The sequence below is a fragment of the Enterobacter asburiae genome (assembly GCF_024599655.1).
Lineage (GTDB): Bacteria > Pseudomonadota > Gammaproteobacteria > Enterobacterales > Enterobacteriaceae > Enterobacter > Enterobacter asburiae_D.
The window spans coordinates 57672-115342 of record NZ_CP102247.1; the positions used below are offsets into that span (position 1 = coordinate 57672).

Consider the following 57671-nt stretch of genomic DNA (forward strand, 5'->3'; position numbering starts at 1 on the left):
TAAACTCGTCCCGCTCCTGAAGCAGGCACCGGATGTGCATTTCAACGTTCATGCCGTGTGGCAGCAGACGCCGCATCTGCCGCTGAGGGTAAGAATAGCGATAGATACGCTGGCGAGCCGTTTACCGTCCGTGATGTCGCTGGATATGCCTGCGCCCATAAAAAAGCCGCGCTAAAAGCGCGGCCAGTTATCGTGCGGTATAACGACGATTAAATATCGATATTTGCCGCTTTCAGGGCGTTCTCTTCAATGAAGGCACGACGTGGTTCAACCGCATCGCCCATCAGGGTCGTGAACAGCTGGTCCGCAGCAATCGCGTCCTTAACGGTGACGCGCAGCATGCGGCGGCTTTCCGGATCCATGGTGGTTTCCCACAGCTGGTCCGGGTTCATTTCGCCCAGACCTTTATAGCGCTGGATCGCAAGGCCACGACGGGACTCTTTCACCAGCCAGTCCAGCGCCTGCTCGAAGCTGGCTACCGGCTGACGACGTTCGCCACGTTCGATGAACGCATCGTCTTCAATCAGGCCACGCAGCGTCTCGCCAAGCGTGCAGATACGGCGGTATTCCGGACCGGTCACAAACTCGTGTTCCAGCGGGTAGTCGGTATCAACGCCGTGGGTACGCACGCGCACAATCGGCTCGAACTGCTTATCGGCGTTCTGCTGGATATCGCATTTCCACATGCTGCCGTGCTGCTCTTTCTCGTTCAGATCGGTCACCAGGGCGTTCACCCAGCGGGTCACGGTCTGCTCGTCGCTCAGATCGGCTTCGGTCAGGGTTGGCTGATAAACCAGCTCCTTCAGCAGCGTTTTCGGATAGCGACGTTCCATACGCGTGATCATTTTCTGCGTCGCGTTGAACTCGGACACCAGACGCTCCAGCGGCTCACCGGCCAGTGCAGGGGCGTGCGAGTTCGCGTGCAGGGTCGCGCCATCAAGGGCGATTGCGATTTGGTACTGATCCATCGCTTCGTCGTCTTTAATGTACTGTTCCTGCTTGCCTTTCTTCACTTTGTACAGCGGCGGCTGTGCAATATAGACGTGGCCACGCTCAACGATTTCAGGCATCTGACGATAGAAGAAGGTCAACAGCAGCGTACGAATGTGCGAGCCGTCGACGTCCGCATCGGTCATGATGATGATGCTGTGGTAGCGCAGTTTGTCCGGGTTGTACTCATCACGGCCGATGCCGCAGCCCAGCGCGGTGATGAGGGTCGCCACTTCCTGAGAAGAGAGCATCTTGTCGAAGCGCGCCTTCTCAACGTTGAGGATTTTACCCTTCAGCGGCAGGATAGCCTGGTTCTTACGGTTACGGCCCTGCTTCGCAGAACCGCCCGCGGAGTCCCCTTCCACGAGGTACAGTTCGGACAGCGCCGGGTCGCGTTCCTGGCAGTCAGCCAGTTTGCCCGGCAGGCCTGCTAAGTCCAGCGCGCCTTTACGACGGGTCATTTCACGGGCTTTACGCGCCGCTTCACGGGCACGCGCCGCATCGATAATTTTGCCCACCACGATTTTCGCGTCGGACGGGTTTTCCAGCAGGTATTCGCTCAGCAGTTCGTTCATCTGCTGTTCAACCGCCGATTTCACCTCGGAAGAGACCAGCTTGTCTTTGGTCTGTGAGGAGAACTTCGGATCCGGCACCTTCACGGAGACAACGGCAATCAGGCCTTCACGTGCGTCATCACCGGTGGCGCTGACTTTCGCTTTCTTGCTGTAGCCTTCTTTGTCCATGTAGGCGTTCAGGGTACGGGTCATCGCCGCACGGAAGCCCGCAAGGTGAGTACCGCCGTCACGCTGTGGAATATTGTTGGTGAAGCAGTAGATGTTTTCCTGGAAACCGTCGTTCCACTGCAGCGCCACTTCCACGCCGATACCGTCTTTTTCCGTGGAGAAATAGAAGATATTCGGGTGAATTGGCGTTTTGTTCTTGTTCAGATACTCAACGAACGCTTTGATACCACCTTCGTAATGGAAGTGGTCTTCTTTGCCGTCACGCTTGTCGCGCAGGCGGATAGAGACGCCGGAGTTCAGGAACGACAGTTCACGCAGGCGTTTCGCCAGGATGTCGTACTCGAATTCGGTGACGTTGGTGAAGGTTTCGAGGCTAGGCCAGAAACGCACCATGGTACCGGTTTTGTCGGTGTCGCCAGTAACGGCCAGCGGTGCCTGCGGCACGCCGTGCGTATAGAGCTGACGGTGAATTTTGCCTTCGCGCTGGATAACCAGCTCCAGCTTCTGCGACAGGGCGTTTACTACGGAAACGCCTACGCCGTGCAGGCCGCCAGAGACTTTATAGGAGTTATCATCAAACTTACCGCCTGCGTGCAGAACGGTCATGATCACTTCTGCAGCAGAGACGCCCTCTTCCGGGTGAATACCGGTTGGGATGCCACGACCATCATCGGTGACGGAGACGGAGTTGTCCGCATGGATGGTGACCACGATGTCTTTACAGTGACCCGCGAGCGCTTCGTCGATAGCGTTATCTACCACCTCGAATACCATGTGGTGCAGACCGGTGCCGTCATCCGTGTCGCCGATATACATACCCGGGCGCTTACGCACCGCATCCAGTCCTTTCAGGACTTTGATACTGGAGGAGTCATAAGAATTCGACATCAACGTTTCTCGCTCATTTCAACTTGGGTTAATCCGTTATTTTACCCTTTTCCACGGTAAACATCTTCGAATTTTCGTCCGACATGTCTATAACGTGTTCAGCGCTAATGGCGCTGACGAAAACCTGCGACTGCGTGGCTTTTAAGCGGCTGGCAAGCAGCCCGCGCCGCGCGTCGTCGAGTTCCGAGGCAAAATCATCTATCAGGTACAGGCAGCGTCTTCCGCTCTCGCGGGTGAGAAACTCTCCCTGTGCCAGGCGCAGCGCACACATCAGGAGCTTGAGCTGCCCGCGCGACAGCGTGTCCTCCACCGGCGCACCGTCGGCACGAATGCGGAAATCCGCCTTGTGCGGGCCGTGCGCGGTGTAGGTCAACATGCGGTCGCGCTCGAAGTTTCTCTCTAACACCTCGGCATAATCCGTCTCTTTCTCCCAGCCACGCTGGAAGGAGAAGGTGAGAGAGAATTCGGGTAAAAACTGTTTGCAGGTGTCGGCCATGTCTTCGGCGATACCTGCGCTGTATTCGGCACGCCAGCGGCTGATTTGTTCCGCGAGAGGGATTAATTCCATATCCCACGGACGCAGCTGGGCGTAGCGTGTTACCTGGCGCAACGCGGCGTTACGCTGCTTGAGCAGGCGCTTCAGGTTGCTCCAGGCGTTAAAGAAACCGGCTTCGTTGTGAAAGCATCCCCAGTCGAGGAATGCTCTTCTGTATTTGGGGCCGCCGTTGAGTAAAGTAAACCCCTCCGGCGTAATCAGCTGCATTGGCATCAACAGCGCCAGCTCCGCCACTTTATGGCCGTCGGTGCCGTCGATGCGCACCTTACTGTCGCCCTGCTTGTCTTTGGTCAGGCCGATAGAGGTTTCGCGCTCCGCTCCCTGCAAACGTCCGTGCAGAACAAAGGCTTCCTGCTCGTGGCGAATGACGCGACCAATCTGCAAACTGCGAAACGCCCGACCGTGGCCGAGCGTATAGATGGCTTCCAGCACGCTGGTTTTGCCGCTGCCGTTTGCGCCAACCAGGAAGTTAAAGCCAGGGGATAAAGCGAGATCCGCGCTTTCGATATTGCGAAAGTCGCGGATCAACAGACGGGTGAGCGACATTACAGTCTCATTGGCATGACAACATAAGCCGCGCTTTGGCTGGCCGCATCTTCAATCTGTACGCTTGAAACGGAGTCGGTCAGCAGAATGCGCACGTTCTCGCATTTCAGTGCATTCAGCACATCCAGCACGTAGCTGACGTTAAAGCCGATTTCCATCTCGGTTCCGGCGTAGGTGACGTCCAGAATTTCTTCTGCCTCTTCCTGCTCCGGGTTGTTAGCGGTGATTTTGATCTGGTTTTCACTCACGTACAGGCGCACGCCGCGGAATTTCTCGTTAGAGAGAATGGCCGCGCGGGCAAAGGCCTGCTTGAGGCTGTCGCAGCCTGCTTCCAGCGTTTTGTCCGGATTCTTCGGCAATACGCGGCGATAATCCGGGAAACGACCGTCAACCAGCTTCGATGTGAAGACAAAGTCGCCCACGTGGGCGCGGATGTTATTGCTGCCGATCTGCACGCGCAGCGGCGTGTCGCCACCGTCGAGCATACGCATCAGCTCAATCACCCCTTTACGCGGCACGATCACCGAATGGTTTGGCAGTGAGTCGCCAATCGGCATAGAACAGACCGCCAGACGGTGGCCGTCGGTGGCCACGGTACGCAGCTCTTCACCTTCGGTTTCGAACAGCATGCCGTTTAAGTAGTAACGAACGTCCTGATGCGCCATGGAGAACTGCGTGGCTTCAATCAGACGCTTCATCGTCGCCTGTGGCAGGGTGAATTCAACTTCGCTCTGCCAGTCGTCCAGGTTCGGGAAGTCCGCAGCAGGCAGCGTGGAGAGCGAGAAACGGCTGCGGCCAGAGCGCACCAGCATACGGTCGCCTTCCAGCTGCACGGCGATTTCAGCGCCTTCCGGCAGCCCGCGGCAGATATCAAAGAATTTACGTGCCGGAACCGTGGTCGCGCCCGCGTCGTGCGGCTGCGTCAGCGTAACGCGCGCGATCATTTCCATTTCCAGATCTGTACCGGTCAGCGACAGCGTACCGTCCGCGACCTGAAGCAGCAGGTTTCCGAGAATAGGCAGCGTTGGGCGGCCACCTAATGGGCCACTCACCTGTTGCAGCGGTTTTAATAAATGTTCACGTTCAACGGTAAATTTCATAGCGTCACGATGATAATGTTCTGATTAGATTGGAAAAATCTTCTTTTATGTCGTGGCTTTCTTCGCGTAACTGCTCAATCTTGCGACAAGCGTGCAACACGGTCGTATGGTCACGGCCACCAAACGCATCCCCGATTTCCGGCAGACTGTGGTTGGTTAACTCCTTTGCCAGCGCCATCGCCATCTGACGCGGACGCGCCACCGAGCGGGAACGACGTTTAGACAGTAAATCTGCCACTTTAATCTTGTAGTACTCAGCCACCGTCTTTTGAATATTGTCGATAGTGACCAGTTTTTCCTGCAATGCCAGCAAATCGCGCAGCGCTTCACGCACAAAATCGATGGTGATCGCACGACCGGTAAAGTTGGCATTGGCGATAACGCGGTTCAGTGCCCCTTCGAGCTCACGCACGTTGGAGCGCAGACGCTTGGCAATGAAGAACGCCACTTCCCCAGGCAGGCGAATGTCGTTTTCATCGGCTTTCTTCATCAGGATCGCGACGCGGGTTTCCAGCTCCGGTGGCTCGATCGCCACGGTCAGGCCCCAGCCGAAGCGGGATTTCAGACGATCTTCAACGCCGTTGATCTCTTTTGGATAACGATCCGAGGTCAAAATGATCTGCTGATTGCCTTCCAGCAGGGCATTGAAGGTGTGGAAAAACTCTTCCTGCGATCGTTCTTTATTGGCAAAGAACTGGATGTCATCGATGAGCAGCGCGTCAACGGAACGATAGTAGCGTTTAAACTCTTCGATCGCATTGTTTTGCAGGGCTTTTACCATGTCCTGAACGAAGCGCTCGGAGTGCATATACACCACTTTGGCATTGGGCTTGCGCGCCATAATACCGTTGCCCACCGCATGCAGCAGGTGCGTTTTACCCAAACCCGTGCCGCCATAAAGGAACAGCGGGTTATAGGCCCCACCGGGATTATCAGCAACCTGACGAGCCGCCGCGCGCGCCAGCTGGTTCGACTTACCTTCAACGAAGTTATCGAACGTATGTTTCACGTTAACGTTAGAGCGGTAGGTTGGCTCAGCCGGTGCAGGGACATTATCCCAGCCCTGACGAGCAGGTGCGACGCGAGGGGCCGGAGCAGGAGCGGCCTGAGCAGGCGCTGCTACGTTCACGGTTTCACGAACGGTTTGGGTGACCGGCTTTGTGCCCACTTCAAAGCGGAGCTGCGGGGCATCTGACCCGCAGAAATCGTTCAGCAGTCCATTGATGTTATTAAGGTACTTGTCCCTTACCCAATCGAGCACAAAACGGTTTGGCGCATACAAAGCCAGCGTGTTATCGCTCAGTTCCGCCTGCAACGGGCGGATCCACATACTGAATTCTGTGGCTGGTAACTCATCCTGCAATCGGGCAAGACACTGCTGCCAAAGCGAAAGTGACACGGCGGACTCCACTCGAACAATAAAAGAAAACTATTGAATATTCATGATTGTTGGCGCACATCGACATGACCCAATGAGGGTGATGTGCGAACCGCTATCTGCGGTTGTACCCGGCCAGGATCGCTGGATCCCGATCGGGACCGCGGATCATAGCCTAAACTGAGCCAGAGATCTTCTGTTTCTCACAGATTCTTCCCGATTTATCCACAGGAAGATCCGAAACCGGGTAAGTGTAAACGATCCTGGCGCGAGTGCCCCGCGATTTAGTCCGCATATTGGAAAAATTAATGAGCACAGACAATTTATTGCTTAAATGATCTAACGAAGATCCGGGACGATCCTTGCGCTTTATCGTTGAGCCCGTATAATCCTCGACCCGGCGCGTGATGCTCATCTTCCTGCGTCGTCCGTTGCTCATTTTCCACGCGAAAACGTGCGGAAATACGCGGGAAATAAGGAAAGAGAATTGACTCCGGAGTGTACAATTATTACAATCCGGCCTCTTTAATCACCCACGCTGAGGCGTTAGTCGTTCGAAACTCGTTCGGGTATACGCAAAAGTCAGTGAATTTATTCAAGTTTAGGTAGAAATCGCCATGAAACGCACTTTTCAACCGTCTGTACTGAAGCGCAACCGTTCTCACGGCTTCCGTGCTCGTATGGCTACTAAAAATGGTCGTCAGGTTCTGGCACGTCGTCGTGCTAAAGGCCGCGCTCGTCTGACCGTTTCCAAGTAATAAAGCTAACCCCTGAGTGGTTAAGCTAGCATTTCCCAGGGAGTTACGTTTGTTAACTCCCGCTCATTTCACTTTCGTCTTCCAGCAGCCACTACGGGCTGGCACGCCGCAAATTACCATCCTCGGCCGCCAAAATTCGCTGGGGCATCCCCGCATCGGTCTCACAGTCGCCAAGAAAAATGTTAAACGTGCGCATGAACGCAATCGGATTAAACGTCTGACGCGTGAAAGCTTCCGTTTACGTCAGCACGAACTGCCTTCAATGGATTTCGTGGTGGTGGCGAAGAAAGGGGTTGCCGACCTCGATAACCGTGCTCTCTCGGAAGCGTTGGAAAAATTATGGCGCCGCCACTGTCGCCTGGCTCACGGGTCCTGATAGCCCTCATCCGGGTCTATCAACGCCTGATTAGTCCGCTACTCGGGCCGCACTGCCGTTTCACACCAACATGCTCAAGCTACGGAATTGAGGCATTGCGCAGGTTTGGAGTGATAAAAGGCAGTTGGTTGACGGTGAAACGCGTATTAAAATGCCACCCTTTACACCCCGGTGGAGACGACCCCGTCCCCCCAGGACCCTTTGATACCAGAGAACACTAACGATGGATTCGCAACGCAATCTTCTTATCATCGCTTTGTTGTTCGTGTCTTTCATGATCTGGCAGGCATGGGAGCAGGATAAAAATCCTCAACCCCAGCAGCAGACCACGCAGACTACGACCACCGCAACGGGTAGCGCCGCCGACCAGGGCGTACCGGCCAGTGGCCAGGGGAAACAGATTACGGTTAAGACCGATGTGCTTGAGCTGACAATCAACACCCGTGGTGGTGATGTTGAGCAGGCGCTGCTGTTGACCTACCCGAAAGAGCTGAAGTCTAACGAACCGTTCCAGTTACTGGAAACCACGCCTGAGTTTATCTACCAGGCGCAGAGCGGCCTGACCGGTCGTGATGGCCCGGATAACCCGGCTAACGGTGCGCGTCCACTGTATACCGTCGAGAGCGACACTTTTGTACTGGCTGATGGCCAGAACGAACTCGCAATCCCGATGACGTACACCGACGCCGCAGGCAACACCTTCACCAAAACCTTCACTCTGAAACGCGGTGAATATGCGGTGAACGTGGGCTACAGCGTACAGAACGCCAGTGCGAAACCGCTGGAACTGTCGACCTTTGGCCAGCTGAAGCAGTCCATCAATCTGCCGTCTCACCGTGACACCGGAAGCAGCAACTTTGCGCTGCATACCTTCCGTGGCGCGGCGTACTCCACGCCAGACGCGAAGTATGAGAAATACAAATTCGACACCATTGCCGATAACGAAAACCTGAACGTCAGCGCTAAAGGCGGTTGGGTGGCAATGCTGCAGCAGTATTTCGCCACTGCGTGGGTGCCAAATAACGACGGTACCAACAACTTCTATACCGCGAACCTGGGTAACGGTCTTGCAGCCATCGGCTACAAATCTCAGCCGGTTCTGGTTCAGCCGGGTCAAACCGGTAAGATGGCAAGCACCCTGTGGGTCGGCCCGGAAATTCAGGACAAAATGGCCGCTGTTGCGCCGCACCTGGATCTGACCGTCGATTACGGTTGGTTGTGGTTCATCTCTCAGCCGCTGTTCAAGCTGCTGAAGTTCATCCACAGCTTCCTGGGTAACTGGGGCTTCTCCATCATCGTTATCACCTTCATCGTTCGTGGCATCATGTACCCGCTGACTAAAGCGCAGTACACCTCCATGGCGAAGATGCGTATGCTGCAGCCGAAGATTGCGGCGATGCGTGAGCGTCTGGGCGATGACAAACAGCGTCAGAGCCAGGAAATGATGGCCCTGTATAAAGCAGAGAAAGTAAACCCACTGGGTGGCTGCTTCCCGCTGCTGATTCAGATGCCAATCTTCCTTGCGCTGTACTACATGCTGATGGGTTCCGTTGAGCTGCGCCACGCGCCGTTCGCCCTGTGGATCCATGACCTGTCCGCACAGGACCCGTACTACATCCTGCCGATCCTGATGGGCGTGACGATGTTCTTCATCCAGAAGATGTCGCCGACCACCGTGACCGACCCGATGCAGCAGAAGATCATGACCTTTATGCCGGTCATCTTCACCGTGTTCTTCCTGTGGTTCCCGTCAGGTCTGGTGCTGTACTATATCGTCAGCAACCTGGTGACCATCATCCAGCAGCAGCTGATTTACCGTGGTCTGGAAAAACGTGGCCTGCATAGCCGCGAAAAGAAAAAGTCCTGATCCGTTAAGTTAACGCTAAAATAAGGGCGGTCGATTGACCGCCTTTTTTATTTGTATTGAACGAGACCAACCATGAGCCATAACGACACTATCGTCGCCCAGGCAACCCCACCGGGACGCGGTGGTGTAGGCATTCTGCGTATCTCCGGCCTGAAGGCGCGCGAGGTGGCCGAAGCGGTGCTGGGTAAACTGCCAAAGCCGCGCTACGCTGACTATCTACCGTTTAAGGACACAGACGGCACGCCGCTGGACCAGGGCATTGCGCTGTGGTTCCCCGGCCCGAACTCCTTCACCGGCGAAGATGTGCTGGAGCTGCAGGGCCACGGCGGCCCGGTTATCCTCGACCTGCTGTTAAAACGTATTCTGACCCTGCCAGGCCTGCGCATTGCGAAGCCGGGCGAGTTCTCCGAGCGTGCTTTCCTCAACGACAAGCTCGACCTTGCGCAGGCAGAAGCGATAGCAGACCTGATCGACGCGAGCTCTGAACAGGCGGCCCGCTCCGCCCTGAACTCGCTGCAGGGGGCATTTTCCGCCCGCGTAAATCACCTTGTGGAAGCACTTACTCACCTTAGGATCTACGTGGAAGCGGCTATTGACTTCCCGGATGAGGAGATCGACTTCCTCTCTGACGGTAAAATCGAAGCGCAGCTCAACCAGGTGATGAACGATCTCGACGCCGTTCGCGCCGAAGCGCGCCAGGGCAGCCTGCTGCGTGAAGGGATGAAGGTGGTGATTGCCGGACGCCCTAACGCCGGGAAATCGAGCCTGCTGAACGCCCTGGCGGGCCGTGAAGCGGCGATCGTCACCGACATTGCCGGCACCACCCGCGACGTGCTGCGCGAGCATATCCACATCGACGGGATGCCGCTGCATATTATCGACACAGCGGGCCTGCGCGATGCCAGCGACGAAGTTGAACGCATCGGTATCGAACGCGCCTGGCAGGAGATCGAGCAGGCCGACCGCGTGCTGTTTATGGTGGACGGCACCACGACCGACGCCGTGGACCCGGCGGACATCTGGCCAGACTTTATCGCCCGTCTGCCGGCGAAATTGCCGATCACCGTGGTGCGCAACAAAGCGGACGTTACCGGTGAAACGCTGGGTATCAGCGATGTGAATGGTCACTCACTGATTCGCCTGTCGGCGCGCACCGGTGAAGGCGTTGACGACCTGCGTAACCATCTCAAGCAGAGCATGGGCTTTGATACCAGCATGGAAGGCGGCTTCCTGGCGCGTCGTCGTCACCTGCAGGCGCTGGAAGAGGCGGCAAACCACCTTGTTCAGGGTAAAGCGCAGCTGATCGGCGCGTGGGCGGGCGAGCTGCTGGCGGAAGAGCTGCGTCTGGCGCAGCAGAATCTGAGCGAGATCACCGGGGAGTTTACGTCGGACGATCTGCTGGGAAGGATCTTCTCGAGCTTCTGTATCGGGAAGTAATGCCCGCTCATTGATGGTGATTTCCTCCCAGGAAATCACCATTGTCCAAATGGCAACTCGCCTAATCCCTTTTCACCCCCTATCCTGCATGCCTGCATCTATGGGGGGTTTATGGCGCGTTTTCTGTTTTGTAGTTTCGCATTAGTTCTGCTTTATCCGTCTGGTATTGATATGTATCTGGTGGGATTGCCCCATATCGCCCGCGATCTGGGTGCCAGCGAAGCGCAGCTGCACATCGCGTTTTCGGCCTACCTTGCGGGGATGGCGTCGTCTATGGTGTTTGCCGGAAAGATCGCGGATAAGGCAGGCCGTCAGCCTGTCGCCATAACGGGTGCCATCATTTTTGCCCTGGCCTCTCTTCTCTGCTCACAGGCGCAGAACAGCACCGTGTTCCTGTCAGGCCGCTTCATTCAGGGCATTGGAGCCGGTGGCTGTTACGTCGTCGCTTTTGCCATTTTGCGAGACACCCTAAGCGCCCAGCGTCGCGCGAAGGTGCTGTCGATGCTGAACGGCATTACCTGCATCATCCCGGTGCTGGCCCCGGTCGTGGGATATCTGATCATGCTGAAATTCCCGTGGCAGAGCCTGTTCTGGACCATGGCGGCGATGGGCGCGCTGGTGTTTATCCTGTCCATCGCCGTGCTGAAAGAGACCCACCCGGGCTCGCAGAATACCGGTCATACCCCAACGATTCACCCAGCCGAGAAGCTGCTTAACCGCTTTTTCCTCAGTCGTCTGGCCGTGACCACGTTAAGCGTGGCGGTGATCCTCACTTATGTAAACGTTTCCCCGGTTTTACTGATGGAAACCATGGGCTTCGATCGGGGTGAGTATTCAACGGTGATGGCATTAACCGCCATGGTCAGTATGGCGGTCTCGTTCTCCACCCCGTTTGCGCTAAATGTTTTCAGCCAGCGCGCGTTGATGCTGACCTCACAGGTTTTATTCCTCACGGCTGGCGTGCTTCTGGCGACCACCAGCTCACATGCGGTGATGCTGGTGGGAATTACCCTCATTTGTGCCGGGTTCTCGGTTGGCTTTGGCGTGGCGATGAGTCAGGCGCTTGGCCCCTTCTCGCTTCGGGCAGGCGTGGCAAGCTCGGTGCTGGGGATAGCGCAAGTCTGCGGCTCGTCGCTGTGGATTTGGCTGGCGGCGGTCATCGGGCTTAACGCGCTGAATATGCTGATCGGGGTTCTGATTGGCTGTAGCATACTGTGCATCACCTTACTTATGGTTATCCGGCCCGCGGCGCATTATGAAGAAGCCCATCAGCAGTCTCGATCTTAATCTCTTGCTTTGCCTGCAGCTTTTGCTGCAGGAGCGCAGCGTCACCAAAGCGGCGAAGCGGATGAACGTGACGCCCTCGGCGGTGAGTAAATCACTGGCCAAGCTGCGTGACTGGTTTGACGACCCGCTGTTTGTCAAAACGCCGTTAGGGCTGCTGCCAACCCCGCTGACGGTAAGCCTGGAGCAGGATCTGGCCGAGTGGATGCAAATCGGCAACCAGATCCTCGATAAATTCCACCATGATTCGCCAGGCGGGCTAACGTTCGTGCTGGCCGCCGAAACGCCGTTGATGCTGATCCGCTTTAACACCCTGCTGGAGCAGGTAAACCAGCGCTATCCGCAGGCGACGGTGAAGATGCGTCACTGGGATTACGACTCGCTGGATGCCATTACGCGTGGGGAGGTCGATCTTGGCTTTACCGGCCGAGAAACACATCCGCGCTCTCGCGAGCTGCTGAAGCTGTTGCCGTGGTTTATCGACTACGAGATCCTGTTCAGCGACCGTCCGTGCGTGTATCTGCGTGAGGATCACCCCGCGCTTCAGGATGAATGGAACCTCGAAACCTTCCTGCGCTATCCGCATATCAGTATCTTCTGGGAACGTAGCGACACCTGGGCGCTGGACGAAGTGCTAAAGGAGATGGGTCGAGAGAGAAATATTGCCATGTGCGTGCCGGGCTTTGAGCAGTCGATGTTTATGGCAGCCCAGCCCGGGCATAACTATATCGCCACGGCTCCGCACTACTGTCATCACTACAATCAACTCCACCAGCGGAAGCTGATCGCGCTGCCTATTCCCATTGTTGAAGCGCAGGCTGAAAAGCTTACCGTTCCCTTCACGCTGATCTGGCATAAACGGAACAGCCATAATCCGAAAATCCTCTGGCTGCGGGAGACCATCAAGGCGCTGTACGGTGCCAGCGATCCAATTTTTGCCTAAGAAAATGTAAAGTTCGGTCCTAAGGCTTCTCTTACTCCCATTTACTGATTAAAACAGGAGTCAAGTTAAGCGATAATCATGTAACCGTTTAACCGATTACGACCATTATCAAGGAGCGAAAAATGGCTACGCACTTTGCAAGAGGGATACTTACGGAAGGACGTCTCGTATCGGCAAGAATTTCTTCAGCCTGTCACAGTGAAGCACTCACTCTCCCGGAGCACCGCAGAACGCGGTTTTTAGCGTCCAGAGCGCTTCTCGCAGAACTGCTGTTTATGCTGTACGGCACCAGCGAGCTGCCGGACATCATTACCCAACCCGAAGGCCGCCCGGTCTTTGCCGACCCGGATCTCCCTCGTTTTTCGATTGCCTACGCGGGCAATATCATTGGCGTCGCGCTGACCACCGAAGGGGATTGTGGGCTCGATATGGAACTTCAGCGCGCGACGCGCAGCTTCCATGGCGGTAATGCGCATGAAGACTATCCGCTCTCCAGCAATGAGAAGCTGTGGGTCCGCAACCAGAACGACCCTGTCGAAGCCAGAGCCCAGCTCATTACCTTGCGCCAGAGCATTCGCAAGCTTTGTGGATGCGCCTCAGACGACGCCAGCCTGCTGCAGCTGCTGCCAGGCTCCGGACGTCTTCGTGCCACTCAGGCCACGCTGGTAGAGGCGCTCAGTGACGCAGAGGATGTGCTCATTTGGTCAATTGCGGTTACCCCCGCCATCGAACGCATGAAAATCTGGGAATTTGACAGTCAACAGGGATGGCGTAGCCTTCCTGATGTGCCCGAGCGCGCCAACGAGCCCGCCGCACGCCTGATGCGTTTAACCAGTTTACCGGCAGAAAAAGCATTCACCCTTAGCTGATCCAATCAGGGTCATCATGATGAAACAGGAGTAATCATGTCTGATACGTTGAAAGTAGTTACGTTACTGGGAAGCCTGCGCAAAGGTTCATTTAACGGGATGGTTGCCCGCACGCTGCCACAGCTGGCACCGGCAGGAATGGAAGTTAGCGCCCTGCCGTCTATTGGCGATATTCCGCTGTATGATGCGGATGTCCAGCAGGAAGAAGGGTTCCCGCAGAGCGTTGAGGCGCTGGCAGAGCAGATCCGCCAGGCCGACGGCGTGGTCATCGTCACGCCGGAGTATAACTACTCGGTTCCGGGCGGCCTGAAGAATGCCATCGACTGGCTGTCCCGTTTACCCGAGCAGCCGCTGTCAGGCAAACCGGTGCTGATCCAGACCAGCTCAATGGGCGCGATTGGCGGCGCGCGCTGCCAGTATCATCTGCGCCAGATCCTGGTATTCCTGGATGCGATGGTCATGAACAAGCCGGAATTTATGGGTGGTGTGATTCAGAACAAGGTCGACCCACAAACGGGTGAAGTAGTGGATCAGAGCACGCGCGATCATCTGTCTGGCCAGCTGACGGCGTTTGGGGATTATATTAAGCGGGTTAAAGCCTGATAAAAAAGCCCGGTGGCGCTAGCGCTTACCGGGCCTACACTCGTCAGTAGGTCAGGTAAGCGAAGCGCCACCTGACACCACAAACCGCACCTTAGTGCGCGTCAATAAACACAATCTTCAGCACAAACAGCAGCGCCACAACAATCACGCATGGGCTGAGGTCGCGGAAGCGGCCGGTACCGATCTTCATTACGCAGTAAGAGATAAAGCCCAGCGCGATGCCTTCGGTAATCGAGAAGCTGAACGGCATCATCACGGCGGTAATAAACGCCGGCACCGCTTCGGTTAAATCATCCCACTTCACGCGTGACAGGCTGGAGGTCATCAGCACACCCACATAGATCAGCGCGCCGGCTGCCGCATACGGTGGAACCATACCCGCCAGCGGAGAGAGGAAGATCACCAGCAGGAACAGAATACCCACGACCACCGCCGTCAGGCCGGTACGGCCGCCCACAGACACGCCGGAAGAAGATTCAATGTACGCGGTAACGGAGGAGGTTCCGATAAAAGCACCGGTCACAGAGGAGACGCTGTCCACAAACAGCGCCTGCTTCATGCGCGGGAATTTCCCTTTTTCATCCGCCAGACCCGCTTTGTCGGTCACGCCAATCAGCGTGCCGGAGGAGTCAAACAGGTTGACCAGCATGAAGGAGAAAATCACGCCCGCCAGGCCCAGGTTCAGGGAACCCGCCAGATCGACGTGACCAATCACGGTAGAGACGCTCGGTGGCGCGGAGACGATACCGTTATAGTGAACGTCGCCCAGCATCCAGCCCAGCAGGGTGGTGACCACGATGGACACCAGCACCGCCGCGTGAATATTGCGGGAAGCCAGGATCGCGATGATAAAGAAGCCCAGCACGCCCAGCAGCACGTTATGAGAGGTCAGGTGACCGATGCTCACCAGCGTATCCGGGTTCGCCACGATCACACCGGCGTTTTTCAGCCCCATCATACCGATGAACAGACCGATACCGCTGGTGATGCCCACGCGCAGGCTCACAGGAATGTTTGCAATCATCCAGTAACGCACGCGGAAAATGGTCAGCAGCAGCAGGCCAACCGCGCCCCAGAAGATGGCGCCCATGCCAACCTGCCACGGCAGACCCATCGCCTGAACAACCACGAACGCGAAGAACGCATTCAGGCCCATCGCCGGTGCCAGCGCAACCGGCAGGTTAGCGAACACACCCATCAGAATGCTGCCAAGGGCCGCAATCAGGCAGGTGGTTACAAAGACGGCGCTGGTATCCATGCCAGCAACGCCCAGAATTTGAGGGTTCACAAAAACGATATAGACCATCGTCAGGAAGGTGGTGAAACCAGCGATCACTTCGGTGCGTGCCGTTGTGCCGTGCTCGCGCAGTTTGAAAACGCGCTCAAGCAGACCCTGACCAGACGTCTGGGTAGTGTGTTGTTGACTCATCATCAATTCCGAACAAGGAGGGAAAATTCGTCGCTATCCTATACCAAAAAGCGACAATAGTGGCGGTTACGTGATACTTTTTTCATTGATTTTGCTTATACGGCAACGATTGCGTCCCGGTGAACTGCCGGACGTAAACGTTAAACTTGTTAAAAGGGAAAAGCATGTCCGGAATTGAAGCGGTATTTTTCGACTGCGACGGTACGCTGGTCGACAGTGAGGTCATTTGTTCCCGCGCGTATGTCACTATGTTCCAGGAATTTGGCATTACGCTGGAACTCGAAGAGGTGTTTAAACGCTTTAAGGGCGTGAAGCTCTACGAGATCATCGACATCATTAACGAAGAACACGGTGTGGATCTGGCGAAAGCGGATCTGGAACCGGTGTACCGCGCCGAGGTCGCACGCCTGTTTGACTCCGAGCTGGAGGTTATCTCCGGGGCTAACGCGCTGCTGGATGCGATGACGGTGCCAATCTGCGTCGTCTCTAACGGCCCGGTCAGCAAAATGCAGCACTCGCTGGGTAAGCTTGAGATGTTGCACCATTTTCCTGAAAAACTGTTCAGCGGCTACGATATCCAGCGCTGGAAGCCAGACCCGGCGCTGATGTTCCATGCGGCAAAAGCGATGAACGTTAACGTAGAGAACTGCATTCTGGTGGATGACTCATCTGCGGGCGCGCAGTCGGGGATTGATGCGGGGATGGAGGTGTTTTACTTCTGCGCCGATCCGCACAACAAGCCGATCGAGCATCCCAACGTGACGACCTTTACCGATCTGGCGCAGTTGCCTGAATTGTGGAAAGCACGCGGGTGGGATATTACTCGCTGAAAAAACAAAGCCGGATGGCGCTAACGCTTATCCGGCCTACAGGGCTCGTAGGCCCGGTAAGCGCAGCGCCACCGGGCATATTTCCGAGGATCACTCTTTCGGATCTTTACCCGCCAGCAGCTTGTCCAGCTCGTCGCCGCCCACGTGACGGAAGTCCTGACCTTTCACGAAGTAGAAAATGTATTCGCAAATGTTCTGGCAGCGGTCGCCGATACGCTCGATGGAGCGCGCGCAGAACAGGGCAGTCAGTACGCTTGGGATCGTACGTGAATCTTCCATCATGTAGGTCATCAGCTGACGCACAATGCCTTCATACTCCTGGTCGACCTTCTTGTCTTCACGGTAGATACGCACCGCTTCGTCCAGATCCATACGCGCAAAGGCATCCAGCACGTCGTGCAGCATCTGCACGGTGTGGCGGCCCAGCGACTCCAGGCTCACCAGCAGCGGCTGGTGCTGCTGAGAGAACTTCTCCAGCGCGGTGCGGCAGATTTTATCCGCAACGTCACCAATACGCTCCAGCTCGGCGATGGTTTTGATGATCGCCATCACCAGACGCAGGTCGCTCGCCGTCGGCTGACGTTTCGCGATAATGCGCACGCATGCCTCGTCGATAGCGACTTCCATCATGTTGACGTTTTTGTCGCCTTCAATGACGCGCTTCGCCAGCTCGCTGTCCTGGTTGTGCATTGCCGTAATCGCATCAGAAAGCTGCTGCTCAACCATGCCACCCATGGTCATCACCTGCGTGCGGATGCTTTCCAGCTCTGCGTTGAACTGGCCTGAAATGTGTTTATTAAGATTGAGGTTGTCCATGGTTTCTCCACATGCACTAAGGCAAATCAACCGTAGCGGCCAGTAATATAATCTTCGGTTTGTTTCTTCGCGGGCCTGGTGAACAGCGCGTCCGTATCGCTGAACTCAATCAACTCGCCCAGGTACATAAACGCAGTGTGATCGGAACAACGTGCAGCCTGCTGCATGTTATGGGTCACGATAACCACGGTGTAATCCTGCTTCAGCTCGGTGATCAGCTCTTCAATACGGCCGGTTGAGATCGGGTCCAGCGCTGAACACGGCTCATCCAGCAGCAACACTTCCGGGCGAATAGCAATACCGCGCGCAATGCACAGACGCTGCTGCTGGCCACCGGAGAGAGAGTAACCGCTCTGGTGCAACTTATCTTTGGTTTCGTTCCATAATGCGGCCTTGGTCAAAGCCCACTGCACGCGCTCGTCCATATCGGCACGGGAGAGCTTTTCGAACAGACGAACGCCAAAGGCGATGTTGTCATAAATGGACATCGGGAACGGCGTTGGTTTCTGGAACACCATCCCCACTTTGGCGCGCAGCAGGGCGATATCCTGAGCCTGGGTCAGAATGTTTTCGCCGTCCAGGATGATTTCACCTTCAGCGCGCTGCTCCGGATAGAGCGAATACATTTTGTTAAAGGTACGCAGCAGCGTGGATTTTCCACAGCCGGACGGACCGATAAATGCCGTGACCTGGTTCTTTGCGATATCCAGGTTGATGTTCTTCAGGGCATGGAATTTGCCGTAGTAGAAGTTCAAATCACGAACCTGAATCTTACCCGGGGCAGTATCAACCATACTCATTGACTCATTTCCTCATTCGGCGCCGCGAGCTGCCGCGCCGTAAAAAATTAACCGTGTTTCTTCTTCGCGAAAATGACGCGCGCCAGAATGTTCAGCAACAGTACGCAAAGGGTAATGATCAGCACCCCGGCCCAGGCCAGCTGCTGCCATTCCGCGAATGGGCTCATCGCAAATTTAAAGATCGTCACCGGCAGGTTGGCGATCGGCTGCATCATGTCCGTGCTCCAGAACTGATTGGAGAGAGACGTAAACAGGAGCGGCGCCGTTTCACCTGCGATACGCGCAACCGCCAGCAGGATACCGGTCATGATCCCGGAGACGGAAGCCTTCAGCGTAATCGCAGAGATCATCTTCCATTTCGGCGTACCCAGCGCATAAGCCGCTTCACGCAGGCTGTCCGGCACCAGTTTCAGCATGTTCTCGGTGGTACGAATAACAATCGGCACCTGCAGCAGCGCCAGTGCAATCACACCCGCCCAGCCGGAGAAGTGTTCCATCTGCGCCACCACCACGGTGTAAACAAACAGACCCACGACGATAGACGGGGCTGACAGCAGAATGTCGTTGATGAAGCGAATCACTTCCGCCAGCCAGGATTTACGACCGTATTCTGCCAGGTAGATGCCCGCCATGATGCCCAGCGGCGTGCCGAAGACCGTCGCCCACAGGATCAACAGGCCGCTGCCCGCCAGGGCATTCGCCAGGCCACCACCCGCCGTGTTCGGCGGCGGCGTCATTTCGGTGAACAGCGACAGTGACATCCCGTCAATCCCGCGAACGACCGTCGAGAAGAGGATCCAGACCAGCCAGAACAGGCCGAATGCCATCGTCGCCATAGAGAGCGACAGGGCAATACGGTTTTTCATGCGGCGTCTGGCCTGCATTTTACGGCGGGATTCCGCCAGTTCAGCGGTAGCTTGCATTTCGAGAGTGGCCATTAGCGTGCTCCCTCATTTTTAGCGAGGCGCATAATCATCAGCTTGGAAATCGCCAGAACAATGAAGGTGATAACGAACAGAATCAGACCCAGCTCCATCAGCGCCGCCACGTGCAGCCCCGATTCCGCTTCCGCAAATTCATTCGCCAGCGCCGAGGTAATACTGTTACCCGGCATGTAGAGCGACACGCTGTCGAGCTGGTAGGTGTTACCGATGATAAAGGTGACCGCCATGGTTTCACCCAGCGCACGACCTAAGCCCAGCATCACGCCCCCGATCACCCCATTTTTGGTGAACGGAAGGACAATGCGCCAGATAACTTCCCAGGTGGTGCAGCCGATGCCGTAGGCCGACTCTTTCATCATCACCGGCGTTTGTTCGAAGACATCGCGCATAACCGCCGCAATGTAAGGAATAATCATGATGGCGAGGATCACTCCTGCCGCCAGAATGCCGATACCGAAAGCCGGGCCAGAGAACAGGGCACCCACAAACGGAATAGCAGAAAGAACGTTACCGACCGGTTCCTGGAAGTATGTGGCGAACAGCGGAGCAAAGATGAACAGGCCCCACATGCCGTAAACGATACTCGGAATGGCCGCCAGCAGTTCGATGGCAATACCCAGCGGGCGTCGCAGCCAGCCCGGCGCCAGCTCCGTCAGGAACAGGGCAATACCAAAGCTCACCGGAACCGCAATCAGCAGGGCGATGAACGAGGTCACCAGCGTGCCGTAAATCGGCACCAGGGCACCGTAGATGTCGTTCGGCGCGTCCCACTCTTTGGTCCACAGGAAGGAGAAACCGAATTTCTGGATGCTCGGCCATGAGGAGAAAATCAGAGACACGATAATGCCGCCCAGCAGCAATAGCACAATCAGCGCAGCCAGTTTTACCAGCGCGCTGAAAATCATGTCACCTTTTTTACCCGGAGGGTTAAATGCAGGCTTGGTTGCAGCCATAAATTACTCTTCTGTTTGAGACGTTTTTACGAATATGCCCGGTGGCGCTGACGCTTACCGGGCCTACAGCTTAAAGCGTAGGGCGGGTAAGCGCAGCGCCACCCGCCATCTTCGTTAAATATATCCTGTTAGTACAGCGCTTTACCGCTGCTGTCTTTCACGTTGGTTTTCCATGCAGCACGAATCTGCTCAACCACGCTGTCCGGCAGGGTGGCGTAATCCAGGGCGTTAGCCTGTTTGCCGCCGTTTTTGTACGCCCAGTCGAAGAACTTGAGCACTTCGGTGCCCTGCTCAGGTTTCTTCTGCTCTTTGTGAACCAGGATGAAGGTGGTAGAGGTGATTGGCCATGCACCTTCGCCTTTCTGGTTAGTCAGATCCTGCGCGAAAGATTTGCTCCAGTCAGCGCCTTTCGCTGCGTTAGCAAAGTTCTCTTCGGTCGGGCTAACCGGTTTGCCATCGGCGGAAACCAGCTTGGTGTAGGACAGGTTGTTCTGCTTAGCGTACGCATACTCTACGTAACCAATTGAGCCAGGCAGACGCTGTACGAACGCGGCGATACCGTCGTTACCTTTACCGCCCAGACCGGTTGGCCAGTTAACGGTAGAGCCGGAACCGACTTTAGATTTCCACTCTTCGTTCACTTTTGCCAGGTAGCTGGTGAACACGAAAGAGGTACCGGAACCATCCGCGCGGCGAACCACGGCGATGTTCTGAGAAGGCAGCTTCAGGCCTGGGTTGAGTTTAGCGATCGCTTCGTCATCCCATTTTTTGATTTTGCCCAGGTAGATGTCACCCAGGGTTTTGCCGTCCAGCACCAGCTCACCCGACTTCACGCCCGGCAGGTTGATGGCCAGGACCACGCCACCGATCACGGTCGGGAACTGGAACAGGCCTTCCTGAGCCAGTTTGTCGTCAGACAGCGGAGCGTCTGATGCGCCGAAATCAACCGTGTTCGCGGTAATTTGTTTAACGCCACCGGAGGAGCCGATACCCTGATAGTTAACCTTGTTACCGGTTTCTTTCTGGTAGGTATCCGCCCATTTGGCATACACCGGCGCAGGGAAGGTTGCACCAGCGCCAGTCAGGCTTGCTTCTGCAAATACAGAGAACGCGCTCAGAGATAAGGTCGCGGCGACAACAGTTGCGACAGTGGTACGCATAACTTTCATAATGTCTCCTGCAAGATTTTCGTAAATCGTTGTTTAGTGGCTACGATGAGCAAAATAGGACAAACAGGTGACAGATAAATGTACGAATTATGACAGTTTTATGACAACGAAAATTCCACTTAAAAACCAGCAAAAGAAAGCTTAATTTTCATCGTGTTAGCCGCTTTTATGACAAGACGTTTTCAGAAATATTTTCTTTATGTGACACTGAAAAAAGTAGCTGAAGATGACAGATTGTCATTATTAAAAACGAGAAAGGATTGATTAAAAACAAGACGGGCAGGATAAAAAAGCTCCACCCAAAGGTGGAGCCTGAAGGGATTATTCTACGGTAACCGATTTCGCCAGGTTACGCGGCTGGTCAACGTCGGTGCCTTTGATCAGCGCAACGTGATAGGCCAGCAGCTGCAGCGGAACGGTGTAGAAGATTGGTGCGATAACCTCTTCCACATGCGGCATCTCGATAATGTGCATGTTGTCGTTGCTGACAAAACCGGCATCTTTGTCGGCGAAGACGTACAGAACACCGCCGCGGGCGCGCACTTCTTCGATGTTAGACTTCAGTTTTTCCAGCAGTTCGTTGTTTGGTGCCACAACGATGACCGGCATATCCGCGTCAATCAGCGCCAGCGGGCCGTGTTTCAGCTCGCCTGCCGCATAGGCTTCAGCGTGAATGTAGGAGATCTCTTTCAGCTTCAGCGCGCCTTCCAGCGCAATCGGATACTGATCGCCACGACCCAGGAACAGGGCGTGATGTTTGTCAGAGAAATCTTCCGCCAGCGCTTCAATGCGTTTGTCCTGAGACAGCATCTGCTCAATACGGCTCGGCAGCGCCTGCAGGCCGTGAACGATGTCGTGCTCAACGGAAGCATCTTCGCCTTTCAGACGCGCCAGCTTCGCCACCAGCATCAGCAGAACAGTCAGCTGAGTGGTAAACGCTTTGGTGGAGGCCACGCCGATTTCGGTACCCGCTTTGGTCATCAGCGCCAGATCGGATTCACGCACCAGCGAGGAGCCCGGGACGTTACAGATGGCCAGCGAGCCCAGGTAACCCAGCTCTTTAGAGAGACGCAGCGCGGCCAGCGTATCCGCCGTTTCGCCGGACTGGGAAAGGGTGATCATCAGGCTGTTACGACGCACAGCGGATTTGCGATAGCGGAATTCAGACGCGATTTCCACATCGCACGGCACGCCCGCCAGGGATTCAAACCAGTAGCGAGAAACCATACCGGAGTTGTAGGAGGTGCCGCAGGCCACGATCTGAATATGCTCGACCTTGCCAAGCAGTTCGTTCGCGTTTGCGCCCAGCTCGCTCAGGTCAACCTCACCGTGGCTGATGCGCCCGGTCAGGGTGTTTTTGATGGCGTTTGGCTGCTCGTAAATCTCTTTCTGCATGTAGTGACGGTAAGCGCCTTTGTCGCCCGCGTCGTACTGCAGATTCGATTCGATCTCCTGACGTTTCACCTGCTCGCCTTTGGTATCGAATACGGTCACGCTGCGGCGAGTTACTTCCGCGATATCACCCTCTTCAAGGAAGATAAAGCGACGGGTAACCGGCAGGAGCGCCAGCTGGTCAGAAGCGATGAAGTTTTCGCCCATGCCCAGACCGATAACCATCGGGCTACCGGAACGCGCGGCTAGCAGCGTGGACGGGTCGCGGGAATCCATGATTACCGTACCGTACGCACCGCGCAGCTGAGGGATAGCACGCAGCACCGCATCACGCAGTGTACCGCCCTGCTCCAGCTCCCAGTGCACCAGGTGAGCAATCACTTCGGTGTCAGTTTCAGAGACGAAGGTGTAGCCGCGCGCTTTCAGTTCTTCGCGCAGCGGTTCGTGGTTTTCGATAATGCCGTTGTGCACGACCACGATGTGTTCAGACACATGCGGGTGCGCGTTACCTTCAGACGGTTCGCCGTGCGTCGCCCAGCGGGTGTGAGCAATACCGGTCCCACCGTGCAGCGGATGTTCTTCCGCGGCCTGGGCCAGCATCTGCACTTTACCGAGACGACGCAGACGGGTCATATGACCTTCTGCATCGACGACAGCCAGACCGGCTGAGTCGTAACCACGGTATTCCAGACGACGTAAACCTTCGAGAAGGATTTCAGCAATATCACGCTGCGCAACTGCGCCAACAATTCCACACATAATTTTAGATTCCGAATTTAGGCATTATGCCTGCGTTGTCGCTGACCTGTATCTGCCCTTTCCGGGCGCCCCGAGCCTTGTAGAGAGTGGGGTTATTTTTATGGGTACTGCTTGTGGGGGGAGATATATATTTATCTCCTCTCCCGGGTTTGCCTGATGACGGCTATGCCTTATCAGGCCTACTCAATCGTAGGGCGGGTAAGCGTAGCGCCACCCGCCTTGTTGTTACTTTTTCTTCACCGGGCGTTTCCAGCCCTGCTTGCTGACCTGCGGAACGCGGCTTAACACCAGCTCGTTCTCGGCCACATCGCGCGTAACAGTTGTTCCGGCGGCAATGGTCACCCCGTTACCCACGGTAACAGGCGCCACCAGCTGCGTATCGGAGCCAACGAACACGTCGTCACCGATGATGGTTTTAAACTTATTCGCGCCGTCATAGTTACAGGTAATAGTCCCCGCACCAATATTCACGTTATTGCCAATTTCCGCGTCGCCCAGATAGGTCAGATGACCGGCTTTCGAGCCTTTACCCAGACGCGCTTTTTTCATTTCCACGAAGTTACCCACGTGAGCGCCTTCCAGCAGCTCAGCACCCGGGCGCAGACGCGCAAACGGACCGATGGTACAGGCGGCATCCAGACGGGCATCTTCCACCACGCTGTACGGGCTGATTTCACAGTCGTCGCCGATGACGCTGTTTTTAATCACGCAGCCGGCGCCAATTTTGACGCGATTGCCCAGCGTGACGTGACCTTCGAGGATAACGTTAGTATCAATCTCAACGTCACGCCCGTGAGATAACGAACCACGCAGATCGAAACGCGCCGGATCGCGCAGCATCACGCCCGCCAGCAGCAGTTTTTCGGCCTGCTCGGACTGATAAATACGCTCAAGACGGGAAAGCTGCAGGCGGTTGTTCACGCCGTCCGTTTCGCTGATGCGCGCCGGATGAACGGCGGCAATTTCACGCCCTTCGTGGTACGCCATCGCAATGATGTCGGTGATGTAGTATTCACCCTGCGCGTTGTTGTTGTTGAGTTTGGACAGCCAGCGCTTCATATCCGCGCCGTTGGCAATCAGGATACCGGTGTTGATCTCCGGAATCTGACGCTGTTCATCGCTGGCATCTTTATGCTCAACAATCCCGGTTACCTTGCCGTTTTCACGCGTAATGCGGCCATACCCACTCGGATCGTCCAGCACAACGGTTAACAAACCGATGCCGCCCTGCGGTTTGGCTTCACGCAGGCGAGTCAGCGTTTCCACGGAGATCAGCGGGACATCGCCGTAGAGCATCAAAATGTCTTCGTCATCCGCAAAGAAGGGCGCTGCCTGCTGCATCGCATGGCCTGTACCCAACTGTTCTGCCTGAAGCACCCAGTTGAGCTTGTCATCGCTCAGCGTCTTTTTCAGCAGATCGCCACCGTGGCCGTAGACCAGGTGGACCTGACTGGCACCCAGTTCATTCGCTGCATCAATGACATGCTGCACCATTGGCTTTCCTGCAAGCGTGTGGAGCACCTTAGGCAGATCGGAATACATGCGGGTCCCTTTGCCAGCGGCAAGGATCACCACGCTCATCGCACTGTTTGACATACGCATCCTGACGGTAGTTTGAGTGTGAAGTAAAAACGTTTGATGCTTAAAATTCTACATCTTTTTCATCATGAATTAAGGCCGAAAAAAAAAGCCAGCCTGGTATCCAGACTGGCTTTTGTGCTTTTCAAGCCGGTGTTACATCGCTTTTTTGGTCAACTCGATAACGCGCAGTTTCGCGATCGCTTTGGCCAGCTCCGCAGACGCCTGAGCGTAATCCACGTCACCATGAGAGCTGCTAATGTGCTCTTCAGCCTTACGCTTCGATTCCAGGGCTCGCGCTTCGTCGAGATCCTGGCCACGGATAGCGGTATCGGCCAGAACGGTCACACTGCCAGGCTGCACTTCAAGAATGCCGCCGGACAGATAGATAAACTCTTCGTGACCGAACTGTTTAACGATGCGGATCATACCAGGCTTAATGGCGGTGAGCAGCGGTGCGTGACCCGGGAAAATACCCAGTTCACCTTCACTACCCGTTACCTGGATTTTCTCGACCAGACCAGAGAACATTTGTTGCTCTGCGCTGACGACGTCCAGGTGGTAAGTCATTGCCATATCACCCTCCGATTAAGGCGTTAAAGTTTTTTGGCTTTTTCCACGGCTTCGTCGATGGAACCAACCATGTAGAACGCCTGCTCCGGCAGGTGATCGTATTCGCCTTCCATGATGCCTTTAAAGCCACGGATGGTGTCTTTCAGGGAAACGTATTTACCCGGAGAACCGGTGAATACTTCCGCAACGAAGAATGGCTGGGACAGGAAGCGCTGGATCTTACGCGCACGTGCTACCACCAGTTTGTCTTCTTCAGACAGTTCATCCATACCCAGGATGGCGATGATGTCTTTCAGTTCCTGGTAACGCTGCAGCAGGGACTGTACGCCACGCGCGGTGTCGTAGTGTTCCTGACCCACAACCAGTGGATCCAGCTGACGGCTGGTGGAGTCCAGCGGGTCAACGGCTGGGTAGATACCCAGAGACGCGATCTGACGGCTCAGTACCACGGTTGCATCTAAGTGAGCAAAGGTGGTTGCTGGAGATGGGTCAGTCAAGTCATCCGCAGGTACGTATACCGCCTGAACGGAGGTGATAGAACCGGTTTTGGTAGAGGTGATACGTTCCTGAAGAACACCCATCTCTTCCGCCAGCGTAGGCTGATAACCTACCGCTGAAGGCATACGACCCAGCAGTGCAGATACTTCCGTACCGGCCAGGGTGTAACGATAGATGTTATCAACGAACAGCAGAACGTCACGGCCTTCGTCACGGAACTTCTCAGCCATCGTCAGGCCGGTCAGCGCAACGCGCAGACGGTTTCCTGGTGGCTCGTTCATCTGGCCGTAAACCAGGGAAACTTTGTCCAGAACGTTGGAGTCGGTCATTTCGTGGTAGAAGTCGTTACCCTCACGAGTACGTTCACCTACGCCCGCAAACACAGAGTAACCGGAGTGCTCGATCGCGATGTTACGGATCAGCTCCATCATGTTTACAGTTTTACCAACACCCGCACCACCGAACAGACCGACTTTACCGCCCTTCGCGAACGGACACATCAGGTCGATAACTTTGATACCGGTTTCCAGCAGTTCCTGAGAGCTGGACAGCTCTTCGTAGGAAGGTGCCGCGCGGTGGATAGCCCAACGCTCTTCTTCACCGATGTCGCCTTTCATGTCGATTGGTTGACCCAATACGTTCATGATACGACCCAGTGTTGCTTTACCTACCGGGACTTCGATCGGGTGCTCAAGGTCTTTGACTTCCAGACCACGACGCAGACCGTCGGAAGAACCCATCGCGATGGTACGCACGATACCGCCGCCGAGCTGCTGCTGAACTTCCAGCACCAGGCTCTCGTTACCATTCTGTACCTCAAGCGCGTCGTACACGCGTGGTACGGCGTCCTGAGGGAACTCGACGTCCACCACGGCGCCGATTACCTGGACAATCTTTCCAGTAGCCATCTTGAATCCTCTACGTAATTCGTAAACCTGGTTAAACCGCGGCGGCCCCCGAGACGATCTCGGTGAGTTCCTGAGTAATGCTGGCCTGACGAGCTTTGTTGTAAACCAACTGCAGCTCTTTAATCAGGCTGCCGCCATTATCGGTCGCGGCTTTCATCGCCACCATTCGTGCGGCCTGCTCGCTGGCCAGGTTTTCTACAACGCCCTGATAAACCTGAGATTCAACGTAACGACGCAGCAGGGTATCCAGCAGCGGTTTCGGATCGGGTTCATACAGGTAATCCCAGGCTTTTTGCTTCAGCTCGTCATCTTCTGATGCCGGTAACGGCAGCATCTGAGTGAGCGTTGGAACCTGAGACATGGTGTTAATGAATTTGTTGCTGACAACGTACAGTCTGTCCAGACGGCCTTCATCATAGGCCTGCAACATCACTTTAACCGGGCCGATCAGTTCGGACAGGGACGGGTTATCACCCATACCGGTCACCTGAGCGACAATGTTGCCACCAACGGAGTTAAAGAAAGAGACGCCTTTAGAGCCGATCATTGCGATATCGCACTGAACGCCTTTTTCAGACCATGCTTTCATATCCGCCAGCAGTTTTTTGAACAGGTTAATGTTCAAGCCGCCACACAGACCACGGTCGGTCGACACCACCAGGTAGCCCACGCGCTTAACGTCGCGTTCTTCCAGGTAAGGGTGCTTATATTCCAGATTACCGTTTGCAAGGTGACCAATCACTTTGCGCATGGTTTCTGCATAAGGACGGCTGGCCGCCATGCGATCCTGCGATTTACGCATTTTGGAAGCGGCGACCATCTCCATCGCTTTAGTGATCTTTTGCGTGTTCTGGACGCTTGCGATCTTACTACGTATCTCTTTTGCGCCGGCCATGAGCTTCTCCTCAATGCCAGGCGGCTTGTCCTGAGACAAGCCGCCGGACGATTACCAGGATTGGGTTGCTTTGAAGGAATCGAGGATAGCTTTCAGCTTGCCTTCGATTTCGTCGTTATAGCCACCGGTCTGGTTGATCTCTTGCATCAGCGGAGCGTGATCACGGTCGACGTAAGCCAGCAGAGCGGCTTCGAAGCTACCGATTTTCGCCAGTTCCACATCTTCGAGGTAACCGCGTTCAGCCGCGAACAGTACCAGGCCCTGCTGAGCAACAGACATTGGTGCGTACTGTTTCTGCTTCAGCAGCTCGGTCACTTTCTGACCGTGGCTCAGCTGTTTACGGGTTGCTTCGTCCAGATCGGATGCGAACTGAGAGAAAGCAGCCAGTTCACGATACTGTGCCAGCGCGGTACGGATACCACCGGACAGTTTCTTGATGATCTTGGTCTGAGCAGCACCACCAACACGGGATACGGAGATACCCGGGTTAACCGCCGGACGAATACCGGAGTTAAACAGGTTGGTTTCCAGGAAGATCTGACCATCGGTAATGGAGATTACGTTGGTCGGAACGAACGCAGAAACGTCACCCGCCTGGGTTTCAATGATCGGCAGAGCGGTCAGAGAGCCCGTTTTACCCTTCACTTCACCTTTGGTGAAGTTCTCGACGTATTCCGCGTTAACGCGGGAAGCACGCTCCAGCAGACGAGAGTGGAGGTAGAATACGTCGCCAGGGAACGCTTCACGTCCAGGTGGACGACGGAGCAGCAGGGAAACCTGACGATAAGCAACAGCCTGTTTAGACAGGTCATCGTATACGATCAGCGCATCTTCACCGCGGTCACGGAAGTATTCGCCCATTGCGCAACCGGCGTATGGCGCCAGGTATTGCAGTGCAGCGGATTCAGACGCAGTTGCTACCACAACGATGGTGTTAGACAGTGCGCCGTGCTCTTCCAGTTTACGGACCACGTTGGAAATGGTGGACGCTTTCTGGCCGATGGCCACGTACACACATTTGATACCGGAGTCACGCTGGTTGATGATGGCGTCGATTGCCATCGCGGTTTTACCGGTCTGACGGTCACCGATGATCAGTTCACGCTGACCACGACCGATTGGGATCATGGCATCAACGGACTTATAACCTGTCTGAACAGGCTGATCTACGGACTGACGGTCGATAACGCCTGGTGCGATAACTTCGATTGGGGAGAAGCCATCGTGCTCAACCGGACCTTTACCGTCGATTGGCGCACCCAGGGTGTTAACAACGCGACCCAGCAGGCCACGGCCAACCGGCACTTCCAGAATACGGCCAGTACACTTAACCTTCATGCCTTCGGCGAGGTCAGCGTATGGACCCATCACAACTGCACCTACGGAGTCGCGCTCCAGGTTCAGTGCGATAGCGTAACGGTTACCCGGCAGGGAAATCATCTCACCCTGCATACAATCGGCCAGGCCGTGGATGCGGATAACACCGTCACTTACAGAAACAATAGTACCTTCGTTGTGAGCTTCACTCACAACACTGAACTGAGCAATGCGCTGCTTGATCAGTTCGCTGATTTCGGTGGAATTCAGTTGCATGCTCCAGTCCCCTTAAGACTGCAAGACGTCTGCAAGGCGTTCAAGACGGCCGCGTACGCTGCCATCAATGACCATATCACCCGAACGGATGATTACGCCTGCCATTACAGACTTATCGATTTTGCAATTCAGCTTAACTTTGCGTGACAGACGTTTTTCCATCGCGGCGGTGATTTTCGCAAGCTGTTCGTTACTCAGTTCAGTCGCAGAAGTCACTTCAACTTCCGCGGTTGCTTCACTCAGCGCACGTAAGTGCTCAAACTGCTCGAGAACATCCGGGAGCACACGGAGACGACCATTTTCTGCCATGACCTTAATCAGGTTCTGGCCGTTGGCATCCAGTTGCTCTCCGCACACGGCGATAAACGACGCGGCGAGAGTTTCAGGTGCTAACGCACCGGAAAGCAACTCAGCCATTTGTTCGTTTTTCGTCACCTCAGCGGCAAACGCCAGCATATCCTGCCAGCGATCGACATTTTGGTGTTCGACAGCAAAGTCAAAAGCTGCTTTGGCGTAGGGGCGAGCTACCGTAACAAATTCAGACATCAGCCCCTCCCTCCTTACAGTTCAGCGACAAGTTTGTCCACGATGTCGCTGTTAGCAGCTTCATCCACGGAACGTTCGATGATCTTCTCGGCGCCAGCAACAGCCAGAATCGCAACCTGCTTACGCAGTTCTTCACGAGCACGTTTACGCTCAGCATCAATTTCTGCCTGAGCCTGTGTCACGATCTTAGTACGTTCCTGTTCTGCTTCAGCTTTGGCTTCGTCCAGGATCTGCGAACGGCGTTTGTTAGCCTGTTCGATGATGACCTGAGCTTCCGCTTTCGCTTTTTTCAGCTGGTCTGTCGCGTTGGCCTGTGCAAGGTCCAAATCTTTCTTAGCGCGTTCTGCGGAAGCCAGACCGTCAGCAATTTCTTTCTGACGTTTTTCGATGGCAGCCATTAAAGGCGGCCATACATACTTCATGCAGAACCAGACAAAGAGAATAAACGCGATGGCCTGGCCGAGGATTGTTGCGTTCATGTTCACAGCACAATACCTCTTTAATTTCTGTGGCTTAGGGTTTTAAAACTACTACTACGCGACAGCAAACATCACGTACAGACCCAGACCTACAGCGATCATTGGGATAGCATCCACCAGACCCATAACGATAAAGAACTGAGTACGCAGCAGAGGAATCAGATCAGGTTGACGCGCTGCGCCTTCCAGGAATTTGCCCCCGAGGATGCCGATACCGATCGCAGCACCGATAGCCGCCAGACCCATCATCACAGCGGCAGCCATGTACAGCAGATCCATATTCAGGTTTTCCATGACAGTCTCCAGTTTGTTTCAATTAAAACGTAGTAGTGTTGGTAAAAAATCAGTGCTCTTCAGACGCCATCGACAGATAGACGATCGTCAGAACCATGAAGATAAAGGCTTGCAGCGTAATGATCAGGATGTGGAAAATGGCCCATGGCACATTAAGAATCCACTGTGACCACCACGGCAGAAGACCCGCGATCAGAATGAAAATCAGCTCACCCGCATACATGTTGCCGAACAGTCGCAGACCCAGTGAAACAGGTTTGGACAGCAGGCTAACGCCTTCCAGGATCAGGTTGACCGGAATAAACGCCCAGTGGTTGAACGGCTGCAAGGTAAGCTCTTTCACAAAGCCGCTTACGCCTTTCATTTTGATGCTGTAGAAAAGAATCAGGATAAATACGCCCAGCGCCATCGACAGGGTGATGTTCACGTCCGCAGACGGTACAACACGCAGCGCAGGCAGGCCGAAGATGTGCTCGCCGATAAACGGCAGCAGATCGATTGGCAGCAGGTCCATCAGGTTCATCAGGAAGACCCAAACGAACACGGTCAGGGCCAGCGGAGCAATCAGCTTGCTCTTACCATGGTACATGTCTTTGACGCTGCCATGGACGAAGCCGATGATCATTTCGATGAAGGTCTGGAATTTCCCTGGTACACCGCTGGTCGCTCGTTTAGCAACACCGCGGAACATGGCCAGGAACAGAAGACCCAAAACCACCGAGAAGAACATGGAGTCGATGTTGATCGTCCAGAAGGTGGCCGGGGGGTTATGTGGATCCACCAGCGAGAATGTACGCAGGTCCAGCTGAAGGTTATTCAGATGGTGACCTATGTAATCCTGCGGCGTCATATTTTCTGAAGCCATGATGCCTTTTACCCTTTGTTATTGATTACAGCTGGAGCCAGAACTTGTACCACCAGCACCAAAACCCACGTTGCTATCAGCGGCATGAAGACCACTTTCAAAACCGCCAGCGCCATCACCAGTAAAGCAAAGGTCAGCAACACCTTACACACTTCGCCGAGGGCGAAGGACCAGGCCACGCGGCCTTTGGCGGGTGTATGCGCCTGATGACGCCAGGCAAAAATCATAAACAACACGTTTGGCAGCACAACCGCCAAACCCCCGCACACGGCGGAGATGCCCCAGAAGGGGTCTTTGAGGCTAAACAGCAGTCCACTTGCTATCACAGCCAGAAACTGAACGAACAGAAGCTTACGAGCAACGTTTCTACTCAAGAGCGACACAGACATCACGTTTTTACTCCTGCTCCCTTCGAGGTATGCCGCGTGTCGTATAAAACGTCCTTTAAGGCTCAGAGTCAAGCATCAAAAAGCGGTCAAATTATACGGTGCGCACCCGTGATTTCAAACATTAAGTAGCGAAAAGGTGAATAAATGTTTAAATATTTTTCCCCACCGCTATTTTTTAACTTTCGCTGAAAGCGTCAACCTTCGACCAAAACTGCAAACAGCGCGAAAACGTTGACGATAAAGCGTGCACGAGATCACAAAACACACATTTGCGATAAGGTTGTCTTTATCAAAGACGCAAATCGCAGAAATTTATCTTTATGAAATTAAACGCAAAACGTCGTAACTATTTTCAAAACAGCCCAGTACACAATAAAAACCTTTTATTGACATTCTTAATAAATAATTAACATTGCGTTCTGGTTACTGCCTTCCACTTTTAGCAGCCTTATATTTTCACAGATGACTATCTTCTTGGTGAATAATAGGCGCTACGTTAACCGGAAGAAAAACCTTAGTGAAAAAGAGGTTAAATGCTCACCGGTAAATCCCCGGTAGTTGTGCTGTTTTTTAACATGCTAAGAACAGCACAAATTCCACATTTTTTATTAATTTTTTAAAAATTGTTTGGCTTAATTATCACCAGATGACGTTCCCCATCGAGCTGAGGAATGTTTAATTTCTCGATGGATTCAACAGCAAATCCGTCCGGAAGCTGTTCAATCTCATCGCCTGGCAACTGCCCTTTCAGCGCATAGAAGCGGCCATTTTCTGCAGGCAAGTGCTTACACCAGCTCACCATATCGTTGAGCGACGCAAAAGCACGGCTGATAACCCCGTCAAACGGCGGCTCCGCTGGGAACTCCTCTACCCTGCTCTGCACGGGTGTGATGTTCTCCAGCTTCAGCTCATGCTGTACCTGACGTAAAAAGCGCACGCGCTTGCCGAGGCTGTCCAGCAGGGTGAAGTGGCTCTCAGGGCGAACAATCGACAGCGGAACGCCCGGTAAACCAGGTCCTGTCCCCACGTCGATGAAACGCTCACCTTTCAGCCAGGGGGCAACTACAATGCTATCGAGAATATGGCGTACCAGCATCTCGTTGGGGTCACGTACTGAGGTCAGGTTGTACGCTTTGTTCCATTTGTTCAGCATATCGACATAGGCCACCAGCTGATTTTTCTGGTGATCGGTGAGCGAAATACCTGCCTGATCCAGCAGACGAGAGAGTTTGTTGAGCACGGTGAATACCTGTTTAGCGATTTTTCGCCCGGTGGCGCTGCCGCTTACCGGGCCTACGAATAAGTAGGGCGGGTAAGCGAAGCGCCACCCGCCAAAAGCAATGTCAATTACGCGCTGCGGCGCAACATACCTTGCTTTTTCAGCCAGACCAGCAGGATCGAAATCGCCGCAGGGGTAACCCCCGAGATGCGGGACGCCTGGCCGATCGACACCGGTTTGTGATCGTTTAGCTTGGCGATCACTTCGTTAGAAAGGCCCGTCACCTGGCGGTAGTCCAGCATTTCCGGCAGTAGCGTGTTTTCGTTACGCTGCTGTTTTTCGATCTCATCCTGCTGACGCGCGATGTAACCTTCGTACTTCACCTGGATCTCAACCTGCTCTGCCGCTTCAGCATCTTCCAGTCCCGGCGCGAACGCGGTCAGTTTGACCAGGTTCTCGTAGGTGACTTCAGGACGGCGCAGCAGATCTTCCCCGCTGGCTTCACGCGACAGCGGCGCTGTTAAGTGAGCGTTTACTTCGGCAGCGGTTTCCGCCTGCGGATTCACCCAGGTGGTTTTCAGGCGCTGGCGTTCCTGTTCAATGCGCTCCAGCTTCTCGTTAAAGCGCGCCCAGCGTTCGTCATCCACCAGACCCAGCTCGCGGCCCATTTCGGTCAGACGCAGGTCGGCGTTATCTTCGCGCAGCATCAGGCGATATTCCGCGCGAGAGGTAAACATACGGTACGGTTCTTTGGTACCCAGCGTGCAGAGATCGTCAACCAGCACGCCCAGATACGCCTGAGAACGGCCTGGCGCCCAGCCCTCTTTCTCAGCGGAGAAACGTGCGGCGTTCAGACCGGCAAGCAGACCCTGTGCAGCCGCTTCTTCGTAGCCGGTGGTGCCGTTAATCTGACCCGCGAAGAACAGACCGTGGATGAATTTGCTTTCCAGGGTTGGCTTCAGGTCACGCGGATCGAAGAAATCGTACTCAATAGCGTAGCCAGGGCGAACGATTTTCGCATTCTCCATCCCCTGCATTGAGCGAACAATTTGCATCTGCACATCGAACGGCAGGCTGGTGGAGATGCCGTTCGGGTAAATTTCGTTTGAGGTCAGCCCTTCCGGCTCCAGGAAGATCTGGTGCTGGTTACGATCGGCAAAGCGCATCACTTTGTCTTCGATCGACGGACAGTAGCGTGGGCCGATCCCTTCGATCACGCCAGCATACATGGGGCTGCGATCGAGGTTATTGCGGATCACGTCATGGGTTTTCTCGTTGGTATGCGTGATGTAGCACGGTACCTGCTGCGGATGTTGCGCCGCATTGCCCATGAACGAGAAGACAGGCATTGGGTTATCACCGTGCTGTTGCGCCAGCACGCTGAAATCAATGGTGCGCGCATCAATACGCGGCGGCGTACCGGTTTTCAGGCGGCTGACGCGCAGCGGCAGTTCACGCAGACGACGAGACAGGGGAATAGACGGCGGATCGCCGGCACGGCCACCGCTGTAGTTATCCAGACCGATATGAATTTTACCGTCAAGGAATGTGCCCACGGTCAGCACCACGGCTTTCGCGCGGAACTTGAGACCCATCTGCGTCACGGCACCCACGACGCGATCGTTCTCAACGATAAGATCTTCTACAGCCTGCTGGAAGATCATCAGGTTGGGCTGGTTCTCCAGCGCGGTGCGCACAGCCTGACGGTAAAGCACGCGGTCTGCCTGTGCACGGGTCGCACGCACAGCGGGACCTTTACTCGCGTTTAGTATCCTAAACTGGATGCCAGCCCGATCGATCGCTTTCGCCATCAGGCCGCCAAGTGCATCCACTTCTTTTACCAGGTGTCCTTTCCCAATGCCGCCAATCGCCGGATTACAGGACATTTGTCCCAGCGTGTCGATATTGTGTGTCAAAAGCAGGGTCTGCTGACCCATACGCGCTGCGGCCATTGCGGCCTCAGTGCCTGCATGACCCCCGCCAATGATGATGACGTCAAAAGGATCCTGATAAAACATGGTGGTCTGCCTCGCGTAAAGCGGTATGAAAATGGATTGAAGCCCGGGCCGTGGATTCTACTCAACTTTAGTCTTTCGAGAAAGCATTGGGATCCTGGGCTATTAAAAAGAAGATCTTTTTATTTAGAGATCTGTTCTATTGTGATCTCTTATTAGGATCGCGAACTTGTGTGGATAAGTCCGATCTCATAAAGAAGATCATGCGGTTAGAAAGGATCGTTTGCTGTGAATGATCGGTGATCCTGGACAGTATAAGCTGGGTTCAGATCGCGACTTTATGCACAGGTCAAAAACAACACAACAGTTGTTCTTTGGATAACTACGGGTTAATACGAGCTTTTAACCAGAGTTATCCACATCTGTTCGCACGATCTTTAATCGTTTTTGAGTAAATTTTTCCATTCCGCGAGCCAGATCTCGGCTGGATCCTCCGGAATGTCATGATCGAGGATGTTGATCTTGAGCGTTTCACCCAGCTGTTTTGCTCCGCAGGAGGTTACAGCGGCTTCAACTTTCTCTATTGCCCCACAAAAGGTGTCATATTCACGACTGCCGATCCCCACCGCGCCAAAACGGACGTTTGACAGGTCGGGCTGCTGTTCCAGCAGTTCGTCATATAAAGGTTGCAGGTTATCCGGCAGATCGCCCGCGCCGTGCGTGGAGGTGATCAGCAGCCAGACCCCGTCAGCCGGGAGATCTTCAAGCAACGGGCCGTGCAGGGTTTGTGTGGAAAAGCCCGCATCTTCCAGCTTTTCAGCCAGGTGTTCCGCTACGTATTCCGCACCACCAAGGGTGCTGCCGCTGATAAGGGTAATGTCCGCCATTGATCGCTCGCCCAGATAAAGAGACGGCCATTGTACGCTGTGAACGAGCTGGGATCTACCTGTGGAAAATGTGGGAATGAATTTGCCCGATCACGGGCGGATGGTACGCATGATCGGGTTTTGCAGGGAGATCAGTGTCTCGGTGGACTGAATTTCATCGATTGTTTGGATCTTGTTGATAAGTACCTGCTGGAGGGCGTCGATGGATCGGCACATGACCTTTATAAAGATGCTGTAGTGACCGGTGGTGTAATACGCCTCGGTGACCTCATCCAGCGCGTTCAGCCTCGCCAGGGCGGAAGGATAGTCTTTTGCGCTTTTAAGAATGATGCCGATGAAGCAGCAGACGTCGTAACCCAGATGTTTAGGACTGACGTCAATGCGTGCGCCGGTAATGATCCCCGCCTGTTTCATCTTCTCTACGCGAACATGAATGGTCCCCGGGCTGACGCCAAACTGTTTCGCCAGCTCGGCGTAGGCGGTACGGGCATTGGCCATTAAGGCCTCCAGGATGCCGCGGTCGAGATTGTCGATCTGATAATTTTCCATAGCTTTTTCTTATGAAGATTAATGATTCACTCTATTCTAGCGTTTAATTTTATCGAATCAAAAGTGAAGGTGGCTTTTTGTTGATGAGTTATTGAATGTGATGCCATTTCTGTTGCTTAATCAATATCAACAGGACGCAGGAGTATAAATAATGAAAACCGCTTACATCGCAAAACAACGCCAGATCAGTTTCGTTAAATCCCATTTTTCCCGCCAGCTGGAAGATAAACTTGGGCTTATTGAAGTCCAGGCGCCAATTCTGAGCCGCGTGGGTGACGGGACCCAGGATAACTTGTCTGGATGCGAAAAAGCGGTACAGGTGAAAGTGAAAACACTGCCAGACGCCCAGTTCGAAGTGGTTCATTCCCTGGCGAAGTGGAAGCGTCAAACCCTGGGGCAACACGACTTCAGCGCGGGCGAAGGGCTCTACACGCACATGAAAGCCCTTCGCCCCGATGAAGACCGCCTCACCCCAATTCACTCTGTCTATGTTGACCAGTGGGACTGGGAGCGCGTGATGGGTGACGGCGAGCGCCACGTCGGCACGCTGAAATCTACCGTTGAGGCGATCTACGCCGGGATCAAAGAAACCGAAGCGGCCGTGAGCAAAGAGTTTGGTCTGGCACCGTTCCTGCCGGATACGATCCACTTTGTTCACAGTCAGGAATTGCTGAGCCGCTTCCCGGGTCTGGATGCCAAAGGCCGTGAGCGTGCGATTGCCAAAGAGTTGGGCGCGGTATTTCTGATTGGGATCGGCGGCAAGCTGTCTGATGGCAAACGCCACGACGTTCGCGCGCCGGATTATGATGACTGGAGCACTGCGGGTGAAGGCGAATTTGCCGGTCTGAACGGTGATATTCTGGTCTGGAACCCGGTACTGGAAGACGCCTTCGAGCTTTCTTCTATGGGGATCCGCGTGGATGCTGACGCGCTGAAACGCCAGCTGGCGGTCACCGGTGATGAAGATCGTCTCAAACTCGAGTGGCACCAGGCGCTGCTGCGCGGTGAAATGCCTCAGACGATCGGCGGCGGTATCGGCCAGTCCCGTCTGACCATGCTGCTGCTTCAGTTGCCACATATCGGTCAGGTCCAGTGTGGCGTATGGCCGCAGCAGGTACGTGAAAGCGTCGGTTCTCTTCTTTAATTAACGCCGCCAGCGTCTGAGCAGGCGGCTACGCAGCCCGGTATCAAAGCGCCAGATATGATCGAAGATGCGCATGATGCCGGGTTTTCCATGTGCGGACATCGCCACCGCGTGAAAACGGTGCTGATGCACCCGCTGTAATTCCTTCACCTTATTCACCACGTCATCCGGCAGCCGCTGGGCAATAAAATCGGAAATCACCACCGCGTCAGCGTCGTACCAGTCACCGCCCTGCATACGCTCCACAATGCTGCGAAAGCAGCTGGCCAGATCCGTGCCGCCGCGAAAACGCTGGCTCAGGAAGCGGATTGCCTGCTCGATCCCCTGCTGGTTCGTCAGCTCATAGCCCACAACCTCGCTGGAGAACAACATGATGAAGCAGCGACGGCGATCGGCGAGCGCCACCCGCATCAGGGCCAGGCAGAACGCCTTCGCGCACTGCTCGTTAAACCCGCCCATCGATCCGGACGTATCCACGCAAACAATGAATGGCCCGCGCGGCTGCTCATCAAAGTCCTGATGGACCACCGGTCGTTGGCTGATTTTCTCGCGCCAGGCTTCGCCGTGCAGTCGGTAGGTGAGAAGCTGTTTTTCCACCAGTCGACGATAGAACTCATACTCCAGCTCGGTCATCCCCAGCGTGCTCAGCTCGGTCGGCAGCAGGCGCAAAATGTCATCGCTTTGCTGGAGTCCGTCGACCTGCTCCGGCACGGTAGCCGGTTCGCGCACCAGGGTGCGGAAGGTTTCCATCGGGGCATCTTTCTTTGGGACCGACTTTGCCTCCCTTGAGCGGCCCAGCTGTTCTGCAAGCTTCATCAGTTCGGGCTGCTGCGTTAGAAAGTCGCCGTACTTCACGATCAGCTGGTAGTCACCGCGCTTCAGCTGCCCGGCGCTCATGTCCCACAGACGTCCGGCGGCGTTTTCATTTTCTACCAGCACCTCTTCAAGCTGGCCGCTCAGCGTCATACGCTCCTGAACTTCGCTGAGCAGCTGTTCACGCTCTTCATCCAGCAGCTGCTGGTTCAGCGTTGTGGCCTGAACGACCAGGCTTAGGCGCCAGCGCTGAAGGAACAGGGTATGCAACGCCGGGGTAAAGGTGGCGTTATCCGTGACCAGCGCCCGCGCCTGGCTGGCAAACGGAGAGTGGACTTTATCAAGCAGCGTAAGGGTTTGCGGCAGCTGGACGATAAACTGCGGTGTCGACAGCCGTTGGCACTGCTGATAGCTGGCGACTTCCTCCGTCAATTCAGGCGGGACTTCCGTCTCCTTAAACCGCTGGCGAAGGTTATCGCGCCAGCGCGGGAGATCGTCGGTCATCGCTTTTTTGAGCTTAGGAAACTTTTCGAAGAAGGCCGCCAGCTGCGGCGATGCCAGGAGGGTAATAACCACCTCCTCGATCAGACCTTCCTCACTGACCGCCAGCATGACGTTGAGCGTGTCCAGCGTTAGCATTGACGCGCCTGTTTGATCTGCGCGCTGACGTCCTGCAGGCTGGCTTCGATGCGACCTAACCAGTCGCTATGAATAAAGAGGCATTTTTGCTGCTCGCTGAAGCGGGTGTGCTGCTGGTGCCATTCGGTATCCAGCGCTTCCAGCTGCTGCTTGATCTCTTCCGGCACGCTATCGGAAGCGGCGCCCGGCAGCGCCAGACGCGATCCCTGCAGGCTGACGTCGCGGATCACCAGATGCTGGCTGCTGTCCACTTCCATCGTCAGCGGCTGGGCAAAACCAATACCGTTAAGCTTGCCGCGGATCTCACCGCCCTTATCCAGCCACTGCGCCAGCGCTTCGCGCTCAATCGTAATGTGGACTACCTGCATGTCATGAAGTTTGAGCGGCTGCTGGAGCAGCAGCGTTAGCGTCGTACCAGTCAGATCGGCAGGAAGCTCGTAGTGCGGTTTGCGGGCGAACATGCCCCCCAGGCGGTTCACCTTCAGCGCGGTTTTATCACTTTGCTGCTGTTGAAGCTGGATGCGCCGCTGGGCAATCGCCCCCAGCTGGTTGAGCATCGCCTGCTGCCCCCAGGCGTGCCCGGTCATCAAAACGTCAAGCTGCTGCTGCATCAGGTTCATGCCTTCTGCATCATGCCAGAGGCAGTCTTTGAGCAGGATCAGGTCGATTGGCGCAACGGCGTCACGCCCGCTGAACAGGGCGCTGGCCTGCAGCAGACGGATCGCTTTTTTCCAGCGGCGATCGGAAACATAGGGCGCAGAAGGGAGGAGATCGAGCTGCTGACGCAGCAGATAGATCAGCTCAAATACGGCGTCAGGCAGCTTGATTTTGCTGATATCCTGCTGCCACTGGTGATACTCCTCATCGGTGACCTGTAGCGAAGCAGACACCGGATTTTCGTTCTCATCCTGCTGGCTTATCAGCAGGGAGCGGAAATTGGATTTATCCTGCACTTTGTCCAGCCACAGGCGGATCAGCATACGGTCATACAGCGCTTCCAGACTGCTGTCGGCTTCAGGCAGTTCGTTAGAGGCGGCCACCAGCAGGCGCATCGGGATTTTCTCTTCGCTGGCGCCGTTACGGAACCGACGTTCGTTTATCGCCGTGAGCAGAGTGTTCAGAATAGCCGGTCCCGCTTTCCAGATCTCATCAAGAAAAACAATCTCAGCCTCAGGCAGATACCCCGCCGTCAAGCGCTCATAGCGCCCTTCATCTTTCAGCGCCTGAATGGAAAGCGGGCCAAAAACTTCTTCTGGGGTGGAAAAGCGGGTCATGAGATATTCGAAGGCGCGGGCGTTCTGAAAAGCAAATTTGAGCCTGCGGGCGATCAGGCTTTTGGCAATGCCCGGTGGTCCCAGCAAAAACACGCTTTCACCGCTCAGCGCCGCCAGCAAACAGAGGCGAATGGCGTGGCTACGCTCGAAAAGGCCTTTCTCCAGCGCGCTGCTGAGGCGGGAAATTCTTTCTGCTAATAAATGTGAGTGAGCCATAATAGTTTTGCATCCTTTCGCCGTCGTGGCGGCCAATTGAAGCGAGTATAGACGTTTCAGTCAGGGCTGGTAATAGACTGAAGTGCGGCGCAATTTTCTTTGCGCTACATTAATGCGGTTGCATTTAGGGGTACGATTTTGCAATGAATCGTGCATACTGTGCGCTTTTTGTGGGCCAAGGGACCAGGAACACATTTGTTATTTAAACGAAAAGACTAGTCTATGAGCACTGATAATAAGCAATCATTACCCGCAATAACGCTTGCGGCGATCGGGGTTGTCTACGGTGATATCGGCACCAGCCCGCTTTATACGCTTCGTGAATGTCTGTCCGGCCAGTTTGGCTTTGGTGTTGAACGCGATGCCGTGTTTGGCTTCCTGTCCCTCATTTTCTGGCTGCTGATCCTGGTGGTTTCCGTTAAATATCTCTCCTTCGTTATGCGTGCAGATAACGCAGGTGAAGGTGGGATCCTGACCCTGATGTCCCTTGCCGGGCGCAATACCTCGGCCAGAATGACCTCAGTGCTGGTCATAATCGGCCTGATTGGCGGCAGTTTCTTCTACGGGGAAGTGGTGATAACGCCGGCTATCTCGGTGCTGTCGGCGATAGAGGGGCTGGAGATTATCGCGCCACAGCTGGATACGTGGGTGGTTCCGCTCGCTATCATTGTCCTGACGCTGCTTTTCGCTATTCAAAAGCACGGCACCGGGCTGGTGGGCAAACTGTTTGCTCCGATTATGCTGGCCTGGTTCCTGATCCTGGCGGCGCTTGGCTTGCGCAGCATTATCGCGAACCCGGAAGTGCTGCAGGCGCTGAACCCTTACTGGGCCGTGCATTTCTTCCTCGAATACAAAGTGGTTTCCTTCGTGGCGCTGGGTGCCGTCGTGCTCTCCATCACCGGTGTGGAAGCGCTGTATGCTGACATGGGCCACTTCGGGAAACTGCCTATCCGCGTGGCATGGTTTATTGTGGTGCTGCCTTCGCTGGTGCTGAACTACTTCGGTCAGGGTGCGCTGCTGCTTAAAAACCCGGAAGCGATCAAGAACCCGTTCTTCCTGCTGGCACCTGACTGGGCGCTGGTGCCGATGCTGATCCTGGCGACGCTGGCGACCGTCATTGCCTCTCAGGCGGTGATTTCCGGCGTGTTTTCTCTGACGCGCCAGGCCGTGCGTCTGGGATATCTCTCGCCGATGCGCATCATCCATACCTCAGAGATGGAGTCGGGTCAGATTTACATCCCGTTCATTAACTGGCTGCTCTATTTCGCAGTTGTCATTGTTATCGTCAGCTTCGAGCACTCCAGTAACCTGGCGGCGGCGTACGGTATTGCCGTAACCGGTACGATGGTGCTGACATCGCTTCTCTCCACCACGGTGGCGTACCGAAACTGGCACTGGAATAAATTCCTCGTGGCGATGATTCTGGTGGGCTTCCTGTGCATCGACGTGCCGCTGTTCTCTGCGAACCTCGACAAAATTGTCTCCGGTGGCTGGCTGCCGCTGACGCTGGGTCTGGTGATGTTTATTGTCATGACCACCTGGAAAAGCGAGCGTTTCCGCCTGCTGCGCCGCATGCATGAGCACGGGAACTCTCTGGAGGCGATGATCGCTTCTCTGGAGAAATCCCCGCCGGTTCGCGTGCCGGGGACCGCGGTATACATGTCTCGCGCGCTGAACGTCATTCCGTTCGCGCTGATGCATAACCTCAAGCACAACAAAGTGCTGCACGAGCGCGTGATCCTGCTGACGCTGCGCACCGAAGATGCGCCGTATGTTCATAACGTCCGTCGCGTGCAGATTGAGCAGCTGTCGCCGACCTTCTGGCGCGTGGTAGCAAGCTACGGCTGGCGTGAAACGCCAAACGTGGAAGAGGTGTTCCACCGCTGTGGCCTGGAAGGGCTGAGCTGTCGGATGATGGAGACGTCGTTCTTTATGTCGCACGAGTCGCTGATCATCGGCAAGCGCCCGTGGTATCTGCGCCTGCGCGGCAAGTTGTACCTCATCCTGCAGCGTAACGCCCTGCGTGCGCCTGACCAGTTTGAGATCCCGCCTAACCGCGTGATTGAGCTGGGAACGCAGGTCGAGATCTAAGTCTTTGTACGGCCTGATGCCCTCACCCCGACCCTCTCCCACAGGGAGAGGGCGCAAACATAAAAAACGGTAACCTTGGGGTTACCGTTTTGCATTTACCTCCATTCCATTTCACTTAGCGAAACGTTTCGACGTCGATCACAAATCTGTTACGTCATGATGGTTTTCTGAACATTTCTGGGGCTACACTACTTTTAGCGAAACGTTTCGCTAGTGGAGCAAGAAAATGAAGAAAGGCACGGTTCTCAACTCAGAAATCTCATCGGTTATTTCCCGTCTTGGGCATACCGATACGCTGGTGGTTTGCGATGCAGGCTTACCGGTTCCGCGCAGCACAACCCGTATCGATATGGCGTTAACGCAGGGTGTTCCTTCGTTTATGCAGGTACTGGAAGTCGTGACCGCGGAGATGCAGGTTGAGGCGGCCATTCTCGCGGCGGAAATCAAACAACATAATCCGCAACTCCACGAAACGTTGCTCAGCCACATTGAGCAACTGCAACAACACCAGGGAAACACCATAGAAATTCGTTACACAACGCACGAGCAGTTCAAACAACAAACCGCAGACAGTCAGGCGGTGATTCGCAGCGGGGAGTGTTCCCCGTATGCGAATATCATTCTCTGTGCTGGCGTCACCTTCTGAGGCCATCATGGACGCATTACTGCAACTCAAAGGGATCGATAAGTCGTTCCCGGGCGTAAAAGCCCTCTCCGGCGCGGCGCTGAACGTCTACCCCGGGCGCGTGATGGCGCTGGTGGGCGAAAACGGTGCCGGCAAATCCACCATGATGAAAGTGCTGACCGGTATCTACCAACGCGATGCCGGTTCACTCGTCTGGCTGGGCAAAGAGACCACCTTCACCGGCCCGAAATCCTCTCAGGAAGCGGGCATCGGTATTATTCACCAGGAGCTGAACCTCATCCCTCAGCTCACCATTGCGGAAAACATCTTCCTCGGCCGCGAGTTTGTTAACCGGTTCGGCAAAATCGACTGGAAAACCATGTATGCCGAAGCGGACAAGCTGCTGGCGAAGCTGAACCTGCGCTTTAAGAGCGACCGTCTGGTGGGCGATCTCTCCATTGGCGATCAGCAGATGGTGGAAATTGCCAAGGTGCTGAGCTTTGAGTCGAAGGTCATCATTATGGATGAACCAACCGACGCCCTGACCGATACCGAAACCGAATCCCTGTTCCGCGTGATCCGCGAACTGAAGTCGCAGGGGCGCGGGATTGTCTATATCTCTCACCGCATGAAAGAGATCTTCGAAATCTGCGATGACGTCACCGTCTTCCGCGACGGGCAGTTTATTGCCGAGCGCGAAGTGGCCACGCTGACCGAAGATACGCTTATCGAAATGATGGTGGGACGTAAGCTCGAAGATCAGTATCCGCATCTGGATAAAGCGCCGGGTGAGATCCGCCTGAAGGTGGATAACCTCTGCGGTCCGGGCGTGAACGACGTGACCTTTACCCTGCGCCAGGGCGAGATCCTGGGCGTGGCGGGCCTGATGGGTGCCGGACGTACCGAGCTGATGAAAGTGTTGTACGGCGCACTGCCGCGCATCAGCGGTTATGTCACCCTCGACGGTCATGAAGTGGTCACCCGCTCTCCGCAGGATGGTCTGGCGAACGGCATCGTCTATATCTCCGAAGACCGTAAACGCGACGGTCTGGTGCTGGGGATGTCGGTAAAAGAGAACATGTCCCTGACCGCGCTGCGCTATTTCAGCCGCAGCGGCGGTAGCCTGAAGCATAAAGATGAGCAGCAGGCGGTGAGCGATTTTATCCGCCTCTTTAACGTCAAAACCCCGTCGATGGAACAGGCGATAGGCCTGTTGTCCGGCGGTAATCAGCAGAAAGTGGCGATTGCGCGCGGGCTGATGACGCGCCCGAAAGTGTTGATCCTCGACGAGCCAACCCGCGGCGTAGACGTGGGCGCGAAGAAAGAGATCTATCAGCTGATTAACCAGTTTAAGGCCGACGGTCTGAGCATCATTCTGGTCTCTTCCGAGATGCCAGAAGTATTAGGCATGAGCGATCGCATTATCGTCATGCATGAAGGGCATCTCGGCGGTGAATTCACTCGCGAGCAGGCCACCCAGGAAGTTCTGATGGCTGCCGCTGTGGGCAAGCTTAATCGCGTGAATCAGGAGTAAGAAGATGACTACCCAGGCTGTTTCTGGTCGCCGCTATTTCACAAAGGCATGGCTGATGGAACAAAAATCGCTGATTGCCCTGCTGGTGCTGATCGCGATTGTGTCCACCATGAGCCCGAACTTTTTCACCGTTAATAACCTGTTCAACATTCTGCAGCAGACGTCGGTGAACGCCATTATGGCGGTCGGCATGACGCTGGTGATTTTGACCTCGGGTATCGATCTGTCCGTCGGTTCCCTGCTGGCGCTCACCGGTGCGATCGCCGCTTCGATTGTCGGCATTGAGGTCAACGCGCTGGTGGCCGTGGCCGCTGCCCTGGCGGCAGGCGCGGCGATTGGTGCCGTAACCGGCGTGATTGTGGCAAAAGGCCGCGTTCAGGCGTTCATCGCCACGCTGGTGATGATGCTGCTGCTGCGCGGTGTGACCATGGTTTACACCAACGGCAGCCCGGTCAATACCGGTTTTACCGATAACGCGGATCTGTTTGGCTGGTTCGGTATCGGTCGCCCGCTGGGTGTCCCGACGCCGGTCTGGATCATGGCTATCGTCTTCCTGGCGGCGTGGTACATGCTGCACCACACCCGTCTGGGCCGTTATATCTATGCGCTAGGCGGTAACGAAGCGGCAACGCGCCTGTCCGGTATCAGCGTTAATAAAGTCAAAATTATCGTTTACTCCCTGTGCGGTCTGCTGGCGTCACTGGCGGGCATCATCGAAGTGGCGCGCCTCTCCTCCGCGCAGCCGACGGCGGGTACGGGATATGAGCTGGATGCTATCGCGGCAGTGGTTCTGGGCGGTACGAGTCTTGCGGGCGGTAAAGGTCGCATTGTTGGGACATTGATCGGCGCACTGATTCTCGGTTTCCTGAATAATGGTTTGAATTTGTTAGGTGTTTCCTCCTATTACCAGATGATCGTTAAGGCAGTGGTGATTTTGCTGGCGGTACTGGTAGACAACAAAAAACAGTAACTGACGACACTACAGGACATCTTAGATATGAACATGAAAAAACTGGCTACCCTGGTTTCTGCTGTCGCGCTGAGCGCAACCGTAAGTGCTAACGCCATGGCGAAAGACACCATCGCGCTGGTTGTCTCTACCCTGAACAACCCGTTCTTCGTCTCCCTGAAGGACGGTGCGCAGAAAGAAGCGGACAAGCTGGGCTACAACCTGGTGGTTCTGGATTCACAGAACAACCCGGCGAAAGAGCTGGCTAACGTTCAGGACTTAACCGTTCGTGGCACCAAAATTCTGCTGATCAACCCAACCGATTCCGATGCCGTAGGTAACGCCGTGAAGATGGCAAACCAGGCGAAGATCCCGGTAATTACCCTGGACCGTCAGGCGTCTAAAGGTGAAGTGGTCAGCCACATTGCCTCTGATAACGTACTGGGCGGCAAAATCGCGGGTGATTACATCGCGAAGAAAGCCGGCGAAGGCGCGAAGGTTATCGAACTGCAGGGGATTGCCGGGACTTCCGCAGCTCGCGAGCGTGGTGAAGGCTTCCAGCAGGCTGTGGCTGCACACAAATTCAACGTGCTGGCCAGCCAGCCGGCAGACTTCGACCGTACTAAGGGTCTGAACGTTATGCAGAACCTGCTGACCGCGCACCCTGACGTGCAGGCGGTATTCGCGCAGAACGACGAAATGGCGCTGGGCGCGCTGCGAGCCCTGCAGACCGCAGGTAAATCTGATGTGATGGTTGTCGGATTTGACGGCACGCCGGATGGTGAAAAAGCAGTAAACGATGGCAAACTGGCTGCGACCATCGCTCAGCTGCCTGAGCAGATTGGCGCCACTGGCGTTGAAACTGCCGACAAAGTGCTGAAGGGCGAAAAAGTTCAGGCCAAATACCCGGTTGACCTGAAGCTGGTCATCAAGCAGTAAAAGGCGAATCAGGCAGTCGCTGGCTGCCTGAGGGACACCAATAAAGAAAAGTGTGGCATACGCCACCGGGTAACACCGGTGGCGCTCTCAGATGGACAACCCAACCATGAAAACCGCAGGCAACCTCGTCGTCCTTGGCAGTATCAATGCCGATCACATTCTTAACCTTGAATCATTCCCTACACCGGGCGAAACCGTCACGGGTAACCAGTATCAGGTGGCCTTCGGCGGTAAAGGTGCCAACCAGGCCGTCGCCGCCGGTCGCAGCGGGGCAAACATTGCGTTTATCGCCTGCACGGGTGATGACGATACCGGTGAGCGCGTACGCAAGCAGCTGGCGAGCGACAACATTGATATCGCACCGGTCAGCGTTGTCGCAGGGGAATCGACCGGCGTGGCGCTGATTTTCGTCAACGCTGAAGGTGAGAATGTTATCGGTATTCATGCTGGCGCTAACGCTGCGCTGACGACGGAACGCGTAGAAGCGCAACGTGCAATCATCGGCGGAGCCGAAGCCCTGCTGATGCAGCTGGAGTCACCGGTTGAAAGCGTGCTGGCCGCTGCCAGAATTGCGCATGAAAATCATACCACTGTCGTACTTAACCCTGCCCCAGCCCGTGTATTATCAGACGAGCTGCTGGCGCTGGTGGACATCATTACGCCGAACGAAACCGAAGCCGAAAAGCTGACGGGCATTCGCGTTGAAAATGATGACGATGCCGCGCGCGCCGCGCGTGCGCTGCACGATAAGGGCATCGGCACCGTGATTATCACCCTGGGTAGCCGTGGGGTGTGGGCAAGCGTCAATGGCGAAGGCCGCCGCGTGCCGGGCTTTAAGGTCAAAGCGATTGATACCATCGCGGCGGGAGATACCTTCAATGGTGCACTGGTGACCGCGCTGCTGGAAGGCAAGAGAATGGATGACGCTATCCGCTTCGCACACGCTGCCGCCGCGATTGCGGTGACGCGCAAGGGCGCACAGCCTTCCGTTCCGTGGCGTAAAGAGATCGATGAATTCTTAAGTCAGCAGGGGTAACGCTTGGCCACAATGAAAGATGTCGCCCGCATGGCGGGCGTTTCTACCTCGACGGTCTCTCACGTTATAAACAACGATCGCTTCGTCAGCGAGGCGATTCGGGAGAAAGTTGAAGCTGCGGTAAAAGATCTCAACTATGCGCCGTCTGCGCTGGCCCGCAGCCTTAAGCTCAACCAGACGCGCACCATCGGTATGCTGATCACCGCCAGTACCAACCCCTTTTATTCAGAACTGGTTCGCGGCGTGGAGCGCAGCTGCTTCGAGCGTGGCTACAGCCTTGTGCTGTGCAATACCGAGGGTGACGAGCAGCGCATGAATCGTAACCTGGAGACGCTGATGCAAAAACGCGTCGACGGGCTACTCTTGCTCTGCACCGAAACGCACCAGCCCTCGAAAGAGATCATCCAGCGCTATCCCTCGATTCCCACAGTGATGATGGACTGGGCGCCGTTCGACGGAACCAGCGATCTCATTCAGGATAACTCCCTGCTGGGCGGTGATATGGCGACTCAGCATCTGATTGATAAAGGACACACTCGCATCGCCTGTATTACGGGGCCGCTGGATAAAACTCCGGCGCGTTTGCGTCTGGAAGGGTATCTCTCTGCCATGGAACGGGCGGGGCTTGCCATTCCTGAGGGCTATCGAATCACCGGTGATTTTGAATTTAACGGCGGTTTCGAGGCGATGCAGAAACTGCTGGCGCAAAAGCCGCGTCCGCAGGCGGTGTTTATTGGTAACGACGCGATGGCGTTTGGTGCCTACCAGGCGTTGTATCAGGCGGGGCTACGCGTGCCTGATGATATGGCGGTGATTGGCTATGACGATATCGAACTGGCCAGCTACATGACGCCGCCGCTGACCACGATCCATCAGCCAAAAGATGAACTGGGCGAGCTGGCCATCGATGTGTTGATCCACCGTATGGCGCAGCCCACGCTGCAGCAGCAACGCCTGCAGCTTACTCCTGTTCTGATTGAACGCGGTTCGGTTTAGCTTTCTCTTTGTGACGCTCTTTAATCAGGTTTCGGCCGTCTTTCGGTTTTAACAGCATAAAGACCAGCGCCGATACCACGGTAAGTGCGCCCATGGTGATAAAGGTATAGTGGAACTGCTCAACGGTATTCGCGCTGTCAAAACCTTCATAAAACCTCAGCACCGCTGCACTCACGGCAACCCCTAAACTGATCGACAGCTGTTGCGTTACCGCCAGCACGCTGTTGCCGCTGCTGGCGTTCTCGTCAGTCAGATCGGCGAGGGTGATGGTGTTCATCGATGTGAACTGCGTCGACATCGCCATGCCCAACACAAATAGCGGCAGGATCAGCATCCAGACGGGTAACGCGGCGGATTGCAGCGAGAACTGCGCAATCATCAGTCCGATAAAGACCGTTACGCCGACCAGCGTCTTACGATAGCCAAACCAGCGCAGCACCTGTGTGACGGTTGATTTTGCCAGGATCGAACCCATCGCCGTGGGCGCCATCATGCAGCCGGCAATCAGGGCCGGATAGCCGAACCCCACCTGCAGCATCAATGGCATCAGGAACGGCACGCAACCCGTTCCCAGACGAGACGCAATGTTGCCTGCAATCCCTACGGAAAACGTTCGGGTGTTAAAGAGTCCCAGGGAGATTAACGGCGTCGGGTGACGGCGCGCGTGACGTATATAAAGAAGGAATAGCAGAATACCGCCGAGGATAACGGAGAGCGCCATCCACGTCGCGACGATCTTCTCGCCAAACAGCTCCATCCCGCTGGAGAATAACACCAGGCTCAGGCCAAACAGGAAAAAGCCGCCCATATCGAAGCTGCGCCTTGGTGTGGTGAAGTTCGGCATATATTTGCGGGCATACAGCAGCCCCGCAACGCCAATCGGAATATTAATCAGGAAGATCCAGTGCCAGCTTGCCCAGGTGACAAACACGCCACCGAGTACCGGGCCAAGAATCGGGCCGACCAGGCCCGGCATGGTGACGAAGTTGAGTACGGGAAGCAGTTCGCTCCTGGGGTAGGCTCGCAGCAAGGCAAGGCGCGCCACCGGCATCATCATCGCGCCGCCAATGCCCTGTAGTACGCGGAAGATAACCAGCTCCGTTAAGGATGAGGAGAGCGCACAGGCCAGCGAACCGAGCGTAAAGAGCGTTACGGCCAGCATGAAAACTTTGCGGGTGCCAAAGCGGTCGGCCAGCCAGCCGCTGACCGGAATTAACATTGCGACCGTCAGGGTGTAGCTGATGATGGCGGACTGCATCGCCAGCGGGGAGCGGTTAAGGCTTTGCGCAATAGCGGGAAGCGCTGTGTTGAGGATGGTGGCATCCAGTGCCTGCATAAAAAACGCCATGGCTGCAATCCACGGCAATCCGGCCATGCTGCGCGCTTTTTTCTTTGTCATTTATTTACCTGCTGGTGGGTTGGCGCGGCCAGCAATGCCTGGCACGCACTCAGGGCTCTCTGCCCGTCGCTTTCCTGAATGGCATCCACTATCGCCTGATGCAAATCCAGTTTTACCACTTCGTTTTGTGTAATAGAGGTAAAGTAGGTGTGATACACCGAATGAAATAAAGAGGCAAAAGAGGTGAGGAACGGATTGGCGCTCATCATATAGATGTGTTCATGCCAGGCCATATCGACCTCAACCCAGCGTTCGCGGTTGAAGTGTTTTTTCAGGAACACCATCTCTTCCATCAGCGCGTTAAGCTGCGCTTTCTGCTCTGCTGTTCCTAGCGTGGCGGCAAGCAGACATGCCTGAGGTTCAAGGCTGCTGCGCATCACCAGAAAGTGATCGACGACCTGATGAAAGTTATCTTCCGTCATCCACCAGGAGAGCAGCTCCTGATCGAGAAAATTCCAGTTACTCTGTGGCATCACACGTGTGCCAATACGAGGACGCGGAAGCACCATACCTTTTGCCGTTAGGGTTTTCACCGCTTCGCGCACGGCGGTACGGCTCACCCCAAACTGCTCACCCAGCTCCATCTCACCCGGCAGAATGCTACCCGGGGCATATTTACCCGCTAAAATCCGCTGAGCCAGCTTTTCTGCCAGCACGTACGACAGGTTTTTTTGGGCGGCCAGCTGTTGTGCGCTTAATGGCATCGCTTTTATTCCTTAAAGATTCATGCTGATAATTATGCCACCTCGAATGTGATTGTGGTTGCAGATACATCAAATAGAACAATTTGTAGCTTGATTTCACCTCTGTTGGTGAAAAAAAACGCGGACGGAATCTTTTTTTAAATTTCCTCTTGTCACGTCGGAATAACTCCCTATAATGCGCCTCCACTGACACGGAACAACGGCACACACGCCGCTGGGTCAGCAGAGAAAAGCGAAAATAAACGCTTGACTCTGAAGCGGGAAAGCGTAATATGCACACCCCGCGCCGCTGCGAAAAGCGAAGCGGCACTGCTCTTTAACAATTTATCAGACAATCTGTGTGGGCACTCAAAGTGACATGGATTCTTAATGTCTTCGGACAATAAATGAATACCAAGTCTCTGAGTGAACATACGTAATTCATTACGAAGTTTAATTCACGAGCATCAAACTTAAATTGAAGAGTTTGATCATGGCTCAGATTGAACGCTGGCGGCAGGCCTAACACATGCAAGTCGAGCGGTAGCACAGGGAGCTTGCTCCTGGGTGACGAGCGGCGGACGGGTGAGTAATGTCTGGGAAACTGCCTGATGGAGGGGGATAACTACTGGAAACGGTAGCTAATACCGCATAACGTCGCAAGACCAAAGAGGGGGACCTTCGGGCCTCTTGCCATCAGATGTGCCCAGATGGGATTAGCTAGTAGGTGGGGTAACGGCTCACCTAGGCGACGATCCCTAGCTGGTCTGAGAGGATGACCAGCCACACTGGAACTGAGACACGGTCCAGACTCCTACGGGAGGCAGCAGTGGGGAATATTGCACAATGGGCGCAAGCCTGATGCAGCCATGCCGCGTGTATGAAGAAGGCCTTCGGGTTGTAAAGTACTTTCAGCGGGGAGGAAGGTGTTGAGGTTAATAACCTCAGCAATTGACGTTACCCGCAGAAGAAGCACCGGCTAACTCCGTGCCAGCAGCCGCGGTAATACGGAGGGTGCAAGCGTTAATCGGAATTACTGGGCGTAAAGCGCACGCAGGCGGTCTGTCAAGTCGGATGTGAAATCCCCGGGCTCAACCTGGGAACTGCATTCGAAACTGGCAGGCTAGAGTCTTGTAGAGGGGGGTAGAATTCCAGGTGTAGCGGTGAAATGCGTAGAGATCTGGAGGAATACCGGTGGCGAAGGCGGCCCCCTGGACAAAGACTGACGCTCAGGTGCGAAAGCGTGGGGAGCAAACAGGATTAGATACCCTGGTAGTCCACGCCGTAAACGATGTCGACTTGGAGGTTGTGCCCTTGAGGCGTGGCTTCCGGAGCTAACGCGTTAAGTCGACCGCCTGGGGAGTACGGCCGCAAGGTTAAAACTCAAATGAATTGACGGGGGCCCGCACAAGCGGTGGAGCATGTGGTTTAATTCGATGCAACGCGAAGAACCTTACCTACTCTTGACATCCAGAGAACTTTCCAGAGATGGATTGGTGCCTTCGGGAACTCTGAGACAGGTGCTGCATGGCTGTCGTCAGCTCGTGTTGTGAAATGTTGGGTTAAGTCCCGCAACGAGCGCAACCCTTATCCTTTGTTGCCAGCGGTTCGGCCGGGAACTCAAAGGAGACTGCCAGTGATAAACTGGAGGAAGGTGGGGATGACGTCAAGTCATCATGGCCCTTACGAGTAGGGCTACACACGTGCTACAATGGCGCATACAAAGAGAAGCGACCTCGCGAGAGCAAGCGGACCTCATAAAGTGCGTCGTAGTCCGGATTGGAGTCTGCAACTCGACTCCATGAAGTCGGAATCGCTAGTAATCGTAGATCAGAATGCTACGGTGAATACGTTCCCGGGCCTTGTACACACCGCCCGTCACACCATGGGAGTGGGTTGCAAAAGAAGTAGGTAGCTTAACCTTCGGGAGGGCGCTTACCACTTTGTGATTCATGACTGGGGTGAAGTCGTAACAAGGTAACCGTAGGGGAACCTGCGGTTGGATCACCTCCTTACCTTAAAGAACCTGCCTTTGCAGTGCTCACACAGATTGTCTGATGAAAAGTAAATAGCAAGGCGTCTTGCGATTGAGACTTCAGTGTCCCCTTCGTCTAGAGGCCCAGGACACCGCCCTTTCACGGCGGTAACAGGGGTTCGAATCCCCTAGGGGACGCCACTTGCTGGTTCGTGAGTGAAAGTCACCTGCCTTAATATCTCAAAACTCATCTTCGGGTGACGTTTGAGATATTTGCTCTTTAAAAATCTGGATCAAGCTGAAAATTGAAACGACACATCTTTAAGGTGTGTTCGAGTCTCTCAAATTTTCGCAAGTCGATGGTGAATCGAAAGAAACATCTTCGGGTTGTGAGGTTAAGCGACTAAGCGTACACGGTGGATGCCCTGGCAGTCAGAGGCGATGAAGGACGTGCTAATCTGCGAAAAGCGCCGGCGAGGTGATATGAACCTTTGACCCGGCGATGTCCGAATGGGGAAACCCAGTGTGTTCCGACACACTATCGTTAACTGAATACATAGGTTAACGAGGCGAACCGGGGGAACTGAAACATCTAAGTACCCCGAGGAAAAGAAATCAACCGAGATTCCCCCAGTAGCGGCGAGCGAACGGGGAGCAGCCCAGAGTCTGAATCAGCTTGTGTGTTAGTGGAACGGTCTGGAAAGTCCGGCGATACAGGGTGATAGCCCCGTACACGAAAGCACACAGGTTGTGAACTCGAAGAGTAGGGCGGGACACGTGGTATCCTGTCTGAATATGGGGGGACCATCCTCCAAGGCTAAATACTCCTGACTGACCGATAGTGAACCAGTACCGTGAGGGAAAGGCGAAAAGAACCCCGGCGAGGGGAGTGAAAAAGAACCTGAAACCGTGTACGTACAAGCAGTGGGAGCACCTTCGTGGTGTGACTGCGTACCTTTTGTATAATGGGTCAGCGACTTATATTCTGTAGCAAGGTTAACCGTATAGGGGAGCCGAAGGGAAACCGAGTCTTAACTGGGCGTTAAGTTGCAGGGTATAGACCCGAAACCCGGTGATCTAGCCATGGGCAGGTTGAAGGTTGGGTAACACTAACTGGAGGACCGAACCGACTAATGTTGAAAAATTAGCGGATGACTTGTGGCTGGGGGTGAAAGGCCAATCAAACCGGGAGATAGCTGGTTCTCCCCGAAAGCTATTTAGGTAGCGCCTCGTGAATTCATCTTCGGGGGTAGAGCACTGTTTCGGCTAGGGGGCCATCCCGGCTTACCAACCCGATGCAAACTACGAATACCGAAGAATGTTATCACGGGAGACACACGGCGGGTGCTAACGTCCGTCGTGAAGAGGGAAACAACCCAGACCGCCAGCTAAGGTCCCAAAGTCATGGTTAAGTGGGAAACGATGTGGGAAGGCACAGACAGCCAGGATGTTGGCTTAGAAGCAGCCATCATTTAAAGAAAGCGTAATAGCTCACTGGTCGAGTCGGCCTGCGCGGAAGATGTAACGGGGCTAAACCATGCACCGAAGCTGCGGCAGCGACGCTTATGCGTTGTTGGGTAGGGGAGCGTTCTGTAAGCCGTTGAAGGTGTGCTGTGAGGCATGCTGGAGGTATCAGAAGTGCGAATGCTGACATAAGTAACGATAATGCGGGTGAAAAGCCCGCACGCCGGAAGACCAAGGGTTCCTGTCCAACGTTAATCGGGGCAGGGTGAGTCGACCCCTAAGGCGAGGCCGAAAGGCGTAGTCGATGGGAAACAGGTTAATATTCCTGTACTTGGTGTTACTGCGAAGGGGGGACGGAGAAGGCTATGTTAGCCGGGCGACGGTTGTCCCGGTTTAAGCATGTAGGCGGGAGTTTTAGGTAAATCCGGAACTCTTCTAACGCTGAGGTGTGATGACGAGGCACTACGGTGCTGAAGTAACAAATGCCCTGCTTCCAGGAAAAGCCTCTAAGCATCAGGTAACATCAAATCGTACCCCAAACCGACACAGGTGGTCAGGTAGAGAATACCAAGGCGCTTGAGAGAACTCGGGTGAAGGAACTAGGCAAAATGGTGCCGTAACTTCGGGAGAAGGCACGCTGATATGTAGGTGAAGCCCCTGCGGGTGGAGCTGAAATCAGTCGAAGATACCAGCTGGCTGCAACTGTTTATTAAAAACACAGCACTGTGCAAACACGAAAGTGGACGTATACGGTGTGACGCCTGCCCGGTGCCGGAAGGTTAATTGATGGGGTTAGCGGCAACGCGAAGCTCTTGATCGAAGCCCCGGTAAACGGCGGCCGTAACTATAACGGTCCTAAGGTAGCGAAATTCCTTGTCGGGTAAGTTCCGACCTGCACGAATGGCGTAATGATGGCCAGGCTGTCTCCACCCGAGACTCAGTGAAATTGAACTCGCTGTGAAGATGCAGTGTACCCGCGGCAAGACGGAAAGACCCCGTGAACCTTTACTATAGCTTGACACTGAACACTGGTCCTTGATGTGTAGGATAGGTGGGAGGCTTTGAAGCGTGGACGCCAGTCTGCGTGGAGCCGCCCTTGAAATACCACCCTTTAATGGCTGGTGTTCTAACGTAGACCCGTAATCCGGGTTGCGGACAGTGTCTGGTGGGTAGTTTGACTGGGGCGGTCTCCTCCCAAAGAGTAACGGAGGAGCACGAAGGTTAGCTAATCCTGGTCGGACATCAGGAGGTTAGTGCAATGGCATAAGCTAGCTTGACTGCGAGAGTGACGGCTCGAGCAGGTGCGAAAGCAGGTCATAGTGATCCGGTGGTTCTGAATGGAAGGGCCATCGCTCAACGGATAAAAGGTACTCCGGGGATAACAGGCTGATACCGCCCAAGAGTTCATATCGACGGCGGTGTTTGGCACCTCGATGTCGGCTCATCACATCCTGGGGCTGAAGTAGGTCCCAAGGGTATGGCTGTTCGCCATTTAAAGTGGTACGCGAGCTGGGTTTAGAACGTCGTGAGACAGTTCGGTCCCTATCTGCCGTGGGCGCTGGAGAATTGAGGGGGGCTGCTCCTAGTACGAGAGGACCGGAGTGGACGCATCACTGGTGTTCGGGTTGTCATGCCAATGGCATTGCCCGGTAGCTAAATGCGGAAAAGATAAGTGCTGAAAGCATCTAAGCACGAAACTTGCCCCGAGATGAGTTCTCCCTGACCCTTTAAGGGTCCTGAAGGAACGTTGAAGACTACGACGTTGATAGGTCGGGTGTGTAAGCGCAGCGATGCGTTGAGCTAACCGATACTAATGAACCGTGAGGCTTAACCTTACAACGCCGAAGCTGTTTCGGCGGACGAGAGACAGAAGATTTTCAGCTTTGATACAGATTAACAGAATTTGCCTGGCGGCTTTAGCGCGGTGGTCCCACCTGACCCCATGCCGAACTCAGAAGTGAAACGCCGTAGCGCCGATGGTAGTGTGGGGTCTCCCCATGTGAGAGTAGGGAACTGCCAGGCATCAAATAAGTGAAGAGGCCATCCGGAAGGATGGCCTTTTTGCGTTTATAAACTAAAAAAACGGTAGACCGGGTAAGGCAAAGCCGCCACCCGCCAAGTCAAACTGCACTCCACGCCACAATAAACTCCGCAATCCCATCCACATCATTTAAGTCCAGCACCGGAACCTCAAGCGGCAATACAACATCACTGGCCACCGCAATCACATGCTCATCCAGCGTTAACTCGCTGAAATCATGCCCGGCATCGCTTCTGAACAGCAGGATCTTAGGCACGGCCTCATGCTTAAATCCCTCAACCAGCACCAGATCGAGCGTGGAATGATCCATCCGGCTGACCAGATAAGCGAGATCCAGCGGTGCCTCATCCGGCGTTTCTGTCATCAACGCCCAGCGTTGAGTACTTGCCACCATCGTTTGTGCCGCCCCCGCTTTACGCAACGCATAGCTATCTTTGCCCGGTTTATCGACATCCATATTATGGTGGGTATGCTTAATCAATCCTGGACGGATACCTCTTGCACAAAGCGCAGGAATGAGCTTTTTCAGCAGCGTGGTTTTCCCGGTCCCACTCCAGGCGGAAATGGCTACAACAGGTATCATCTTTTCTCCTGCATCATCTGCAGATCTTCACGCGTATTCACGTTCACAAATGCTGATTTCAAATCGCTAAAATCAACGGGATGGCCGCCAGACTCGCGCATAAAAACCATCACCCTGCGCTCACCCGCAGCCAGATAGGACTGCAGGGCAGGCGCTAGCGATCGGTGCATCAATGCGATAGCAGGGTGGTCACGCTCGCCGTCATGTACCCAAACCACAGGGGCCGTACCGCGAAGCTGTAACAAACGCTCGACAAGACAGGACGGAATAAACGGGGTATCGCAGGGACAGAAGATAAACCACTCTCCTTGAGACTGTTGCATAACCGAAAGCATACCGGCCAGCGGTCCCGGGAAATCCTCAAGGATATCCTGGTAAACGGCGTACCCGCTGAGCTGGTAAGTATCGATATGCCGGTTAGCGCTGATGACCATTGTCGACACCTGGCCTGCAAGCGTGTCAGCGACACATTGCCATAAGGGTTTGCCATTCAGGCGTTGAAGACCCTTATCTTTTCCTCCCATTCGCGTCGCTCTGCCACCTGCCAGAACGACCCCAATGATTTCCTGGCTAAGATTCACGAATATCGCCTCTTTTATTGTGGGATTGACC

Annotated in this window: 50 protein-coding genes, 1 tRNA gene and 3 rRNA genes (1 of these 54 only partly in view); 23 read left to right on the forward strand and 31 right to left on the reverse strand. The window is 54.9% G+C overall.

The window, feature by feature from the left end:
- On the forward strand, positions 1 to 175 hold the final stretch of the coding sequence (locus NQ230_RS00265; RefSeq protein ID WP_257259495.1) for a LysR family transcriptional regulator. 761 nt of this gene lie to the left of the window's left edge; the window shows 175 of its 936 coding nt (coding positions 762-936); the start codon falls outside the window, past its left edge; it ends in the stop codon at positions 173 to 175.
- Between the two features lie 34 nt (positions 176 to 209).
- On the opposite strand, the gene gyrB is transcribed toward NQ230_RS00265, so the two are convergent.
- The 4 genes from gyrB to dnaA are packed head-to-tail and all read right to left on the reverse strand — an operon-like array spanning position 210 to position 6222.
- Positions 210 to 2621 carry a DNA topoisomerase (ATP-hydrolyzing) subunit B gene (gyrB, locus tag NQ230_RS00270; RefSeq protein ID WP_213823197.1) on the reverse strand — a complete coding sequence of 804 codons (2412 nt, stop codon included), beginning with the start codon at positions 2619 to 2621 and terminating at the stop codon, positions 210 to 212.
- 28 nt (positions 2622 to 2649) lie between these two features.
- On the reverse strand, positions 2650 to 3723 hold the full coding sequence (gene recF / locus NQ230_RS00275) for a DNA replication/repair protein RecF (RefSeq protein WP_159515184.1): 1074 nt from the start codon (positions 3721 to 3723) through the stop codon (positions 2650 to 2652).
- Positions 3723 to 4823, reverse strand: coding sequence for a DNA polymerase III subunit beta (gene dnaN, locus NQ230_RS00280; protein WP_010426557.1), 1101 nt, complete (start codon positions 4821 to 4823; stop codon positions 3723 to 3725). The genes recF and dnaN overlap by 1 nt, the downstream gene beginning before the upstream one ends.
- A gap of 4 nt (positions 4824 to 4827) precedes the next feature.
- The gene (gene dnaA, locus NQ230_RS00285; protein ID WP_010426558.1) at positions 4828 to 6222 is read right to left on the reverse strand and encodes a chromosomal replication initiator protein DnaA; all 1395 of its coding nucleotides are present in this window, start codon (positions 6220 to 6222) and stop codon (positions 4828 to 4830) included.
- Positions 6223 to 6818: 596 nt separating this feature from the next.
- Between dnaA and rpmH the strand changes: the two genes are divergently transcribed.
- From rpmH to NQ230_RS00330, 9 genes are all read left to right on the forward strand, one after another.
- Positions 6819 to 6959, forward strand: a complete 141-nt coding sequence (rpmH, locus tag NQ230_RS00290) for a 50S ribosomal protein L34 (RefSeq protein ID WP_000831330.1) — start codon at positions 6819 to 6821, stop codon at positions 6957 to 6959.
- A 16-nt stretch (positions 6960 to 6975) separates the two neighbouring features.
- Complete coding sequence (gene rnpA / locus NQ230_RS00295) at positions 6976 to 7335, forward strand: ribonuclease P protein component (RefSeq protein WP_032640303.1); 360 nt, start codon at positions 6976 to 6978, stop codon at positions 7333 to 7335.
- The gene (gene yidD, locus NQ230_RS00300) at positions 7299 to 7556 is read left to right on the forward strand and encodes a membrane protein insertion efficiency factor YidD (RefSeq protein WP_001307474.1); all 258 of its coding nucleotides are present in this window, start codon (positions 7299 to 7301) and stop codon (positions 7554 to 7556) included. Before rnpA ends, yidD begins: the two co-directional genes overlap by 37 nt.
- A gap of 2 nt (positions 7557 to 7558) precedes the next feature.
- A complete protein-coding gene (gene yidC, locus NQ230_RS00305; protein ID WP_159515183.1) occupies positions 7559 to 9202 on the forward strand; it encodes a membrane protein insertase YidC in 1644 nt (547 codons plus the stop codon).
- 72 nt (positions 9203 to 9274) lie between these two features.
- A complete protein-coding gene (gene mnmE / locus NQ230_RS00310) occupies positions 9275 to 10639 on the forward strand; it encodes a tRNA uridine-5-carboxymethylaminomethyl(34) synthesis GTPase MnmE (protein WP_032662070.1) in 1365 nt (454 codons plus the stop codon).
- Between the two features lie 111 nt (positions 10640 to 10750).
- Positions 10751 to 11926, forward strand: a complete 1176-nt coding sequence (locus NQ230_RS00315) for an MFS transporter (RefSeq protein WP_257259499.1) — start codon at positions 10751 to 10753, stop codon at positions 11924 to 11926.
- A complete protein-coding gene (yidZ, locus tag NQ230_RS00320) occupies positions 11895 to 12866 on the forward strand; it encodes an HTH-type transcriptional regulator YidZ (protein ID WP_213823200.1) in 972 nt (323 codons plus the stop codon). Before NQ230_RS00315 ends, yidZ begins: the two co-directional genes overlap by 32 nt.
- A gap of 122 nt (positions 12867 to 12988) precedes the next feature.
- Positions 12989 to 13735, forward strand: a complete 747-nt coding sequence (locus tag NQ230_RS00325) for a 4'-phosphopantetheinyl transferase family protein (RefSeq protein ID WP_063145549.1) — start codon at positions 12989 to 12991, stop codon at positions 13733 to 13735.
- 36 nt (positions 13736 to 13771) lie between these two features.
- Positions 13772 to 14338 carry an NADPH-dependent FMN reductase gene (locus NQ230_RS00330; RefSeq protein ID WP_121423352.1) on the forward strand — a complete coding sequence of 189 codons (567 nt, stop codon included), beginning with the start codon at positions 13772 to 13774 and terminating at the stop codon, positions 14336 to 14338.
- Between the two features lie 91 nt (positions 14339 to 14429).
- Here the strand turns inward: NQ230_RS00330 and adeP are convergent, their stop codons facing one another.
- The gene (gene adeP, locus NQ230_RS00335) at positions 14430 to 15767 is read right to left on the reverse strand and encodes an adenine permease AdeP (protein ID WP_147429993.1); all 1338 of its coding nucleotides are present in this window, start codon (positions 15765 to 15767) and stop codon (positions 14430 to 14432) included.
- A 164-nt stretch (positions 15768 to 15931) separates the two neighbouring features.
- Between adeP and yieH the strand changes: the two genes are divergently transcribed.
- Positions 15932 to 16597, forward strand: a complete 666-nt coding sequence (yieH, locus tag NQ230_RS00340; RefSeq protein ID WP_257259503.1) for a 6-phosphogluconate phosphatase — start codon at positions 15932 to 15934, stop codon at positions 16595 to 16597.
- A 90-nt stretch (positions 16598 to 16687) separates the two neighbouring features.
- Here yieH and phoU read toward each other — a convergent pair whose 3' ends face one another.
- The 20 genes from phoU to asnC all read right to left on the reverse strand — a co-directional run bounded on the left by phoU (position 16688) and on the right by asnC (position 36658).
- Positions 16688 to 17413 carry a phosphate signaling complex protein PhoU gene (phoU, locus tag NQ230_RS00345; RefSeq protein WP_008500182.1) on the reverse strand — a complete coding sequence of 242 codons (726 nt, stop codon included), beginning with the start codon at positions 17411 to 17413 and terminating at the stop codon, positions 16688 to 16690.
- A 26-nt stretch (positions 17414 to 17439) separates the two neighbouring features.
- Positions 17440 to 18213 carry a phosphate ABC transporter ATP-binding protein PstB gene (gene pstB, locus NQ230_RS00350; protein WP_010426574.1) on the reverse strand — a complete coding sequence of 258 codons (774 nt, stop codon included), beginning with the start codon at positions 18211 to 18213 and terminating at the stop codon, positions 17440 to 17442.
- A gap of 47 nt (positions 18214 to 18260) precedes the next feature.
- The gene (gene pstA, locus NQ230_RS00355; RefSeq protein ID WP_023309794.1) at positions 18261 to 19151 is read right to left on the reverse strand and encodes a phosphate ABC transporter permease PstA; all 891 of its coding nucleotides are present in this window, start codon (positions 19149 to 19151) and stop codon (positions 18261 to 18263) included.
- Positions 19151 to 20110, reverse strand: coding sequence for a phosphate ABC transporter permease PstC (gene pstC / locus NQ230_RS00360; protein WP_023333924.1), 960 nt, complete (start codon positions 20108 to 20110; stop codon positions 19151 to 19153). The genes pstA and pstC overlap by 1 nt, the downstream gene beginning before the upstream one ends.
- A gap of 128 nt (positions 20111 to 20238) precedes the next feature.
- Positions 20239 to 21279 (reverse strand): phosphate ABC transporter substrate-binding protein PstS, encoded by a 1041-nt coding sequence (pstS, locus tag NQ230_RS00365; protein WP_063145553.1) that lies wholly within the window; start codon positions 21277 to 21279, stop codon positions 20239 to 20241.
- Positions 21280 to 21600: 321 nt separating this feature from the next.
- Positions 21601 to 23430, reverse strand: a complete 1830-nt coding sequence (gene glmS / locus NQ230_RS00370; protein WP_023309792.1) for a glutamine--fructose-6-phosphate transaminase (isomerizing) — start codon at positions 23428 to 23430, stop codon at positions 21601 to 21603.
- A 225-nt stretch (positions 23431 to 23655) separates the two neighbouring features.
- Entirely contained in the window at positions 23656 to 25026 is a 1371-nt protein-coding gene (gene glmU, locus NQ230_RS00375) for a bifunctional UDP-N-acetylglucosamine diphosphorylase/glucosamine-1-phosphate N-acetyltransferase GlmU (protein WP_257259506.1), read from the reverse strand.
- A 138-nt stretch (positions 25027 to 25164) separates the two neighbouring features.
- Complete coding sequence (locus NQ230_RS00380; RefSeq protein ID WP_006177560.1) at positions 25165 to 25584, reverse strand: F0F1 ATP synthase subunit epsilon; 420 nt, start codon at positions 25582 to 25584, stop codon at positions 25165 to 25167.
- 20 nt (positions 25585 to 25604) lie between these two features.
- Complete coding sequence (gene atpD, locus NQ230_RS00385) at positions 25605 to 26987, reverse strand: F0F1 ATP synthase subunit beta (RefSeq protein WP_006177559.1); 1383 nt, start codon at positions 26985 to 26987, stop codon at positions 25605 to 25607.
- 31 nt (positions 26988 to 27018) lie between these two features.
- Complete coding sequence (gene atpG / locus NQ230_RS00390; protein WP_008500191.1) at positions 27019 to 27882, reverse strand: F0F1 ATP synthase subunit gamma; 864 nt, start codon at positions 27880 to 27882, stop codon at positions 27019 to 27021.
- Positions 27883 to 27933: 51 nt separating this feature from the next.
- A complete protein-coding gene (gene atpA, locus NQ230_RS00395) occupies positions 27934 to 29475 on the reverse strand; it encodes a F0F1 ATP synthase subunit alpha (protein ID WP_006808751.1) in 1542 nt (513 codons plus the stop codon).
- A gap of 12 nt (positions 29476 to 29487) precedes the next feature.
- Positions 29488 to 30021, reverse strand: coding sequence for a F0F1 ATP synthase subunit delta (gene atpH, locus NQ230_RS00400; RefSeq protein ID WP_023309790.1), 534 nt, complete (start codon positions 30019 to 30021; stop codon positions 29488 to 29490).
- Positions 30022 to 30035: 14 nt separating this feature from the next.
- The gene (atpF, locus tag NQ230_RS00405; RefSeq protein WP_014072436.1) at positions 30036 to 30506 is read right to left on the reverse strand and encodes a F0F1 ATP synthase subunit B; all 471 of its coding nucleotides are present in this window, start codon (positions 30504 to 30506) and stop codon (positions 30036 to 30038) included.
- A gap of 48 nt (positions 30507 to 30554) precedes the next feature.
- Positions 30555 to 30794, reverse strand: a complete 240-nt coding sequence (gene atpE / locus NQ230_RS00410; protein WP_000429386.1) for a F0F1 ATP synthase subunit C — start codon at positions 30792 to 30794, stop codon at positions 30555 to 30557.
- A 49-nt stretch (positions 30795 to 30843) separates the two neighbouring features.
- Entirely contained in the window at positions 30844 to 31659 is an 816-nt protein-coding gene (gene atpB / locus NQ230_RS00415; RefSeq protein WP_023309789.1) for a F0F1 ATP synthase subunit A, read from the reverse strand.
- Positions 31660 to 31667: 8 nt separating this feature from the next.
- Positions 31668 to 32048 carry a F0F1 ATP synthase subunit I gene (gene atpI, locus NQ230_RS00420; protein WP_023333920.1) on the reverse strand — a complete coding sequence of 127 codons (381 nt, stop codon included), beginning with the start codon at positions 32046 to 32048 and terminating at the stop codon, positions 31668 to 31670.
- Positions 32049 to 32664: 616 nt separating this feature from the next.
- Entirely contained in the window at positions 32665 to 33288 is a 624-nt protein-coding gene (gene rsmG, locus NQ230_RS00425) for a 16S rRNA (guanine(527)-N(7))-methyltransferase RsmG (RefSeq protein WP_121423348.1), read from the reverse strand.
- A gap of 107 nt (positions 33289 to 33395) precedes the next feature.
- Positions 33396 to 35285, reverse strand: a complete 1890-nt coding sequence (gene mnmG / locus NQ230_RS00430) for a tRNA uridine-5-carboxymethylaminomethyl(34) synthesis enzyme MnmG (RefSeq protein ID WP_024907889.1) — start codon at positions 35283 to 35285, stop codon at positions 33396 to 33398.
- A gap of 374 nt (positions 35286 to 35659) precedes the next feature.
- A complete protein-coding gene (gene mioC, locus NQ230_RS00435) occupies positions 35660 to 36109 on the reverse strand; it encodes an FMN-binding protein MioC (RefSeq protein ID WP_023333917.1) in 450 nt (149 codons plus the stop codon).
- Between the two features lie 90 nt (positions 36110 to 36199).
- Positions 36200 to 36658 carry a transcriptional regulator AsnC gene (gene asnC, locus NQ230_RS00440; RefSeq protein ID WP_024907891.1) on the reverse strand — a complete coding sequence of 153 codons (459 nt, stop codon included), beginning with the start codon at positions 36656 to 36658 and terminating at the stop codon, positions 36200 to 36202.
- Positions 36659 to 36809: 151 nt separating this feature from the next.
- Here asnC and asnA point away from each other — a divergent pair, with 151 nt between their 5' ends.
- Positions 36810 to 37802, forward strand: coding sequence for an aspartate--ammonia ligase (gene asnA / locus NQ230_RS00445; RefSeq protein WP_121423347.1), 993 nt, complete (start codon positions 36810 to 36812; stop codon positions 37800 to 37802).
- Here the strand turns inward: asnA and viaA are convergent, their stop codons facing one another.
- Together viaA and ravA are read right to left on the reverse strand one after the other, a co-directional pair.
- The gene (gene viaA / locus NQ230_RS00450) at positions 37803 to 39254 is read right to left on the reverse strand and encodes an ATPase RavA stimulator ViaA (RefSeq protein ID WP_213330678.1); all 1452 of its coding nucleotides are present in this window, start codon (positions 39252 to 39254) and stop codon (positions 37803 to 37805) included.
- The gene (ravA, locus tag NQ230_RS00455) at positions 39248 to 40744 is read right to left on the reverse strand and encodes an ATPase RavA (RefSeq protein WP_121423345.1); all 1497 of its coding nucleotides are present in this window, start codon (positions 40742 to 40744) and stop codon (positions 39248 to 39250) included. Before ravA ends, viaA begins: the two co-directional genes overlap by 7 nt.
- Positions 40745 to 40966: 222 nt before the next feature.
- Here ravA and kup point away from each other — a divergent pair, with 222 nt between their 5' ends.
- From kup to rbsR, 7 genes are all read left to right on the forward strand, one after another.
- Entirely contained in the window at positions 40967 to 42835 is a 1869-nt protein-coding gene (gene kup, locus NQ230_RS00460; RefSeq protein ID WP_121423344.1) for a low affinity potassium transporter Kup, read from the forward strand.
- 226 nt (positions 42836 to 43061) lie between these two features.
- Positions 43062 to 43481, forward strand: coding sequence for a D-ribose pyranase (rbsD, locus tag NQ230_RS00465; RefSeq protein WP_003862392.1), 420 nt, complete (start codon positions 43062 to 43064; stop codon positions 43479 to 43481).
- A 7-nt stretch (positions 43482 to 43488) separates the two neighbouring features.
- A complete protein-coding gene (rbsA, locus tag NQ230_RS00470; RefSeq protein ID WP_213823207.1) occupies positions 43489 to 44994 on the forward strand; it encodes a ribose ABC transporter ATP-binding protein RbsA in 1506 nt (501 codons plus the stop codon).
- A 4-nt stretch (positions 44995 to 44998) separates the two neighbouring features.
- Entirely contained in the window at positions 44999 to 45964 is a 966-nt protein-coding gene (gene rbsC / locus NQ230_RS00475) for a ribose ABC transporter permease (protein ID WP_006808742.1), read from the forward strand.
- Between the two features lie 27 nt (positions 45965 to 45991).
- Positions 45992 to 46882 (forward strand): ribose ABC transporter substrate-binding protein RbsB, encoded by an 891-nt coding sequence (gene rbsB, locus NQ230_RS00480; protein WP_023333911.1) that lies wholly within the window; start codon positions 45992 to 45994, stop codon positions 46880 to 46882.
- A 106-nt stretch (positions 46883 to 46988) separates the two neighbouring features.
- A complete protein-coding gene (gene rbsK / locus NQ230_RS00485) occupies positions 46989 to 47918 on the forward strand; it encodes a ribokinase (protein ID WP_121423367.1) in 930 nt (309 codons plus the stop codon).
- A gap of 3 nt (positions 47919 to 47921) precedes the next feature.
- Positions 47922 to 48914: a ribose operon transcriptional repressor RbsR gene (gene rbsR, locus NQ230_RS00490; RefSeq protein WP_121423342.1), complete on the forward strand. Its 993-nt coding sequence runs from the start codon at positions 47922 to 47924 to the stop codon at positions 48912 to 48914.
- Here the strand turns inward: rbsR and mdtD are convergent.
- Positions 48880 to 50313, reverse strand: coding sequence for a multidrug transporter subunit MdtD (mdtD, locus tag NQ230_RS00495; RefSeq protein WP_121423341.1), 1434 nt, complete (start codon positions 50311 to 50313; stop codon positions 48880 to 48882). The genes rbsR and mdtD overlap by 35 nt on opposite strands.
- Entirely contained in the window at positions 50310 to 51017 is a 708-nt protein-coding gene (locus tag NQ230_RS00500; RefSeq protein ID WP_023309775.1) for a FadR/GntR family transcriptional regulator, read from the reverse strand. The genes mdtD and NQ230_RS00500 overlap by 4 nt, the downstream gene beginning before the upstream one ends.
- Positions 51018 to 51471: 454 nt before the next feature.
- On the opposite strand from NQ230_RS00500, the gene NQ230_RS00505 reads away from it, so the two are divergent.
- From NQ230_RS00505 to rrf, 4 genes are all read left to right on the forward strand, one after another.
- Positions 51472 to 53011, forward strand: a 16S ribosomal RNA gene (locus tag NQ230_RS00505).
- Positions 53012 to 53096: 85 nt separating this feature from the next.
- Positions 53097 to 53172: transfer RNA gene (locus tag NQ230_RS00510), tRNA-Glu, on the forward strand.
- A gap of 192 nt (positions 53173 to 53364) precedes the next feature.
- Positions 53365 to 56270: ribosomal RNA gene (locus NQ230_RS00515) — 23S ribosomal RNA — on the forward strand.
- A gap of 71 nt (positions 56271 to 56341) precedes the next feature.
- Positions 56342 to 56457, forward strand: a 5S ribosomal RNA gene (rrf, locus tag NQ230_RS00520).
- Together the 16S, 23S and 5S rRNA genes with 1 tRNA gene alongside form the textbook arrangement of a ribosomal RNA operon.
- A 98-nt stretch (positions 56458 to 56555) precedes the next feature.
- Here the strand turns inward: rrf and mobB are convergent.
- Together mobB and mobA are read right to left on the reverse strand one after the other, a co-directional pair.
- Positions 56556 to 57059 (reverse strand): molybdopterin-guanine dinucleotide biosynthesis protein MobB, encoded by a 504-nt coding sequence (gene mobB / locus NQ230_RS00525; protein WP_257259523.1) that lies wholly within the window; start codon positions 57057 to 57059, stop codon positions 56556 to 56558.
- Complete coding sequence (gene mobA, locus NQ230_RS00530) at positions 57056 to 57640, reverse strand: molybdenum cofactor guanylyltransferase MobA (RefSeq protein ID WP_257259524.1); 585 nt, start codon at positions 57638 to 57640, stop codon at positions 57056 to 57058. Before mobA ends, mobB begins: the two co-directional genes overlap by 4 nt.
- Positions 57641 to 57671: the final 31 nt, after the last annotated feature.

Excerpts from the sequence above, each read along its gene's own strand:
- mnmE (WP_032662070.1), top strand. The coding sequence starts at position 9,275 with ATGAGCCATAACGACACTATCGTCGCCCAGGCAACCCCACCGGGACGC.
- mnmG (WP_024907889.1), bottom strand. The coding sequence starts at position 35,285 with ATGTTTTATCAGGATCCTTTTGACGTCATCATCATTGGCGGGGGTCAT.
- dnaN (WP_010426557.1), bottom strand. The coding sequence starts at position 4,823 with ATGAAATTTACCGTTGAACGTGAACATTTATTAAAACCGCTGCAACAG.
- rbsC (WP_006808742.1), top strand. The coding sequence starts at position 44,999 with ATGACTACCCAGGCTGTTTCTGGTCGCCGCTATTTCACAAAGGCATGG.
- asnA (WP_121423347.1), top strand. The coding sequence starts at position 36,810 with ATGAAAACCGCTTACATCGCAAAACAACGCCAGATCAGTTTCGTTAAA.
- mioC (WP_023333917.1), bottom strand. The coding sequence starts at position 36,109 with ATGGCGGACATTACCCTTATCAGCGGCAGCACCCTTGGTGGTGCGGAA.
- NQ230_RS00380 (WP_006177560.1), bottom strand. The coding sequence starts at position 25,584 with ATGGCAATGACTTACCACCTGGACGTCGTCAGCGCAGAGCAACAAATG.
- adeP (WP_147429993.1), bottom strand. The coding sequence starts at position 15,767 with ATGAGTCAACAACACACTACCCAGACGTCTGGTCAGGGTCTGCTTGAG.
- yidC (WP_159515183.1), top strand. The coding sequence starts at position 7,559 with ATGGATTCGCAACGCAATCTTCTTATCATCGCTTTGTTGTTCGTGTCT.
- viaA (WP_213330678.1), bottom strand. The coding sequence starts at position 39,254 with ATGCTAACGCTGGACACGCTCAACGTCATGCTGGCGGTCAGTGAGGAA.
- NQ230_RS00325 (WP_063145549.1), top strand. The coding sequence starts at position 12,989 with ATGGCTACGCACTTTGCAAGAGGGATACTTACGGAAGGACGTCTCGTA.
- glmS (WP_023309792.1), bottom strand. The coding sequence starts at position 23,430 with ATGTGTGGAATTGTTGGCGCAGTTGCGCAGCGTGATATTGCTGAAATC.
- asnC (WP_024907891.1), bottom strand. The coding sequence starts at position 36,658 with ATGGAAAATTATCAGATCGACAATCTCGACCGCGGCATCCTGGAGGCC.
- NQ230_RS00330 (WP_121423352.1), top strand. The coding sequence starts at position 13,772 with ATGTCTGATACGTTGAAAGTAGTTACGTTACTGGGAAGCCTGCGCAAA.
- pstB (WP_010426574.1), bottom strand. The coding sequence starts at position 18,213 with ATGAGTATGGTTGATACTGCCCCGGGTAAGATTCAGGTTCGTGATTTG.
- atpG (WP_008500191.1), bottom strand. The coding sequence starts at position 27,882 with ATGGCCGGCGCAAAAGAGATACGTAGTAAGATCGCAAGCGTCCAGAAC.
- mobB (WP_257259523.1), bottom strand. The coding sequence starts at position 57,059 with ATGATACCTGTTGTAGCCATTTCCGCCTGGAGTGGGACCGGGAAAACC.
- atpH (WP_023309790.1), bottom strand. The coding sequence starts at position 30,021 with ATGTCTGAATTTGTTACGGTAGCTCGCCCCTACGCCAAAGCAGCTTTT.
- atpE (WP_000429386.1), bottom strand. The coding sequence starts at position 30,794 with ATGGAAAACCTGAATATGGATCTGCTGTACATGGCTGCCGCTGTGATG.
- NQ230_RS00315 (WP_257259499.1), top strand. The coding sequence starts at position 10,751 with ATGGCGCGTTTTCTGTTTTGTAGTTTCGCATTAGTTCTGCTTTATCCG.
- rbsB (WP_023333911.1), top strand. The coding sequence starts at position 45,992 with ATGAACATGAAAAAACTGGCTACCCTGGTTTCTGCTGTCGCGCTGAGC.
- mdtD (WP_121423341.1), bottom strand. The coding sequence starts at position 50,313 with ATGACAAAGAAAAAAGCGCGCAGCATGGCCGGATTGCCGTGGATTGCA.
- pstC (WP_023333924.1), bottom strand. The coding sequence starts at position 20,110 with ATGGCTGCAACCAAGCCTGCATTTAACCCTCCGGGTAAAAAAGGTGAC.
- yidZ (WP_213823200.1), top strand. The coding sequence starts at position 11,895 with ATGAAGAAGCCCATCAGCAGTCTCGATCTTAATCTCTTGCTTTGCCTG.
- rbsK (WP_121423367.1), top strand. The coding sequence starts at position 46,989 with ATGAAAACCGCAGGCAACCTCGTCGTCCTTGGCAGTATCAATGCCGAT.
- atpA (WP_006808751.1), bottom strand. The coding sequence starts at position 29,475 with ATGCAACTGAATTCCACCGAAATCAGCGAACTGATCAAGCAGCGCATT.
- glmU (WP_257259506.1), bottom strand. The coding sequence starts at position 25,026 with ATGTCAAACAGTGCGATGAGCGTGGTGATCCTTGCCGCTGGCAAAGGG.
- recF (WP_159515184.1), bottom strand. The coding sequence starts at position 3,723 with ATGTCGCTCACCCGTCTGTTGATCCGCGACTTTCGCAATATCGAAAGC.
- phoU (WP_008500182.1), bottom strand. The coding sequence starts at position 17,413 with ATGGACAACCTCAATCTTAATAAACACATTTCAGGCCAGTTCAACGCA.
- pstS (WP_063145553.1), bottom strand. The coding sequence starts at position 21,279 with ATGAAAGTTATGCGTACCACTGTCGCAACTGTTGTCGCCGCGACCTTA.
- rbsA (WP_213823207.1), top strand. The coding sequence starts at position 43,489 with ATGGACGCATTACTGCAACTCAAAGGGATCGATAAGTCGTTCCCGGGC.
- rpmH (WP_000831330.1), top strand. The coding sequence starts at position 6,819 with ATGAAACGCACTTTTCAACCGTCTGTACTGAAGCGCAACCGTTCTCAC.
- atpB (WP_023309789.1), bottom strand. The coding sequence starts at position 31,659 with ATGGCTTCAGAAAATATGACGCCGCAGGATTACATAGGTCACCATCTG.
- pstA (WP_023309794.1), bottom strand. The coding sequence starts at position 19,151 with ATGGCCACTCTCGAAATGCAAGCTACCGCTGAACTGGCGGAATCCCGC.
- ravA (WP_121423345.1), bottom strand. The coding sequence starts at position 40,744 with ATGGCTCACTCACATTTATTAGCAGAAAGAATTTCCCGCCTCAGCAGC.
- atpD (WP_006177559.1), bottom strand. The coding sequence starts at position 26,987 with ATGGCTACTGGAAAGATTGTCCAGGTAATCGGCGCCGTGGTGGACGTC.
- rbsD (WP_003862392.1), top strand. The coding sequence starts at position 43,062 with ATGAAGAAAGGCACGGTTCTCAACTCAGAAATCTCATCGGTTATTTCC.
- gyrB (WP_213823197.1), bottom strand. The coding sequence starts at position 2,621 with ATGTCGAATTCTTATGACTCCTCCAGTATCAAAGTCCTGAAAGGACTG.
- atpI (WP_023333920.1), bottom strand. The coding sequence starts at position 32,048 with ATGTCTGTGTCGCTCTTGAGTAGAAACGTTGCTCGTAAGCTTCTGTTC.
- yidD (WP_001307474.1), top strand. The coding sequence starts at position 7,299 with ATGGCGCCGCCACTGTCGCCTGGCTCACGGGTCCTGATAGCCCTCATC.
- yieH (WP_257259503.1), top strand. The coding sequence starts at position 15,932 with ATGTCCGGAATTGAAGCGGTATTTTTCGACTGCGACGGTACGCTGGTC.
- NQ230_RS00500 (WP_023309775.1), bottom strand. The coding sequence starts at position 51,017 with ATGCCATTAAGCGCACAACAGCTGGCCGCCCAAAAAAACCTGTCGTAC.
- kup (WP_121423344.1), top strand. The coding sequence starts at position 40,967 with ATGAGCACTGATAATAAGCAATCATTACCCGCAATAACGCTTGCGGCG.